Consider the following 57,671-nt stretch of genomic DNA (forward strand, 5'->3'; position numbering starts at 1 on the left):
TCAGACGGCGCATCGTGCTGGCGCATTAGCTCGGCCATGATTCGGATCAACCGGGCCTCAACGGCCGGGTCATCAACCACGCTCTCCTGTCCGGGATTGCGCTCCAGATCGAACAACAATGTGCCGTGAAAATACGGGTTCAAATACGTCTGCGTCCGGATCTCCAGCGTGCGGCAATTTTTGGTGAACGAGAACGGCTCGCGAAGGCGCAAATCGCTCAATTCCCGGACATCGAACCGGTTGTGCATATGCGTCGGCATCAAGGTATACTCGTTCAGCGGACCGTTCGTGAACGATTGCGGCGACCGCATGTAGACGTATCGTCCGTCCGTTATATTAATGTGACCGCCGTGCAGACCGAACAACGCCGCTTCGCGGACGGGGCCGGGTTCCGGCCGGTACGCGTGGGCAAGCGACTGCCCGATCATATCCTTCGGACGATCGGCGCCGAAGAAATCGATGAGCGTCGCGGGAATATCGATCGTCTGCACCAATGCATCGGAACGCGTCCCCTTCGCTCCGTATCGCGGATCCCAGACGAACAGCGGCAGCCGGGCGACTTCATTGTAGAGCGGCTGGATATTTTTGCCCCACCACTGATGCTCGCCGAGCAGGAAGCCATGATCCGTATTCACGATCAGCATCGTGTCTGTCCATAGCCCGTATCGGTCGAATAGATCCAGCACTTGCCCCAGATAAGCATCGCACATGCTGAGCAGCGCCGAATATTCATACGTCACATGCTGGTTAGCTTCGTCATCGTTCGCCGACCGTCCATAATCCGGCCAATCGTAATGTTTGCCCGCATACGAATGGGGATAGAGGTCCTTGTACTTCTGCTGCGTAAAGAAAGGCTCATGCGGATCGAACGCTTCAATCTGCAGAAACCATTGGTCCTGCCCGCGATTCGTCTCGATAAATTCAATGCCATGTTGGAACGTCACGGCAAGCGGCTGCTTCTCTTCGGTATCGAGATAAGGACGATTCACCCAATCTTGACGCCATAAACTACCGATCTTCGGGCCGGACAGCGACTGTGGAATATTCGGATCTTCTACGTGACCTTTCCATGGATCGCCCTCCTGTCCCCGAGCGAACTCCCACGTATTATACCGGGTATGGTACGTCGCGCCGCCGTCTTCGAAATAATGAGGATGGTCGGTTGCCAAATGCGTGTAGACGCCCCTGCGCCGCAGCACGTCGATGACTGAATCGTCGAATGGCTCTAGCGGCCCCCAACTCCGGTGCAAAAAGTTGTAACGCCCCGTGTGCAGCTCGCGTCTTGCGGGCATGCACGGCAGGCTGCCCGCATAACAGCTGTCGAACGTGACCGCTGCCGCGGACAAGCGCTCGAAATTCGGCGCATGCACCCAATCGCAGCCATAGTTAGGCAGCATGTGGCGGTTTAATGAGTCGAACATGATCATAACGGCTCTCATGGTAGGGCATCGCTCCATTTCTGTTTATCATATAAGTTCGGCCACATTGCTGCTCCGTTCTTCCGTAATTCGTATTCTCGATCAGCGCCTAATCGGGCAATTGGCCTATCGCTCGACCTTCTCAGTCTGGCCTTGAAACCGCCTCCCGGCCGAATTGGCCGTACCAGTTCACGACCGATTCCCGTAGCGACTCCGTTATTCCGGGGTGCTGATCACTGACGTTCACGCGCTCGCCGGGGTCGGCCTCGAGATCGGAGAGATGGACGGCATCCGCCGCCGTCCGGCCGAAATCCAGCTTACCGTTCAGCACCAGCTTCCATCGGCCTTCACGAACCGCCAGCTGATGCTCGTATGCCCAGTAAATACGGTCGTGCACACGCGTGGCCGGCGTTTCATCGCCGCGGTCCAGAAGCGGAACAATGCTTCGACCGTCCAGCTCAGGTACGACTTGGTTCACGCCGTCCAGCGCCGCCGCGCCCCGGTATACCCCAGTCAGCTCCAGCAAAGTCGGAACGATGTCCATCATGACGCAAGGCTCGGCTTCGACGCGTCCTCCGCTCCACCTCGCCGGATAACTGAGAATGGCCGGCTCGCGGATGCCCCCTTCGAACAAGCTGCCTTTGTGCCCTCGGAATAGGCCGGCCGAGCCCCCGTAATACAAATCCTCAGTCCCGTCCAAATAATTGCGCGACTCCGTGGACGGTCCGTTATCGCTCGAGAAGAAGATGATCGTGTCGTCGTATTGACCCGATTGCTTGAGCGCCTGCACGATTCGGCCGACGCCGTCATCTACCGCCGAGATCATTGCGGCCATGATCCGTTTGTCCGCGGGCAAATCGGGATAACGGTCGAGATAAGCTTGCGGCGCGTGCATCGGATAATGCGGCGCGTTGTAGGGCACGTAGACGAAGAACGGCTGCTCCCTATCCGCTTCTTCGATATAGGCGACCGCCTTATCCGTAATCAAGTCGGTCAAATATTCGCCGTTACGCCACACCTCGCGGCCGTTCTGCCACAAATCGTGGACGGGGTTCACGCCGCCGCCCTGCTCCCAATAAAAAATATGCGAATAATAATCGACGCAGCCGGCCAGAAAACCGAAACTTTCTTCGAATCCATGCGCCTGCGGCGAATAGGCGGGGTCGGTCCCCAGATGCCACTTCCCGAAGATGGCGGTTCGATATCCCTGCTCCCGCAGCAGCGACGCTATCGTCTGCTCCCCCTGAGGCAGCCCCGACGTTCCGCGCTTGCCGCCGAGAATCCGCTCCACGCCGATTCGCGCGGGATAACGACCGGTAAGCAGCGACGCTCTGGAAGGCGAGCAGACGGGCGAGTTGGAGTACCAACTCGTGAACCGCGTCCCTTCGGCCGCCAATCGATCCAAATGCGGCGTCCGAATATCAGGCGAACCGTAGCAGCCGAGATCCCCGTATCCGAGATCGTCGCAATAGATTACGATTACATTCGGACGTTTCATAGCCTCGCCTCCTCTCTAGTCTCGAGCTCCGTTGCCGGTGCGTCGTCTGCCCAGCGCTTCCAAGGATCGGGAGATGCCTCAAGCAGCGCTCTTGTATAGGCATGCCGCGGATGGGCGATGATCTCTTCCGTCCGTCCGCTCTCCACGACACGCCCTTTGTGCATAATGAGCATGCGATCGGACATGTATCTGGCGCTGCCCAGATTGTGCGTAATCCAGACGAGCGACAGATCGAACTCTTCCTTCAAATCCAGCATCAGGTTCATGATGTCGATCCCGATCGAGACGTCCAGCATGGAGGTCGGTTCATCCGCGATCAGCACCCGGGGCTGAATGCCGAGCGCCCGCGCGATCATGACGCGCTGCTTCTGTCCGCCCGATAGCTGCGCGGCGTATTTATCGAGATAACTCTCGGCCGGGTGCAGCCCTACTTTGCGAAGCAACCCGAGCACCTGCTCCCGGATATCCCCTCTCGCGCCGTGCAGCTTTAGCGGTCTGCCGATGATGTCGAACACCCGCTGGTTCGGATTCATCGTTTCGAAAGGATCTTGGAAGATCATTTGCACATCCTTGGCGATCGCTTTCCTTGAGACGGACCGACTGCTAAGCTCGCGGCCTTCGAACCGTATCGCGCCGCTAGTCGGTTCAATCAGCCGGACGAGCATGCGGGCAAGCGTGCTCTTGCCGCTGCCGGATTCCCCGACGATCGCCAGCACCTCGCCTTTGTTCAGGTCGAACGAAACGTCTTTCACGGCTTCGAAGGACTGTCGTTTCCAGACCGGTCCGCTCGCGAACGCCTTATGCACGCCTTGCGATTGCAAAATGCGGCTCATCGCCGATCACCGCCTCTCGATAGAGATGGCAGGCTACCATGCCTCGTTCATCGGCAAGCTCCGGCGGCGCCGCGATCGCGCATATCTCGCTCGCATGCGGGCAGCGTGACCGAAACCGGCAGCCGGACTGCGGCACGCTGAGATCGGGCGGCGAGCCGGGAATGCCGGCAATGCGGAGCTTCGGCCCGCGAAGCGACGGGAACGAGCGCAGCAGCCCTTGCGTATACGGATGTCTCGCCTGCCGCAGCAGCTGCTCCGCGCTTCCGGTCTCGACCATTTGCCCGGCATACATGATGCCGATGCGATCGCAGACTTCCAGCATTAACGGCAGATCATGCGTAATGAACAAGACGGCGAATCCCATTTGTCTCCGAAGCTCGGTAATCCGGCTTACAATCGCCTTCTGGGTGAGCACGTCCAGGGCCGTCGTCGGCTCATCCATGATCACAAGATCCGGCTTTAGCGCCAGCGCCATGGCGATGACGACCCGCTGCCGCATGCCGCCCGACAACTCGTGCGGATAACGATCGATGCAGGCGGCTGAGAGTTCGACCATCTCCAGAAGCGATTTGGCCCGTTCCAGCGCGTCCTTTGGGGACGTTCTCGGTTCATGGGAGAGGATAACGTCCGTTAGCTGCGCGCCGATCCGCATGACGGGATTCAAGTTGTTCATGGCGCTCTGCAGCACGACCGACATTCTCGACCATCGGTAGGGCTGGAATGCCGCATCCGATAGCGATGTCAGCTCTTGTCCGTCGAACGCGACGCTGCCTCCGGCCAGCCGAGCCGGGGATTGCAGCAGCCGGCAGATCGCGAAGGCCGTCGTGGACTTGCCGCAGCCGGATTCGCCCGCGAGGCCGAACATCTCCCCCCGCGCAATCTCGAAGCTGACGCCGTCGACCGCTTTGAACGTTCCGATCGGCGAGGCATATTCCACCTTTAATTGGGCGACTTGCAATAAACTCATCGGTTCCGTACCTCCTAGGTGAAATGCTGCTGCGCGCCGCGTTTGGAACGGAATCGTTCCAGCATCCCGTTGCCGAGCAGCACGAAGCCGAAGCAGAACGACGCGATCGCAAGACCGGGCGGAATGATCCACCACCACGCGTCGTACATGATGGCATTGTTCGTATGCGCCAGAGCCAGAATCGTGCCCCAGCTCACGTTACGCGGATCGCCGATGCCCAGAAAGCTCAGCCCGGCTTCGGCTAGGACGGCTTGCGTCGTTACGCTGACGAAATTCGCCGCGATAATCGGCAGCAGATTCGGCAGTATTTCTCTCGCCATGATCGTCAGATTGCTCATCCCGGCCACGCGAGCCGCTTCCACATAGCCGCGCTGACGCTCGGACAGCGTCTGGCTGCGAATGCTGCGGGCCATATAGAGCCAGCTCAAGAGACCGATCACTAGTATCATGCTGCTAAGCCCCATAGAGGGCAGGAAGGACGCCAGGATGATCATCAGCGCCATGATGGGCAAAATGAGCAGCAGATCGACCAGGAACATCAAGGCATCGCTCACCCATCTGCGGTAAAAGCCCGCGGCCAGACCGACGAACACGCCGATGACCGTCGTCATGGCTCCTGCCAAAATGCCGACCCACACCGAGGTTTGCGTGCCGTAGATTAATTGGGAGAGCACGTCCTGCCCGTAGCTGTCCGTGCCCAGCGGATGCGTTAAGGTCGGCTTGAGCCAGGCGTCGAACGCGATGTCGTTCTTGGCGTAAGGCGCGATCAGCGGTCCGGCGGCGGCAAGGACGACGAAGACGATCAATATCGCTAGTCCGGCCAGCAGCCGGTTATTCCAGCGGGAGGCTCCTGCAAGTTTCGTCTTACGTTTCATATCGCTTGGATGCCTCCTAGTTCAGATTGACGCGAGGATCGATGAATGGATATATCAGGTCGGCCGCCAAATTCACCGCGATTATCGATGCCGCGATCACAAGGAACGCCCCTTGGATCAACGGATAGTCGTGATTAAGAATGGCGTTGTAGGTCAGCATGCCGAGCCCCGGGTAAGAGAAGACGATCTCCATCGTGATCGCCCCGCCTACCACATGGCCGAGCGATAGCATGAACCCGGTGAACGACGGCAGGAACGCGTTGCGAATGCCGTAATGAAACACCCGCCTTCTCGCGGACAGCCCTTTCGCCCTTGCAAGCACCATGTAATCCTCCGATAGCACTCGGATCAGATTGTTGCGAAGGACAAGAATATGGCTGGCCGCGGACGCCAGCGCCAACGACGCGATCGGCAGCACCGCGTGGTAAGCGATGGACTTCATCTGTCCGGCGGCGGTAAGCGAATCATAGTCGACCGGAATCGCCTGCCCCATCGGGAACCAGTCCAGCTTGTAAGCGAACAGCAGAATGAACAGGATGCCGACCCAGAAATACGGCACGGAGTTGATGAAGAAGCTGATACCGAGCGCCGTTTGGTCGAACCACGACCCCGGCTTTAAGGCGCCTCTGATCGCGATCAGCCAGCCGATGCCATAGCTGAGCAACGTCGCGATCAGCACGATTCCGATCGTCCAGGGAAGGGCGCTTGCGATGACGTCCTTCACCTCGGTCGGATAATTGAAATACGAGACGCCCAAGTTGCCATGCAGCAGCTGCACGATATAGCGCTTGAATTGATACAGCAGGCTCGGATTGTCGAGCCCGAATTGCTTGCGAAGCTCCTCCGCGACTTCCGCGGAGCCAAGCGCGGTCTGGGAGGCGATCATCTCCGCCGGGTCCCCGCCGATCAGTCGCGGCAGGATGAAGTTCAAGACGATGGCGGCGAGCAGCGTGGCAACCGCGAACGCCGCTCGTCGAACCACATAGGACAGCTGGATTTTCATCGGTCCGACTCCTTGTTATTTCTTCGTCACCTTCGCGAGCGAGAGCACGGATGTCGCGGGTACCGATGTGTCGTAATTCGCGAACGCGGTTTCGCTGTACGGAATTTTGCCCGTGCTGTACAACGTTACGATCGGCACGACCTCGGCAATGCGCGCCTGCACCTTCTTGTATAGCTCAGCTCGTTCATCCGGTCCGGCAGACGCCGCTTGATCCAGCCACCCGTCGATCTGATCGTCCCGGAATCTCGCCCAGTTCAAGCCCGGCGCGTTCTGTCCGCTCGGCGCGGTCATTTTGCTGTGGAACACTTCGAGCGCGGCTTGCGGATCCGGCGGTACCGTGATGCCGTTCTGAATCAGATCGTAATTGCCCGCCGTGGCCAGACTGGTCAATTCCGGCCAGGTTGCCAGCTTGATCGTCGTCTCAATCCCCGCCTGCTTGAGCCATTCCGTTATCATAGCGCCTTCTTTGTTCTGCGCAGGCGCATTGGCGGCCATATAGTAAGTGAACGACAGCTTCACGCCGTCCTTCTCGTAGATCCCCTTGCCGTTCTTCGCGTAGCCCGCGTCCGTCAACGTCTTGTTCGCTTGCTCCAGATTGAATTGCAGCTCCGGCTTGCTCGCCAACTCGGCGTCGACCAGACTGCCGAACCCTTGAGACAGGAACCCGGGGTTGCCGACAGTCGCCGCGCCCATCTCGCCCTTCTCGACGACCTCTTCGCGGTTGATGGCCTGCTGGATCGCCTTGCGTACGGCCGGATCCTTCAAGCCCGGCTTCTCGTTGTTAATAATCACGGCATAAGAGGCCAAGCCCGGGAATTGCTGCAGCTTATTGTCCTTGTTCTCGAGCAACTTCGGCAGACTCGGCATCGCGATCGTGCCCGTCGTCCCTTGAATCTCCCCCTTCTGCAAGGAAAGCGTGACGGCCGGCGAATCCTTGAACCGCTGAATGACGAGCTCGGTAATCTTCGGCGCCCCTTCGAAGAAATCCGGATTCGCGTCCAGCAGAATCGCGCTCTCGTTGATGCTCCGGAATACGAAGGCGCCCGTGCCGATCGGAGTCTTATTGAGGAACGTCTCGGGATCTTCCTTCTCGAAAATATGCTTCGGCACGATCGGCACGGTCGACAAATAGTTCGGCAGCGACGGGAACGGGCTATTCAGCTGAAAGACGATCGTATCTTGGGCGCTTGCCTCGACTTGGGTCAGGCGAGATTCGTTCCACAGCTGGTAAGAGTCCAGCACCGGGTGATCCTTCAGCGCTTGGAACGTATACGCGACGTCCTCGGCCGTGAACGGCTGGCCGTCATGCCATTTTGCCGCCAGATTAAGCTTGACGGTGAACGTCTTGCCGTCGTCCGACCACGCGCCGCCATCGGCCGCTAATCGGTTAATCAGCTTGCCTTCCACGGGATTGAAGTAATACAAAGCATCGTAAATATAGTCGAACACCGGCCGGTAATTGCCCGTCTTCAGGAACGGATTGAAGTTGTTCGCCTGCTCGGGATTGACGACATCGCCCAGCCGATAAGAGATTTTCTCCGTCTTTGCCGAATTGTCCGACTTCGCCGAATCGGCCGCTGCCGCATTCGCCTTCGTGTTGGTCGCTTTCCCTTCCGCTACCGCCCCGGCAGGTTGATTGCCGTTGCCGCTGCATCCCGCGATCAACGCCGCGGACAGCAGCGCCGTCGCCATAAGCGGGAACATTCTCTTGTTTGTGGTTGCGATCCCCAATGAAACTTTCATCGATAACCCTCCATTCAAATTCCGCCGATCATCCAGTGAACACAACTAGCGCCGTCCAAGCCGCAAGCATGCCAGCCATTCGCCCTGAGGCGCGTCTCCGGATGACCGGTAGAACAATTACCCATCTGAATAGTCGGTTATGGTTTGTCGTCCTAATCATACATCCGAGATTAACACGCTGTAAACCCCTATTTACACATTGTTCATTTTGTCTCGCGCATCGGGTATAATACAGAAGACGACATGCGTCTTACATGGTATACTTCAGCAAGCAGCGTACGGATAGGACACAGAAGAGGCGGGTTGGACGTGAAGAAATGGGAAGAAGAAGTGGATGATCTGCGCGTCAAACGGCGGGATCATATTTTGGAGGCGGCCAGAACGCTCTTCGCCGAGAAAGACATGGCGCTCGTCACGATGGTCGATATCGGCGCCCGCGCCGGCGTCAGCCGTGTGACGCTGTACAAATACTTTAGCTCCATCCACGAGATCGTGTTCGAGATTCAAATTCAAATCATGAACGAAATTTCGGTCTATTTCGAAATCGACGGAGACGGCGAAATGACGGGCGCGGAGAAGCTAACGCTCCTGCTCTACGGCTGGTACAATCTGTATCGGGATAAGCCGGAGCATCTTCGGTTCATCGCGATGTTCGATCATTTCTACCGGAACGAATTCCCTTCCGAGGACCTTCGCAAACGGTACCGGGATTCCATGGCCAACCGGGGCGCTCAATTCAAGCACGCGATCGAGGACGGCATCCGGGACGGATCGATCCTTCCGACGTTCGACCCGGCCCTGCTGGAGACGATGATACAGAATACCGTCATCGGCATGATGTCCCGCATGGCGACGCGCGGCCACCTTATCCATAAGCAGTGGGGCATCGATCCGGAGGACATTCTGACCTATTTATTGCAGTTCATCGCCCAGTTTATCCGGGTTAAACCGGATACGTCGGTGTTTCGGCTGACAGAAGTCGAGAACCGATAGACGATGGACTTCGAACGGCATCGCAGACCGAGCGTCGTTGATCTTTCGCGTCCGAACACAAAAACGACAGCCATTGCGATGGCTGTCGTTTTTGCGATATCCCGTTGCCTGCTTATGCGCGGTATGCCGCCCCGGGATGATCCTCGAACAGCAGGCGGCGGCCTTGTCCGAACAGCTTCTCTCTGTAGGTGCCCGGCTCGTACTCGGTCTTGTAACGGCCGCGGCGCTGCAGCTCCGGGACGACCAGCTCGACGAAATCGACCAAGCTGCCCGGCGTGATCAAATGCGTTAAATTAAACCCGTCCACCCCGCTCTCGTCGAAGTATCGCTCGATGCGTTCGGCCACTTCCTGCGGATCGCCGACGATCGCGTGTTTGCGGTCCAGCCGTTCGAACGAATCCAGCACCTCCTTGACCGTCAATTGACGCGGTTGGTCTTTCGTCAACGAAGCGGCCCGCGATTGCCCATGCTCGGTATGTTGATATTCGAACGGCGCGTCCGGATCGGCAAACTGCGATAAGTCGTAGCCGCTGGAGCCCCCGTATTGCGCCTTGGCGGCTTCCCCGCTCCACAGGGACGCGTATTCCGCGAATTTAGCCTCGGCTTCTTCGCTTGTTTTCGCCACGACCACGTTAAGGAACGTGAACGCTTTGATATGATCGGGATTTCTGCCGTACGCGGCCGCACGGTCCTTGATGTCTTGAATGGCGGCCTTGATCCGCTCCGGCGAAGAACCGCCGATGAATAGGCATTCCGCGTGCTTGGCGGCGAAGTCGCGCCCTTTCTCCGATGCGCCTGCCTGGTAGATGACCGGCGTCCGCTGGGGCGAAGGCTCGCTGAGATGGGGTCCCGGCACGCGGTAATAGCGGCCGTTATGATCAACGTCGTGCACTTTCCCGGGCTCCGCGAAGATTCCCCGCTCGGCGTCGCGCACGATCGCGTCGTCCTCCCAGCTTGCTTCCCACAGCTTGTAGCCGACCTCCAGAAATTCCTCGGCCATCGCATACCGCTCGTCGTGCTTCATCATCGCCGCATGGCCGAAGTTGCGCGCCGCGCTCGGCAAATAAGACGTCACCACGTTCCAGGCGAACCGTCCTTTGGTCAGGTGGTCAAGCGTACTCATCCGTCGCGCATGTGCATAGGGATGTTCGTAGGTCGTGCTCACCGTCAGGGCGAAGGAAAGATGCCGGGTCGCGTGCGCCATGACCGGAATGACGAAGGCCGGATCGTTAAGCGGCACTTGAACCGCGTCTCGGATAGCCGGATCTTTGCTTTGGCGATAAACGTCGTACACCCCGATGACGTCCGCCAGGAAGAGCGCGTCGAATCGCCCCCGCTCCAGCAGCTGGGCCAGCTCCACCCAATAATCGGCATCTTTGTATCGGGTCGTGCGCGCATTGTCCGGGTGCTTCCAGAGCCCATGCGAATTGTGCATCGCGCTGGTCATATCAAAGACGTTCATCCGAATCTGCTTCGTCATCGCGGTTTCAACTCCCTCCATATTTCACATATTCCGATGCGGATTATAGTTTTTATTAAAACTGAAGCTAATCTATCACCCATAATTTCTAATTGTCAAGAAAATAATTTCTATATATTCCCTATTAAATCCTATATAAATGTTAACCGCATCCATTTTATATCCTATAATTTTGAAAATACAGGTTGACAGTTATTGCGACGACGCCTTATATTTAGTGGCAAGCTTCATAATCGCATATTCGCGCCAGCCTTAAAGCAGCGCAAACAGCTGACTGATCATTCAGAACTGTGACTTCCTTCTCGTGCCGGAAGGAGCCGCTTCCGATTGACGGCCTCTTCATTCGGGAAGAGGCCGTTTTTATTTGCGCATTATTCCTAGTTTTCGCATGTGATTTGTTAAAAACAGACTTCAGCTTAAGGGGGAGGAGCCATCGCATGATTCGGTTCGAGGCCGTCTCAAAAATCTTTGCAACCAACAAAAAGCAAACGCCGGCGGTCAGTCACGTGTCGCTTTCGATCGCGCAGGGCGAAATTTACGGCATCATCGGCTTTAGCGGAGCGGGGAAAAGCACGCTGCTGCGGCTCGTCAACCTGCTCGAAACGCCGTCGAGCGGCAAAATCATCGTCGGCGGCCAGGATATCACCGCCCTCAAGCCGCGCGAGCTCCGGCGGCTGCGCAGACGAATCGGCATGATCTTCCAGACGTTCAATCTGTTCAACGCGCGCACCGTCTTCGGCAACATTGCCTATCCGCTCAAGCTGGCCGGCACGCCGAAAGCGCAAATCAAGACGCGCGTCGGGGAGCTGCTTCGATTCGTCGGACTCGAGGACAAAGCGGACCACTATCCCGAACAGCTCTCCGGCGGCCAGAAGCAGCGCGTCGGCATTGCCCGGGCCCTCGCGACCTCGCCGGACATTCTGATCTGCGACGAAGCGACCTCCGCGCTGGACCCGGAGACGACCGGAGACATTTTGAAGCTGCTCAAACGGGTCAACGAAGCGTACGGCATTACGATCTTGCTGATTACGCACGAGATGCACGTTATTCGAAGCATATGCGACCGGGTCGCCGTCATGGAGAACGGCAAGGTGATCGAAGAAGGGTCCGTGTACGAGATTTTCGCTTCGCCGAAGCATCCGACCACGGCGAATTTCATCCGTTCGGTGCAGAACGACCAGCTTTCGCCGAAGCTGCTCGAAACGCTGAAGAGCAAGCATCAAGGCAAACTATTCCGGCTGGTGTTCAAAGGCGGCACGACGAGCGAGCCCGTCCTTTCGCGCGCCGCCAGATTGCATAACGTCGATTTTAACATCATCTACGGCAGCATACAGGAGCTGAAAGGTCAGCTGTTCGGCAGTCTGATCGTCGAATTCCAGCCCGCGGATGAGCCCTCCTCCGTCGATCGGCTCGTCGCGCAGCTCGCCCAAACCGTGGAAGTGCGGGAGGTGATCGATCATGAAAGTTGATTGGAGCACATTCTGGGTGCGCGTCGTCGAGTCGACGGGACAAACGCTGACCATGGTCGCGTTCACGCTGCTCTTCTCCAGCATTTTCGGCATCGCGATCGGCTTGCTGCTGTTCGTCACCCGGCGCGGCAATATTTTGGAGAACCGTTTCGTTTCCGCGCTGCTGAACGTGCTGATTAACGTCATCCGCCCGATACCGTTCATTATTTTCCTCGTCACCATCAGCCCGCTGACCAGACTGGTCGTCGGCACCACGATCGGCATGTGGGCGGCCGTCTTCCCGATGACGCTCGTCGCGTCGTTCGTTATCGCCCGCGTCGTCGAGAACAATCTCGTCGCGATCGACCCCGGCATTATCGAAGCGGCCAAGGCGATGGGCGCAAGCCCGCTGCAGATTATTTTCGGCGTGCTCATTCTGGAGACGCTCGGTCCGCTGATTCTCGGATTGACGTTCATGACGGTCGGTCTGATCGACTTCTCGGCGATGGCCGGCACGGTCGGCGGCGGCGGCCTTGGCGACTTAGCGATGACCTACGGCTATCAGCGCTTCGACGGTTCCGTCATGCTCGTCACGATTCTTATCCTGATTCTGCTCGTGCAGGTCGCCCAATTCGTCGGCAATCGGCTATCGCGTTATTTCTTGCGCCGATGATCGGTCCCTCGCCATTACACCACCATAAAGGAGTCGTTATTCATGAGAAAAACGTTCGTGCTCTCCCTGCTGCTCGTGCTCGTCGTCGGTCTATTAACCGCTTGCGGCAGCAAAAACGAACCGACCAATAACGGAGACGATGCGGTTGCATCGAGTGCAGCCGCATCCGCCTCGGATTCCGACGCGTCGAAAGCGGCCGCTGCTCCCGTTAAAGAAGAACCGAAGCAAGAAGAGCCGAAGAAGCCCGTTAAAGTCAAAGTCGGGGTCACGGGATCCGACGGCGAGACTTGGCCGCTCATCAAGAAGAAAGCAGCCGAGCACGACATCGAGATCGAGCTGGTCGAATTCTCCGACTACACGCTGCCGAACTTGGCGCTGGCGAACAAAGAAGTCGACCTAAACGCCTTCCAGCATCTCGCGTTCTTGAGTCAGTTCAATGTCGAGCATAACTTGAATATCGTGCCGATCGGATCGACGGTCGTCGCGCCGTTAGGTCTGTACTCCGAGAAATACAAGAAGGTGGAAGATATTCCGGAAGGCGCCAAGATCGCTATTCCGAACGATCCGGCCAACCAAGGACGCGGGCTGCTCGTGCTTCAGCAGGCCGGACTGCTCAAGCTGAAGGAGAATGTCGGTCTGTACGGCACGCCGGATGACATCGTCGACAATCCGCGCAAGCTCGAGATCGTGGCCGTCGTCGCTCAGCAGACGCCGCGCGTTCTCAAAGACGTGGCCGGCTCCATTATTAACGGCGGCATTGCCGGCCAAGCCGGCCTGAAGCTGTCCGACGCCATCTTCCACGACGATCCGCAGGCGGAATCGACACGCCCTTACATTAACGTATTCGCGACGCGAGCCGAGGACAAGGATAACGAGACGTATCGCACGATCGCCAAGCTGTATCAAGAAGCGGATGTCATTGAGACCGTCAAGAAAGACACGAACGGCGCCAGCTTCGTCACGGACATTCCGGTGGAGCAGCTGCAATCGACGCTGGATCAGTTAATCGCCGATATCAAAGACGGAGCGGACAAGTAAACCGAACGATAATGCGAAGAACGAAGAACCGAGCCGGTCCCCGGCTCGGTTCTTCGTTTGCGTTCAACGTATAGCGGTTTGAAGCCGAGTCTCCTCGGAAGCCGTATACAGGTGACACGCCGCCGCACGCCCTTGTTCAATCGTCGCAAGCCTCGGCGCTTCTCTTCGGCAGCGGTCGTGCGCGAACGGACAACGGGACTGAAAGCGGCAGCCGGGCGGCAGCGAGAGCGCGTTCGGCAGCTCCCCCATGGCCTGGATCGATGGGCCGAGCCGATCCTTCCATCCGACCGCGGGTATGGCCGAAATCAGCGCCTGCGAATACGGATGCTTCGGGCGGTCGAACAGCGCGTCGACGTCGGCCAGCTCCACGATCTCACCCAAATACATGACCGCGACGCGGTCGCTCATATAATGGACGACGTTCATGTCGTGCGAGATGAATAAATACGTCAACCCGCGTTCCTCCTGAAGCTCCTTGAGCAAATTGAGGATTTGCGCCTGCACGGATACATCGAGCGCGGACACCGGCTCGTCCAGCACGACAAACGCCGGATCGACCATGAGCGCCCGCGCGATGCCGACCCGCTGCCGCTGGCCGCCGCTAAGCTCGTGCGGGTAGCGGCCCGCGTAGGAAGCGTCCAGTCCGATCCTCTCCAGCATCGCCTGAACGCGCCGCTTCCGTTCTTCCTTGCCATGCGAACGATTGAACCGCAGCGGCTCCTCTAGCAATCGTCCAATGCGAAAGCTCGGATTAAGCGACGAATACGGGTCCTGAAATACATACTGAATATGCTGTCTAAGTATTCGGCGTTCCGTCGACGCTGCCTTCGTCACATCCATTCCGTCGAAGCGAAGCCTGCCGCTCGTCGGTTCGAGCAGCCGGGCGGCGATTTGGCCGACGGTCGATTTGCCGCAGCCGCTCTCCCCGACAAGTCCAATCGTCTCCCCGGGGGAGATGGACAGCGAGAAACCGTCGACCGCCTTGAGCAGCCGCCTTGCACGGCCGCCGTCCGGCACCCGGTAGTGCATCGACAGCCCCACCAGTTCAACTAACGGCTCCGGTTCGGACCGGTTCATGGGCATTCGCTCCTTTCTCCTCGACCAGGAAGCATCTGGCCAAATGTTCACCCTGCACGCGGACGAGCGGCGGCGCTGACGCATAGCAGCGATCCTCCGCAGCTCGGCAGCGCGGGGCGAAGCGGCACCCCTGCCCTCTCTCGTGCAGCGCGGGCACCGCTCCCGGAATCGCGAACAGCTTCTCGCGTTTCTTCGACGGCGACGGAATCGCGCTCAGCAGGCCGATCGTATACGGATGAGCAGGCCGATCGAAAATATCGCGGGCGCTCCCCTGCTCCACGATCTGCCCCGCGTACATAACCGCAATGCGATCGCTCATGTCCGCAATGACGCCCAGATCGTGAGAGATGAGCAGAACCGACGTTCCGTCCTCATCCCGGATGCCGCGCATCAACGTCATGATTTGAGCTTGGGTCGTCACGTCGAGCGCCGTTGTCGGTTCGTCGGCGATCAGCAGTCCCGGGCGGCAGGACATGGCCATCGCGATCATGACGCGCTGCCGCATGCCGCCCGATAAGCGGTGCGGGTATTCGCGAAGCAGGGATTCGGGCCGAGGGAGTCCGACCTTATGCAGCAGCTGCGCGGCCCGTTCCCTCGCCTCCTTGCGGCTGCTGCTCAGATGCAGCCGGATCATCTCGGTTAGCTGAGGTCCGATCGTCAAGCCCGGATTCAGCGAGCTCATCGGATCTTGAAAGATCATCGCCGCTTCTTTGCCGCGGAATCGCCGCAGCTCGTCCTGGCTCATCCGATCCAGCCGATGCGTGCCCGCATATTCGATTTCCCCGCCGCTTAAGCGCAGCGCCGCGGGCAGCAGGCCAAGCACGGAGAGCGACAGCACGCTCTTCCCGCAGCCGGATTCGCCGACGACGCCGACGATCTCCCCCTTCCCGACCGACAGGCTAACGCCGTCCAGAACGGAGAGCGCCGGTTTTCCTCGGCTGCTTAGCGTGACGTTAACATCCCGAATTTCTAGCAGTTTGTTTGCCGGGTCCGCGTTGCTTTGCGTCATGTACGCGCCTCCTATGCTTTGTTGTCCCGCAAGTCGCGGATGCCGTCGCCGAGCAGATTGAATCCGAGCACCGACAGCGTAATCATCAGTCCTGGCGCCAGCGTGAACCAAGGCGCCTTCGCCATATAACCCTGCGCTTCATTCAGCATCCTTCCCCAACTCGGATCGGGCGGCTGCACGCCGAGTCCCAGATAGCTGAGCGCGGCTTCCACGAGAATGGCGGTCGAGAAGCTAAGCGCGGCCGTCGTTACGATCGAGGAGACGATGTTCGGCAGGATCTGCACGAAGATGACGTTCCAATGGGAGGCGCCGAGCCCTCTTGCCGCTTTGACGTACTCCGCTTCGCGGTGCTGAAGGACGCCGCCGCGGATGACCCTCGCGAAAGTCGGCACGGACAAAATGCCGATCGCGAGAATCGTCTGGAAGAGGCTCGGCTTAAAGACAGTGACAAGCACGAGCGCCAGCAAAATGCCGGGGAAAGCTAGCAGCGCATCCGTCGCCCGCATCAGCGCTTCGTCGACCCATTTGCCGGCATAGCCGGCGAGCGTGCCGACCGTGAAGCCGCCGGCGAGGCCGATAACGGTGGACAAACTGCCGACGAGGAACGCGGTCTGGGCACCGACCATAATCCGGCTAAGCACATCGCGTCCGAAATTGTCCGTGCCGAGCGGATGCGCGAAGCTCGGTCCGTGAAGTCGTTCCTTCATGCTCATGACGTTGGCGTCATACGGCGTATAGACGAAGCTCACGGCCATCAGCGCCGCAAGGATGCCGACGAAGAAGAGGCCTAGCCGGAAATTAATGCTGGTGTTGGACTTCATGGCATCTCCTCGATTAATAACGGATTTTCGGATCCATCCAGCGATACGATAGATCGACGACGAAATTGACCGATACGACGATCAGCGCGATGATCAGCACCATGCCCTGCACGAGCGGATAATCGCGATTGCCGATGGCCGTAATAAGCAAACTCCCGAATCCGGGCAGCGTATACACCTGTTCGATGACGAGGCTGCCGGCGAGAATCTCGCCGAAATTGATGCCGACGACGGTAACGACCGGCAGCAGCGCGTTCTTCAGCACGTGCCGGTAATAGATCGAGCGGTCCGACAGCCCTTTGCTTTTGGCCGTTCGCACGTAATCTTGGCTTAATTGGTCGAGCATGGCCGTACGCAAGTAACGCACGACGACCGCGATCTGCGGGATCGCAAGCGCGAAGGCGGGAAGCACGGTCGATTTGAAGGCCAGCAGCGGGTTGTCCGTCCAGGGCACGTATGTGCTGACCGAGAACCACTTCAATGTCAAACCGAACAGCAGGATTAGCAGAATGCCCGTCCAAAAGGAAGGCACGGCAAGCCCGAACTGCGTGCAGAGCGAAACGACGATATCCGCCAGCTTGCCGCGCGAACGGGCGGCTAGAATGCCGAGCGGAACGGCCGTTATGACGGTGATTCCAAGCGCCAGCAGCGCAAGGGTCAGCGTCACCGGGAAGCGGCTGGCGATCAAGGACAGCACCGGTTCGGAGAAGCGCAGCGATTGGCCAAAATCCAGAACGGCCGCGCTGCCCAGCCAATCCGCGAATTGCTCGGGCAGCGGCCGATCCGTGCCCAGCTCCGCTTCAAGCCGCGCGATCTGGTCGTTCGTCGCCTCCGGTCCCAGAATCGCAAGCGCGGGATTGCCGGGCACGATCCGGAAGACGGCGAACGTAATCACCGCGACGAACAACACCGTCAGCAGCAGCGTCAGAATGCGCCTCGCATAGAAATTCATGTTCCAATCACGTCCGATCTTATTCCGTGAAGTAGACGGTCGACAAATCCTGAACGTACAGCGGGTACTGCTTGTAGCCGGCCAAATTTTTGGCGAGCGCCACGTTCAGGTTCGGATCCATGATATAGATGGCCGCCGCGTCTTGAGCCAGAATGGTCTGCGCTTTCTTGTACAGCTCCACCCGCTTGGCATCGTCGACTTCCGTCACGGCGGACTTGAGCGTCGCGTCGAACTCGGCATTCTTGTAATTGAAGAAATTGTTGTCGGCATCCGACAAGTACTTGCTCAGAATTTGATTCGGATCCAGCTTGCCGTCGAGCCCGATGATCGTCGTCTCGTAATCGCGGCCTTTGTAGATGCGATCCAGCCACACCGCCCACTCGACCGGCTCGATATTGACCTTGACGCCGATTTGCGCCAGCTGCTGCGCGATGACCTGGGCGGTGTCCACGTGGAATTGATAATTGGACGGCACGGACAGCGTCGTCTCGAAACCATCCGGATATCCGGCTTCGGCCAGCAGGCTCTTCGCCTTCTCGATATCGGTCGCGTACAGATCCTCGAGCCCCGGCTGATAATATTTCGCCAGCACCGGACTTAGATTGGAGCCGAGCTTCGTTCCTTTGCCGATCGCGACGCCTTCGATGATTTCATCCTTGTTAACCGCATAGTTGATCGCCTGGCGCACCTTGATGTCGTTGAACGGTTTTTTGACCATATTGAACGCCACCAGCTGCACCAGGTTTTGCGGGCCGCTGACCGCGTTGAACGCATCGCCCAATTCCTCCAGACGCTCCGTCCCGATCCGTGGATAGATGTCGGCCTCGCCTGATTTTAACGCCAGCAGCGACGCTTCCGGATCCGTAATGATGCGGAATTCGACCTGATCCAGCGACGGAACGTCTTTGACGTAGTAATCGGCGAACTTCTCCACGGACAATTTCTGGCCTGGCAAATATTCCTTGAACTTGAACGGACCGGTGCCGATCGGGTGTTTGTTGCCGTCTTCATAACCCTTCGGAATGATCGCGCCCGTCAGCGCCGTCAGGAACGAGGAATCGTTCTGTTTCAGTTGAATGACGACGGTCGAGGCGTCCGGCGCTTCGACCGAAGCGATGCCGGCGTATTGCGGCTGAAGCGGCTTCTCGGCGCCTATCCCGGCCAGGCGCGAATACGAATACTTCACGTCCTCCGCGGTCACGGGATTACCGTTATGGATTTTCACGCCGCCGCGCAGTTTGAACGTGTACGTTAAGCCATCCGGGGATATTTGGTACGATTCGGCGACGGCCGGATAAAGCTCGCCCTTCTCGTTCGGCTTAAGCAGCCCTTCGAATACGTTGAACAGCACCTCGTTCGTACCGGCCGCGACGGCCAAATGCGGATCCAGAAAATCCAAATCCTGCGGAATGATGACGACGACGTCGCCGCCGGCCTTCTTGCCTCCCGGCGCGCTCGCCTCTCCGGCTGAATCCGCGGCGGGCGTCTCCTTGTTCTCGCCGCCTTCGGCAGTCTGGTTGGACGAATTCGATGCCGCTTTATTCCCGCTATCGGCGTTCCCCGATTCGTTATTGCCTCCGCAAGCAGCGACGAACAGCATGATCGTGATCAAGGTCAGAATGGTAAGCAGATGTCGGGAAGTACGTTGGTTTATCAAAGGACATTCCTCCGCTCAAATGTATGGTTCGTTCGTTGATCGTTGGCTCGCGCCAACAGTCGCGGCAGCTCGGCCACCGAATCGATGCGCGCGACAGGCGGCAGTTCTTCGATGCCGAGCTGTCCAAACCGGTTGACCAGGCATGCGGCCATGCCGGCGCGGACGCTGCCCGCCACGTCATCGTAATAATTGTCGCCAATGTATAGGCAATGCTCGGGCAGTACGCCGGCGTTCTGTGCCGCAAGCTGGAAGATGCGCGTATCCGGCTTCGCCATATTAACCTCCGAGGAGACGACGATATGATCGAAATAAGAAGCCAGCCCGTTCTCTTCCAGCACGATCCTGGCCGTATGATCCCAATTGCTGATCAGCCCCACGCCATAGTCGCGTTCCTTCAGCCATTGCAGGATATCGGCGACGAAGGGATACGCCTGCCAGCGCGAGCCTCTTCGCCGCTGTCCTTCATTCAACGCCGCCGCTTGCGCCGCCAAGGGAAATCGTACGCCGAGCGAATAGTTGAGCACGCCGAGGTACCAGGGATAGAAGCTGTCCCACTCTTGGCCTAGCGCGCCGGGGTAGTGGCGCATGAACAGCTTATCGGCCAAATGGTAGGCCTCTTCGATCCGGCCGAGCGGAAGATCGATGCCTTGCGCAAGCAGGTATTCGCGGTATACCGTCTCCCTGTCTTGATACACGAGCGTATAACCCAAGTCAAACCAAATGAAGGATATCGTCATCGCCGATTGCCGCCTTTCATGTTCCATACACGACCGGCAGCCATACCCGGGACGGGCGCTGCGCGTCATGATAGATCGTTTGGGTCGCCGTCGCGAAGTCGGCTTCTGTGATTTCGCCCGGATTGGCAACCCGGTTCGGATTGCGGTCGAAGGTAGGGAAGAGCGAGCTCGTCACGTCCAGCCGGATGGCATGCCCTTTCAAGAACGCCGCGGCGACGGAACCCAGGGAGAATGCATAGCGGATGATCTCCCCGCTCGGCACCGGCACGCGTTTGTCCAGTCCGTGTCGATAACTTGCCCGGATAATCCCTTCGGCGATGTTGTACGCGCGACCATCGGGATGCACGTCGACCAGTTTGGCGACGAAATCCGTATCTTCGGCCGTCGTGGCGGCATACAGCTCGAACGTAATCTCGCCGGCGATCGCCACGTCCTCGACGAGCGGAGCCGAAGTATACACGAGCACGTCGTTGCGAATCTCGACCGGGAGCTGGTTTTTCGGCCCCATCGGCGTCAGATCCGGCACGGCGCCCGAGCGGCCGCCGATTGCGGGAACGGCAATGGACGGATGATACACGTATACATCGGGGTACTCATCGCCGGCCGGCTCCGTGGACAACTCGCCGTCGCCATTGATGGAGTTAGCTCGGCTGGCGCTGCGCAAATAATAGGCGGCACGCCGCTCGCCTTGGCTCGCCTGCGCCGGAGGCCAGCTGTCCGCTTCCCTCCAGACGTTGCGTCCCATCTCGAAATACCGCACTTTCGGCGGCGGCTCGTCCGGGCGTATGTCCTTCAACCACCAGTCGAACCAGGCCAGCTGCAGAATGTCGATGCGGTTCGCCGCTTCCGGACCGAAGTCGAGCTCGCCGACATAGCGGGACCATGGCATATGGAACCAAGGCTCGATGAACAAATATTGATGCTCGCGCGCTTGCGCGTTCGCTCCGCGGCCTCGCACGCCGTTGAAATTTTCGATCGTCCCCTCAATGAACAGATCATACCAGCCCCCGATGTGCAAGGCGGGCACGCGGATCGACTCGTACCGCTCCCGCAGCGAACGCGAAGCCCAGTAATCGTCCCGCAGCGGGCGGCGCAGCCATTCCGTATAGTAAGGGGCCAGTTCCTTCATTGGTTCCGGAGGATCGTTCAGCGGCAGCTTCTTGTAAAAATGGTGGATGCCCGCATAATGAGCGTTCAACTCCGATGCCCAGTCCCCTCTTCCCTTCCGGAGAGCCGTATCCTGTGCAGCGAACATCACCCAAGACTGCATCGCGGCAAGCGCGAATGCGCCATTCGTATAGGTCTTCCCTTGATACGCGTCGGAACCGATCATGCCGGGCGCGATGCAGGCTAATTGACGCGGCGCTTCCGCGGCCGCCAGCCATTGAACCGCGCCGCAATACGAGAAGCCGTACATGCCGACCTTCTCCGCGGCATAGGGCAGATCAGCTGCCCAGGCGATCGTGTCGACGCCATCCGCTCCTTCGCGCTGATACGGGGAGAACTCCCCTTCGGACGACCACCTGCCCCGCGTATCCTGCACGATGACGACATAACCATGGCGAGCGTACCATTGCGGATGCGCATAGTTCATGGTCTGGGCGTCCGCCTTGTTATAGGGCGTCCGAAGCAGCAGCACCGGATAAGGTCCCCCCTCCGCCGGCCGATACACGTCCGCGTACAATCGGACGCCGTCGCGCATCGGAACGGGAACATCCCGTTCGACGATGACGTCGACGAACGCGCTAATAGCCATAGCTGGCGTCTCCCCCCTTCTCGAACCCCTAATCGAACCGGAAAATAAAAAAGATGCCGCTCACCCGGATCGTGATGATCAGGGGGAGGAGACATCTCCAGTCGACTGGTGAATTTATATAATTCCGATTATATTAATCGGCTTTAACCTAATTCTATCATGCATCTACAGAATCTTCCAACCCTTTATTTGTTCGCTTCGAGTTGACATTCCATGCGCGCGGTCGTAGCATTTGAATATATTTATTTCCCTGGTTCTACCAGATCGCTGGAGACGCCTTCGCTTATGCGGAAGCGTCTCTTTCTCATTATTCGGAACGAAGGAGCGATAACCATGACCAACAAGAAGCAAATGAAGCTGTCCGCCTATCTCGTCGGCACGGGCATGCATGCCGCCTCATGGCGCCTGCCGGATGCGCTGCCCGGCGCGAGCATCGACATCGATTATTACGTACGGCTTGCCAGAACGGCGGAACGCGGCGCGTTCGACTTCGTCTTCCTGGCGGATAGTCTTGCCATTAACGAGCAGTCCCACCCGAACATTCTGAACCGGTTCGAGCCGATTACGCTGATCGCCGCCCTCTCCGTCGCCACCTCGCGGATCGGGCTCGTCGCGACCGCTTCGACCTCGTATATCGAGCCCTTCAATCTTGCCCGGCTCCTCCTGTCGGCCGACCGGATCAGCAAAGGCCGCGCCGGATGGAATATCGTCACCACCCGCGACCTATCCGGCAATACGGCGCGCAACTTCGGCGCCGAGAAGCATTTCGAGCTCGAGCACCGTTACCAACGGGCGACCGAATTCGTGGATGCGGTGCTCGGCTTATGGGATTCATGGGAGGATGATGCATTTCTTTACGACAAGGCATCCGGCAAACTGTTCGACCCGTCCAAGCTGCATCGCATCCATCATCGCGGCGAATTTTTCGCGGTCGAAGGCCCGCTCAATATCGCCCGTTCGCCGCAAGGCTACCCGCTGCTCGTGCAGGCGGGCAATTCGGAAGCCGGACAGCGGTTCGCTGCCCGGTTCGCCGAAGTCGTCTTTGCGATTAAATATAATTACGAGGATGCGAGAGCCTACTATGCGGATTTCAAAGCGAAGGCGGCGGCCGCGGGGCGCAACCCGGATGACGTCTATATTCTTCAAGGCATTTCGCCCGTTATCGGCGCGACCGAGGAGGAGGCCGTCGCCAAGCGGAGAACGTTGGAATCTTTGCTGGGCGAGAGCGAGATATTGGGCTTCTTGGCCGATTATTTCAAGGAAATCGACTTCAGCCCTTTCACGACGGAGACGACCGCCCGGGAAGCGGGACTCGACATGCTGGAAGCCGCGAATCCCGATTACCGCAAGCACAAGCCCGTCATCGCCCGCGAGAATCCGACGCTGCGCGAAATCTACTCGCTCATCATCGGCTCGTTCAGCGGCGACCATCTGGTCGGCACGCCCGAGAAGATCGCCGATACGCTCGAGCTCTGGTTCCGCGGCGGCGCGGCGGACGGCTTCATGCTGATGGCCCCCGCGCTGCCGGAAGGCTTGGACGACTTCGTCCGCCATGTCGTGCCGCTCTTGCAGGCGCGGGGGTTATTCCGTCAGGAATACGCGGCGGACACGCTTCGGGGGCATATCGGGCTGCAAGCTCCGCCTAACCGATATGCGGCCAGCCGGCGCGCCGAGTCTCCCGCAACTTAGGATGCGCGTACTCGATGCCGGGAAGGATCAAGCGCCCGCGCTCTCGACCGGGAGCGCGGCGCGCCGGATCGCCTGCTCCAAATCCGCGATGAGATCGTCCGGATCTTCGATGCCGACGGACAGCCGGATAAGGTCCGGCGTAATGCCTGCCGATTGCTGCGCCTCCGGCGACAGCTGGGCATGCGTCGTGCTGGCCGGGTGGATGACGAGCGATTTGGCGTCCGCTACGTTGGCCAGATGCGAGAACAGTTCCAGCGCGTTAATGAACCGATCCGCCGCCTCGTAGCCGCCCTTCAATCCGAAGGTGAAGATCGCCCCCGGCCCTTTCGGGAAGTAGCGCCGCGACAGCTCGTGATAGGGGCTCCCCGGTAATCCCGGATAATTCACCCAAGCCACGTCCGGATGCGCATCCAAGAACGCCGCGATGCGCTTCGCGTTGCCGACGTGCCTCTCGACGCGGAGCGACAGCGTTTCGAGCCCGAGCAGCAGCAGGAACGAATTGAACGGACTGATGGCGGCGCCGATGTCCCGCAGGAACTGGGTGCGAACCTTCGTAATAAAGGCGAGCTCGCCGAATTTCTCGACATAACGAAGCCCGTTGTAGCTTCGGTCCGGCTCGGTGAAGCCGGGGAATTTGCCGGTTGTCCAATCGAACTTGCCGCCGTCCACGATGAGTCCGCCGATCGAAGTGCCGTGGCCGCCGATATATTTGGTCGCGGAATGCACCACGATGTCCGCCCCGTGCTCCAGCGGCCGAAGGAGATACGGCGTTCCGAACGTATTGTCGACGATAAGCGGGATGCCGCGTTCATGCGCAATATCCGCGATCGCGCGGATGTCCGGAATGTTCAGGCCCGGATTGCCGATCGATTCGATGAAGACGGCCTTGGTTCGGTCCGTGATCGCATCGCGAAACCGCTCGGGCTCGTCCGGCTGCACGAACACCGTCGTAATGCCAAGCTTCGGCAGCGTAACGTCGAGCAGATTGTACGTCCCGCCGTATAGCGTGGAGGCCGCCACGATCTCGTCCCCTGCGCCGGCGAGATTGAAGATCGCGTACGTAACGGCCGCGGACCCCGATGCGACGGCCAACGCGCCGACGCCGCCTTCGAGCGCGGCGATCCGCTGCTCGAGCACCTCGTTCGTCGGGTTGCTGATGCGCGAGTACACGTTGCCTAATTCCTCGAAGTTGATAACGGCGCGGGCGTGATCGGTGTTTTTGAAGACGAACGAGGTACTTTGATAAATCGGGACGGCCCTCGCCCCCGTGACCGGGTCCGCTTGCTGACCCGCATGAACCTGCAGTGTATCGAACTTCCACTTGCGTTCTTTCTGTTGCTCGCTCATCGTCCGCTCATCTCCCCGAAATGAAATAAGACCGATCGCATCCCGCGGAGGCGGGCGGCGCGTCGGTCTCCAGTAATCTGGTCAACGGCATGAAAACATATTTTTCCAAGCAGTTAAGTGTGATTATTATGGCAATGATGTTCCGGTTTGTCAACCCTCTTACGACTTCGGCTTCCGGTTCTCGGCGATCAGCTCGCCCATTGGCGTCCAATCCGGATCGACCGGCCGCTGCGAATACGCGACCGGCAGCCGCGGGAATAACAGCTCCGCCACCCGGTACGCCTCTTCCAAGTGCGGGTAGCCCGACAAAATGAATTTGTCGATGCCCAGGTCGGCGTATTCGAGCAGCCGCCGCGCGACTTCGTCGGCGCTGCCGACGAGCGCCGTGCCTACGCCGCCTCTGACCTGGCCGATACCGGCCCACAGATTGGGACTGATCTCCGGCGCGTCCCGGTGCTCGCGCACCAACTGCGTCATCCGCCGCTGTCCGACGGAGTCGAACCGGTCCAGCACCGACTGCGCTTCCTCCACGTCCTCCTCGGTCACGAATTGGACGAGCTTGCGAGCCGCCTCCCATGCTTCCTCGGCCGTGTCGCGCACGATGATTTGCACGCGAAGTCCAATGCTGACGCTTCTGCCCAACTGGCTGGCCCGCCTGCGGACGTCGGCGATCTTCTCGGCGACCATCGCGGGCGTCTCCGCCCACGTCAAGTACGTGTCGATATGCTTAGCCGCCACCTCGTGCCCGGCTTGGGATGAAGCGCCGATGAACAGCGGCGGCGACTGCCGGCTGAACGGACCGTACTGCAGCTTGGCCCCTTCGACTTGAATATGCTTGCCTTGGAACGTGACATCCTCCCCGGCCATCAGCCGCTTCCACACTTGCAGAAACTCGTCGGTGATTTCGTACCGCTCGCGATGCGGGAGGAATATCCCGTCCCCTTTCATTTCGACCGGATCGCCGCCGGTAACGACATTAATGAGCAGCCGACCCGCGGATAACCGGTCGAACGAGGCGGCCATCCTGGCGGCGATGCTTACCGATGTGCCTCCCGGGCGCACGGCGACGAGAAACTTCAACCGTTCGGTTGCTTGAATGAGCGCCGATGCGACGACCCAGCCGTCTTCGCAGGCATGGCCGGTCGGCACCAGCATGCCCGTGAAGCCAAGGCGATCCACCGCCTGGGCGATCTGCCGAAAATAATGCAGGTCGGTAATTTGGGCGCCGCGCGTCGTACCTAAGTACCTTCCATCCCCCATCGTGGGCAAATACCAAAACATTTCCATGCAAACCGGTGTCTCCTCTACTGTTGTGGTTGGTTTAACCGCCGGCGATTAACGAGACCAGCTGCCGCCGCAGCTCGGCGAACGTATGGTCCGATCGAAGCGTTCGCGAATCGGGCGTCTCCGCATCGGGAAAGAGCGGATTGCGAAAATCGTGCACGATGCGGCCGGGATTCGGCTGCATGACGATAATCCGCCGTCCGAGCAGCAGCGCTTCGTCCACGTCGTGCGTGATGAAGAAGAAGCAGCGGCGCGTCTGCTCCCAGATTCGGCGCACGTGCTCCTGCATCGATTCCCGCGTCTGCGCGTCGAGCGCGCTGAACGGTTCGTCCATCAGCACGATGCGGGGCCCGGTCGCCAGCGTCCGCGCCAGCGCCGTCCGCTGCTTCATGCCGCCGGAGAGCTGGTGCGGGAGCCGCGAAGCTGCCGCTTCAAGCCCGACCATCTCGATGTAATGAGCCGCTTGTTGCTTCCGTTCCTTCTTCGACATGCCCGCCATGCGCAGGCCGAACTCGACGTTCCCGGCTACGGTCAGCCAAGGGAACAAATTCGCATGCTGGAACACCACGCCCACTTGAGGCGTCGGCTCGATATGCGCCTCGCCGTCAATGGCGACGGTGCCGCCTGTGGGCTTCAAGTATCCGGCAATGATATTCAGCAGCGACGACTTGCCGCAGCCGGACGGGCCGAGCACGCAGACGAATTCATCTTGCGCGAGCGCAAGATCGATCCGCTCCAAGACGCGGAATTCGCTGCCGCCTTGGCGATAGGAGAGCGACAGCTCCTTCAACTGGATGCTGGGCCGCGAGTCGCTCAAGTCCGCGGCGCGTTCTGCCGTCGGTCCGATCTCCGCGCGTGAAGTTTGTTCCGCTACGCTCATGGTCCATTCCGCCTTTCTATTGCCTTTCTTTGACGAATCAACGCCCATTATGGGGCGTACAGGTCGCTCAGCAGCGCCTTCTGGAAGACGTCCAGCTCCGGCGCGCTCTTGATCGATTGCTGCTCCACGAGGAAATCCGCCGTCTGCTTCAGCAGCGCCGCGAACGCGCCGGGCTGCTCCGGCGTGCCGAGATACTTCGGATCGGATTGCGCAGCCTTGTCGAGAACGGTGATTTCGTTCATCGCCTTCAGCGTTTCTTCCGGGGACAAACCAAGCTCCTTGGACAGCGCTTCGGCCGCTTCTTCCGGATGATCCCGGTAATACTTCGTGCCTTCGTCGAGCACGTCGATGTACTGCTTGACGGCCTCCGGATACTTGGCGATGAAATCGTCGTGCACGACGCCGAATTCGCCCGTCAACGCGCCTTTGTCCGCGACTTCCTTCGAGGTGACGATGACCTTGCCCTTCTCGGCGAGCAGCTTCGATTGGACCGGCTGCCACGTATAAGCGCCGTCGATGTCGCCGCGCTGCCAGGCCGCAAGCAGGTCGGGCGCTTGCATGTCGATCAGCTTGATGCTAGCGGGATCGACGCCGGCTTGCCCCAGCGCCGACAGCAGGCTGAAGTGCGAGGTCGAGCCGAACGTGGTGGCGATCGTTTTGCCCGCTAGATCCTGCAGCGATTGGATACCGGACTTCTCTTGGACGACGAGCGCTTCGCTCTCGCCGATGACGTCGTGAATATAGTACACCTTGTTCGGCAGGCCCTGGGCGATGCCAGACGCGCCCGGAGGAGTTCCGACAAGTCCGAAGTCGATGCTTCCGCTGGCGATCGCGGTATTCACGTCGCGGCCGGAATCGAACTTGAGCCAGGATATTTTCACCCCGGGAAACTTCTTCTCCGCAAGGCCGAGCGCCTTCGCGACCAATTCGCCGTTCGGCGATACCTGGTAGCCGATCCGGATTTCTTGCGGGAGCGCGTCCGTGCTTCCGGAAGAGGCATTCCCCTCCGCGGCGGCGGTCTCTTTCGTGCTCGCCGGTTCGTTCGAGGCGCTGCCGCCGCACGCGGCGGTCAGCAGGACAAGCGCCAGCAGCATGAAGACGGTGGTCAGACGGGACTTGGCATGCGTAAGTAGATTCATAGCGATAACTCCTTTTTCACTCGGTTAATGTTCGATCCACGGCGATACGCGCTTGATCAGCGACCGAATCGCCGAATCGATAAGAATCGCGATGATTCCCATGATGATGATGGCGGCGTAAATAATGTCGCTTCGCAAATATTTGCTGGCATCGAGCACCATCCAGCCGATGCCGGACACGGCGGCGATCATCTCCGCCGCGACCAAGGTGGAGTAGGTGACCCCTACCGCGGTGCGCAGACCGGTCAGCAGATCCGGCAGGCAGGACGGGAAGATGACGAATAGATACAGCTTGATTTTCTTCGCGCCGAGCGACTTGGCTCCGTTAATCCGGTCGACCGGAATCCGGCGCGCGCTGTAGACGGCGGCAATGAACATCGGCGCGAATCCGCCCAGGAACAGCAGGATGATTTTGGACGTATCCTGAATGCCGAACCAAAGTACCAGCAGCGAATAGTAGGCTAGCGGCGGCAGCGGCCGGTAGAACTCGATGAACGGATCGAAGACCGCCCGCAGCAGCCGAATTCGGCCGCACAGAATGCCGAGCGGCACGGCCGTGACGAAGACGAGTGCCAGCGCGATTCCGATTCGCTGCAGGCTCGCGCCGATGTGCGCCAGCAGCCCTGTTCCTTTGTAGCCCTCCCGCGCCATCGAGACGAAGGCAGACCATACGTCGGCCGGCGACGGCAGAAACAACGGATTGACCCAGCCGTTGCGGCTTGTGAGCCACCAGGCGAAGAAGACGACGCCGACGGACAACGCGGATACGGCAGCGTAGGAGCCGCCTTTCAGACCGATCCGGGTTGTCGCGGACCGTTCGAGTTTAGCATCGATAACCTTCACTTCCTTCCCTCGGGTTGAACTTGCAGACGGGATGAAAGGCTATGGCAGAATCGTTCATCGGGAATCGAATTGGTCTGTAAACGAAGAGGAAACTATCGGTTCAGACGACAAGACGAGAGCATCCAATCGAAACGTTCGGCCTTTCATCCGGCCAGGTGCTTGCGATCGTCTCTCCTGTCGTCAGGTAGAGGGTGATGAAACGTGTTGGGGGTTGGCATTGCGCGTTCATGGTTGTGGAAGCCGATCCGCTTCTCGCGTCTCTGGACGTTTGTTCTCGACCTTCGTTAAGAGGTATGCGAGCACGTCCGCCCGAAGCTGGCCTTCCAACGGAGCGAAATTGAACAGTTCGCAGAAGAACAAGCCGTCGGCGGCAAGCCGGACGACCGTGGCTTCCACGGGATCCTTGCATTCGGCGGTCATCCGGCTCTGCCACAGGTCATAACGCTGACGCATCGGCGCGAGCAGGTCCGGGTTGTTGGCGGCGGCGGCCAAGATGCCGAAGCTCATCTGCAGATCGTCCTTGCTGATGTCGAACGTCTGGATGAGGTAAGCTTGCGCCCATCCGTTGTTCAGCGCCGTATTGCGCGTCGCCTCCGCGTCGGTGTCCGAATCGAATCGGTCCAAGAAGTCGTTCAAGGCGGCCTGAATAAGCGCTTCCTTGGTCGGAAAGTGGTAGAGCAAGCCGCCTTTGCTGACTCCCGCTTCCCGGGCGACCGCGTCCAGCGTGAGATGCGATGCGCCCATCTCTCGGACGAGCCTGCAGGCGACCATCAGAATCTTGTCGCGCTTGGAATTACGATTCATGGCAGCACCTCCTGATTTACTATACGGTCTGGACGGTTTAGTAGTCAACGATTATTTTTATAATTCCCATGCGATTAGTATGATTTTATGATGCGTGCGCATTCGTAGACAACATAAAAAGGATGACGCCGTTTTGGCGATCATCCTTTGCGGTTCGAGGCGTAATTGGGGTTCCATAAGCAGCGCATCCGGATCTGCTTTGTCCGCGAGCACGAGATGGATCTATTCACGCGAACTAAACACAATATTGCGCAGTTTCCTTGTCAGCGATATCGTGCCCGCGTCCTTCTTCTGGATCATGAACAGGAACGTTAGCCGCTCGGCGGGACAATTGCAAAAATAAGCGCCCAGCCAGCCGTCCCAGCCGTATTCCCCTTCGCAGCCGAGTCCGGCTCCTTGCCCGACGTCCGTCAGCACGCGCATGAGATTGCCATAGCTGTAGCCTTGAAGCGAATGCCAGTCTTGGTTGAACGTCTGCCGCTGCGAAGGCGTCAATCCGGCCGACGCGAGGTAGCGAACCGTCCTCGGCCTCAAAATCCGGCTGCCGTTCAAGCTCCCTTCGTTAATCAGCATGGTCGCGAACCGAGCGTAATCGTCGATCGTCGACACCAGCCCCGCGCCGCCGGATTCGAAGTCGGGATCGCGGTCCATGCGATGCACGATGCCCAAATGGTTCCCTTCGTACAGGTCCAGCCCGCCTTGCCCGTTGTCGGCATAGGTCCGAACGAGCCGGCCTCTCTTGTCCTCGGGCAGCCAGAACCCGGTGTCTTTCATGCCAAGCGGTCCGAACAGTTCCTGCTGCAGAAATTCGCCGTAGCGCATGCCGCTTACGACTTCCACGATCGCCCCGAGCACGTCCGCTGACGTGCCGTAGGCGAAAGTTTCGCCCGGCTGGAAAGCGAGCGCGCATTGGCCCAGCCGATTCATCGCGTCGACGGTGCCGATCGGACGCTCGCCCAGCAATTCAGTCTCGATCTCCCGGAAGAGCGCCGCCGTCTCCCGTCCTGCTTGGTGCTCGCCGCCATAGGTCAAGCCCGAAGTCATGGACAACAAATCGCGAAGATTCATCTCCCGACGCACCGCCGCGAGCTCTCCTTTCACCTCGACCCGTTGATTACGAAACCCCGGCAGGTATTTGCTCACCGGATCGAGCAGGTCGACCTGGCCGCGTTCCAGCAAGATCATGACGGCAGCGGCGGTAACCGGCTTGGTCATGGAATACAGGCGGAATATGGAGTCTCGGGCAATGGGCGTCTCCTTCTCCAAATCGGCGAACCCGTCCTCGTGATAGAAAACTTCTTGTTCTTCTTTAAGCAGCAGCAGGTTGGCGCCCGCTACCTCCTTGTTATCGATGCCCGCTCTTAACGCGGTTTTCAGCTGACGTATTGCGGTCGAATCCAACATGATTGCGATCCCCTTTGGTTGACGAATGAATGTCGATGGTTAATAGGCGAGCTTGCTTCGCTTCGCTTCGGTTCGGCGAGATCAACGGTACCAGCTGCGCGGCGTTTTGCCGTGCAGGACCGCAAGCTTCTCGAACGCTTCGTATTTCTTCGCCGATTGAAAACCGAGGTTTACTTTGCGCACGCTCGGATTACGAAGAACGGGCAAGAAATGCGCCGGCGTTAATTTCGCGACGAAATAATGCGCAAACTCCTCCAGAGCGGGCGCGTCTTCCAGTTCATCTAACCGCTTCAGGTTCTTCATATTCTCAAGACGGATGCTTCGCAAATCCCGCAAATTCGAAAGCTTGGGCAGCTCCTCGACCGATGCCATGGCTTCCAAGGTCAATTCCTGCAGCGCGTTCAAGCCGGAAATAAAAGAGAGATCGCCGGGCAGTTTCGCGTTCCAAAGCTTAAGCTGCTCAATTCTCGTCAAGGTCGCTAGAGCGTGCATGTCACGGAGTCCGAGGTTGGAGAGTTCCAGCGATCGGAGCTTGGGCAGAGAAGCCAAATAACTCACGTCGTCCAGCGTTGTCGAACCGATCGCGAGAGTGTCCAGTTGTTTCAAGTACCGGATCGCATCGATGTTCCTGTTCTGCCCATAAATCTCCAAGGTTCGCAGTCGGCCGAAACGTTGGATGGCATAGAGATCGGGCTTCTTCGATTTCGTCTTGCCGATGTGCAGGTAGTCGAGCGAATCGGGAACATCGTATAGCACATCCAAACTGTTCAGCTGATAAATGTCGAGTCTAAGCGCTTCCAATTTGCATAAATGCGCGATCGCATCCAAGTTGGCCGCATCCATTAGACAATCCAACGATAATTTCGTAACATGCGTCATGCGCGCAAGAAATCGCAAATCGGCCGCTTCGGCATAATGCCCATATACGCGAAGCCAAACGTCTGGACGGTGCGCGAAAAAGCGTTCGTTTAGCGCATCCGGCAGCGCTTCGTCGAGCGGTTCCGAAAACTGCAGAACGTCCAGCTCCGAATCATGAATCAACTCATCGATTTCTTTCTCGGTCAACGAGGTCCCGATTTTAACGCGATCGCGCGATACGTACTCGTACATTAGGATCCGACCACTCCTTGTTCATAGAACGCCGTCCGAGGGCGCAATTCGGGTTTGCAAACCTAAACATTTTCACAATCCAAGTCCATTCTCCTCCCAACTTCAAGAAGCGTCAATCCGAAATCTGCTCCCTTTCGTATAAAAAATTCGTCGTTATGCGAGTTAATAAACCCTGATCTTCAACGGCTGCTTCCATTCACACCTGACACGTCATGGCATATAGTGAACGTAGGCATCTATCCCATGAACGCTTATTCGAATGGTCTCGCATCGCCCGTGCCGGCTGCATGGACCTCTATAAGCGCAAAGGAGTGTTCAGGTTGAACGACCAATCTGCCAACTACTTTGCCCGCGGCAACACCGCTCGCGGCGCCTATTTCTTGTACGATTCCGCTTTTCAAGGACTGAATCGGCTCTACATTCTGACGGGGCCTCCCGGAACAGGAAAATCGACGCTCCTTCGCGGCCTGGCAGATCGCTTGCTCGAACAAGGGCAGCACGTGGAGCTGTTCCATTCCCCGCTTCGCCCCGACGAACTGGACGGCATCATCGCGACGGATTTGAAGGCGGGAATCGTCGATGGGAGCGTAAGCGAAGGGATTACGGATCAGACTGCCCGAGAGGTTGTCACGATCGACGTCGCAGAGGCGGTTGACCAAGAGCGTCTGGCGAAACATATCGAGACGGTCGCGGACCTTAAGGAGAAGCTCGCACAACTGTATACCAACGCGTATGAGGGCTATGCGGCCGCGCTGCGGATACACGACGAATGGGAGCGTTATTATATCGACAGCATGGATTTCGGGAAAGCGGACGACATTACACGCCAATTGATCGAAGGGCTGTTCGCGGGGCATGAGCACGATACGCCGACCGTGCGCCGCCGTTTGTTTTTCGGAGCGGCCACGCCGAAAGGCGCGGTCGATTATATTCCCGGCTTAACCGCTTCGCTCCGGCGGCGGATTTTCATCAAAGGCAGACCCGGCTCCGGCAAATCCACCTTGCTGAAGAAGCTTGCGGCCGCGGCGGAGCAGAAAGGCGTCGACGTGCGCGTCTTCCATTGCGGACTCGATCCGAACAGCCTCGACATGTTGATTTTCCCCGAGCTGAGCACCGCCATCTTCGACAGCACCGCGCCGCATGAATATTTCCCGGACCGGGACGGTGACGAGGTCCTCGACATGTATGCGCTTTCGATGAAGCCCGGAACCGACGAGCAATATGCCCGTGAGCTTGCCGAGATCAAAGAACGATACGCGTCGAAAATGAAGGCAGCGACCGCCTACTTGGCAGCAGCCGAACAAATCGACGCGCAAATCAAAAGCTGCTACTCGGCAGTCGTGGACTTCTCCATCATCGAGGCCATTGGAGCGCGGCTGCAGGAAGAATTCGATAATCTGCTCGAATCGTAAGCACCGCATGCGCGGATGGGGACGAACCGGACATCCAATACGACGGTAGTCCCTCATCTGCTGTAGGAATCCGTCATCGATCGAGAACGGCGAAAGGCGCCGCAGGGTTATACCCCTTGGCGCCTATTTGGCGTAAAAGTGGAGAATAGGATTCCACCCCTTCAACACGTTCGCGATCGTCCACTTGGCCGCTTCCTCGTCGGTCAGCTGCTTGCGGGATTCGTTCACGAGCGCGCCGGGGCCGGTGTTCTTGTATTCGGCGAACCGGGCGTCCTTCCACGAGAAGCCGGACATGTCGGTCCACGGCTCTGCTTTGATATGCGCGCCCATCTCCGTATTCATGTACACGACGCTCGCAATCGCGTTCGGATTGCCGCCCGGATGCCAAGGCCTTCCGAGGTGCACCGTGCCGGGCGCCGCGTCGCTCGTCAGCTTGCTGTTCAGCACGAGGTACCCATACGACTCGTCGATGAGCGTGCTCGCGGCGGTAATATACCCGTTGTTCGAATCTGAGCCGCGGTCGAGCGAATGAATGACGCAGTCGTCGAAGACGGCACGGGAGCCGCCGAAGATAAAGTCGACGTCGCCTTCGATGTAGCACTTATTAAAATTTTGCGTGCCTCCGTTCGTCAGCAGCGTGTCCTGGTTGCCGAGGAAGCGTACGTTCGTGAACGAGATGCGATCGCCGCTAACGTTCATGGCGACGGCTTGCTTGTTCGCTTCCGTCACTTTGCTCTCGTCGGTGCTATTCTCGAACGTGATGTTGCGGACCTTGACGTCATTCGCTTGTATGAACGCGGTCGCGCTGCCGCTTGTGCCGAAGGTGCCGCCTGCTCCATTGTTCCGTCCGGAATAATTGTCGAACGTGATGACCGTCTTCTCGGCGTCTTCGCCTTCCAGCGTGATGAACGGCTTCTCTCTCGGAATCTTGACGACTTCCTTATAGACGCCGTTCTTCAGCCGGATCGTGACCGGGTGGATATTGCCGGCCGGCACGGCATCGATCGCCGCTTGCACGGTCTTGTAATCCCCGCTGCCGTCCGCCGCGACGACCAACTCGCTCTGTATGCGACCCATCTGAGCCGCGATGCTCGTCGCCCGGTGAACATCGCCTTGCCCCAGCGTCCGGCTGTTCGCGTCTCTGCTATTCTGGCCCGTGACCTCGGCATAGATGCCGCCGGTAAAGTAGCCCGTCGAGGCTGCGGCCGCTAGCAGCTGCTTCGCATAACTCCCGCCCCACGAATAACCGTCCCTGCGCTCCTTCTCGATCTCTTGGATCGTCGATTTGATGACGCCGTCGCGGCCGGAGAAGATCGGCTTGTTCGTCCCGATCTCATAGAAGCGGTACCACATCGTCGCCTTGGGGTCCGGGACGAAATAGACGCCGTTCGGATCGCCGCTCACATAGCGGATGCCTTCCAGCTTCACCTCGTCGAACCACGTCAGCGCGCCTCGGATCGCCTCCTTGATTGCCGGCGACGGCGTAGGCCGACTCATGAGGAAGCGCACGATGCTGACCGATTCCGAGCCGGACAAGGAAGGATGCTCGTAGCTGCGCGCGCCTTTCGGCTCGAAGGTGACCGGATCATGCTGCGCGCACCAAGCGAGCAGTTTGCCGTCCACCTTGATCTGCGCTTTGAGGATGTAATCGACGCCTCTGTTCATGGACTGCTTCAGCTTCGCCGCCAGCTCATCGCTAATCAGATCGCTCGTGAACGGGTAGCTGCGGTTCGCCGCTTCGTCCATCAGCTCCAGTACGTTGATCATCGCGTTATCGTTGAAGGTGACGTAGTTGGAATATTGCACAAGCTCGCCCGGAATGCCTCGCTTCGGATACACCTGCGTGAACCCGCCCGTATCGGTCTGGAGCAAGAACAGGAACGCGATGCCCTTCTCGATCGCCGCTTTGTACTTCGCGTCGCCAGTCGCCTTGTACACCTCCGCGAGGAAACGAAGCTCCTTCACGGTCGCGTCGTTGTCGATCATCCCCAGCTCTTCGCCGCTCGGCCCCAGCCACTCCGAGCGCTTCGCCTTGCCGTCCCATGGCTTGCTGTAGTCGATCGCTTTGGAGAAGCCGCCATGCTCCATTTGCCAAGTCAGCATGTTGTCCGCCTGCTTGACCGCCTGCGCGAGATCGCCCGTGAATTTCTTCTCCTCCTGCGGCGACTGATACGTCGCGTTGGCATCCCACGCATCCGCGCTATGGAGGACAAGCACGGTTTGGCCAAAGCGATTCACGCCTTGAGCCGCTTTGGTGATGCGCAGCTTGGCGAAGTTCGGCGTAAGCGAAGCCCAGCTTCCAGTCGGCACGCTGATCGCGATATCCGAGTAATCAAAGTCGTTGAATCGGCTGTTCAGCGTCACGATCAGCTGATTCCCGCTAATCGCCTGTACCGCCACGATGCCGGCGTGCTCGGCCTCGATGTCGTGATCCGCGGCAATCCGGGCCATCAGCTCCCTCGCCTCGCCGAATGTCAGCGCCTTCGCCGGACTGAAGCCGCCGCCGGAAGCGGACATGTAGCCCTTGGCCGCCATCGCGCCGATAGCGCCTTTGCTCCATTTCGGCAGCGATCCGAAGCGCTCGGCAGCCGACTCGTTAGGAGCCAGGTCGAGCAGACCCGCTAGTATAACGGCAGCCTCCTGCCGGCTGATCGGCTTATCCGGCGCGATCGTGCCATCCGGCAGACCTTGCATATAACCCGCTTGCTTCGCGGCTTCCAGCACGTAAGCATACCATTCTTCCAGCGAGATCTCCCAGACATTCGTCTCCGTGCCAATCCCTTTGAACCGCTCTTCCTTCACGAAGCCGAATGCATCGTTGACGAGCGACATGAACGCCAGACGCGACAGAGGCTCGTTGTCCTGCGGAGCTCCGTCCGCAATTACGCCGAGCTGTTTCAGCTGCTTCAATTGAAGTCCGCTGACCAGTTCGGTCAGGTCCGCTTCCTGCAGCTCAACTTGCTCCTCCGCGCCGACCGGCTCGTTATGAATGCGCAGGCTGTCGATATTTCCGCCGCCGCTTGCCCCGACGGCCGTCGCCCGAATGATATTTTCCCCTGCCTTGAGCGTCGCTTGCGTCTTGGTCGTCAGCCACTTATCGAAGCCGCCCGTCGGATCGAAGGCCAGTTCGGCTTCGACGATCTCGCCGTTGACCGAAATTTGGGCCGGACGTTTGTCGGTGCCGCCGTGGGCGTAACGGAATTCCAGCGTGTACGAGCCCGCCGCCGGCATGTCGACCTTCCACTCCAAATACCCGCCCGGCACGTTCGGATTGAAATCAGTGAAGCCTGTTCCCGTGTACCCGGCATGCTTCGTATCGACGATGACGCCTTGCAGCGTATTCGCCTTCTCGGCCTCGAGCAGCACATTCACCTTCGTGTATTCTTCCGCAGCCAGCGACGATCCCGACGCGCCCGTAATTGCAGCACCTACGCTAGCAGCCGCGAATACGGCGACAAACGCGCTTTTCCCTGCAAGCTTCATTCGTTTCATAACGTTCCCCTTCCGATGCTTAGAATGAAATGTGTTGTGATGAGATGCCTGCTGTCTGACGGAGAAGAAGCGACCGGTTAGCTAATCAGGCTGTCCGCGTCTAGAGCTTGTATTGCTGCGCTTCGGCTGACTCGCGAAATAGCTTGGGCGTCGTGTTAAGATGCTTTTTGAACCCGCGTATAAAGTTGGAATCGCTTACAAAGCCGACCCGGCTGGCGACTTCCCGAATCGGCAGATCCGTATTGATCAGCAGCTTCTGCGCTTCGTGGAACCGCTTCTGCAGGATGTATTGCTGTATCGTCACGCCTAGCTCCTTCTTGAAAAAGTGGCACAGGTAGAACTTGTTCATATGCAGCCGGCTCGCCAGCGCATCCAGGCTCCAATTCGTGCTCCAGGCGGCATTAAGCTCCAGCAGGATATTCTCCGTCAGCGCGGCTTTGTCCGTGCCGCGATCCAGCCGATCGCCAACCCCTGTCTCCCGCCGGAGGGACCGGCAGAGAAACAGCAGCAGTTCGAGCAAATGAATCTGAATGGCGCCTTTCTTCCCCCACAAATCGTCGCAAGCGTTCTCCGCCATCAGCCGGTCGACGATTCCCCGCAGCGCGCCCGCTCCTTCCGATTGGAGCTGAAGCAGCTCATGCGGCGCGGTCATGCGGTCCATGATGCGCTGGAATTCCTCCAGCGCTTCGTGCTCGAAGCCGAAGAAGTTGCGCGTAAATTGAATGACAACCCGTGCATACTTTCTCCCCTCCGGCACGTGGACTTTATGCAGCGACGAGCTTTTGAATACGAGCAGCGAGTCCTTGGCCATGGCATAGACTTTGTCCTCGAACACATATTGAGCCGCGCCGTCCCGCAGCCACACCATTTCATAGCCCGGATGGGAATGGAAGTGCCTCGGATACTGGAGATCGGTCTTGCATGCGATCGAGAAATCGTTCCGTTGAAGCAGTATCGCAAGATCCCGCTTCGGATTCATAAGCCACCTCCTTGACTCGGATGTTTGCGCAATCCGTATGCGCTTTCAACTTGCGTATCACTAACTCTAGCACAACTTGACGCATCCGTTATATGCACCGTTTGTCGTGTTCATAGGCATAGGTTGCTATTTTGAGCGGAGTGTCCAACTTGCGCTATGAAAAGAAAAAAATCCGCTGCAGGAGCGGATTTCCACATGTTCGAGGGGAAGCGTCATTGCGAGGCGAATTTTGATCTTATCGCGACCGAACCGATTGACCTTTGCTGCGCACCGAAATTCCGGCAGTCGACCGGATTAAGCCACGCTTGTCGTCTGATACACAATGATACGTCGCGCCACATCTACGCCGTCATCGGCTGCCGGCGGTTGAAGCGCCGCGACTGCCAGCACCACTAGTACGGCTGCGAGCGCCGTGAATACGAACAACGCGATCCTCCGCTTGGCGGGTGTGGCCGTTACCGTATTTGCCATCATAGCGATCCTCCAATCCATAAGCTATTTCTTCATGCTTTCTGGTTCTATCATAGAGGAACCGCTATCTTCGCGGAAGTTACGCCGCGTCATGACTTTTGTCATCGCCGTCATTCCGCGGGATGACATATACCGGCTGGCCAATAAAAAAAGCTCCATGAATGGGAGCTCAATGATGGGTTGAATGCTTCCGGCGGTCCCAGACCGTCCGTTTATTTGACCGTGATGCGGAAGTAATAATCTTTGGCCATCTGCTTGATGACATCTTCGCGCGCCATCTTGATGCTATAGGGAAGACGGTTCTTATCGCCAATTACGAAGTCGGTGTACGTGCCGGCTTTCGTCTTCAGCAGCTTCGTCTCGCTCGCCAGCACCGTATGGTTTTTATTGAGCGTTTCCATCACGATGACCGGCGGGCGGGAGACATCTTTGGTCAGCGTGTAGGCGAAATCCAAATTGATGCCGCCAATGAAGAACGCGCTGTTGAGCGACGTAATGAAATCATGCGTGCCCTCTGCTGTCAAGATCTCGACCGCATCGTTCTTAATGAGCGGATAGTCCTCTTCGGGCGTCGTAATGGCGATCGTATTATTCTGGCCGTCCCACTTGGCTTCATAGCCGAGCGACTCGCTTACCAGACGGAGCGGCACGTACGTTTTGCCGTTATAAGTAATCGGGGCATCCGATGGCGTTCCGATTACCCGCCCCTCCAACAGCATCATAATTTGCGGGGCCAGCTGGGCCTTGATCTGCGCGCCTGCCGCCCAGACGGTCGCAGGCACGAGCAGGCCTGCGGCGACGAGCATTCCTGCCATCCAACGTTTCTTCATGGTTCATCCTCCTGTGACTTGTGCTTAAGCAACATGTACCATTTTCGTTTAAATCAGCACATCGTCAAAAGAGACTTTTCAGCTAATTTCCCAGACAAAAAATGCCAATAACGTCATATTCATGTCGTAAAATGACGAATGCATCCCTGCTCGAACATGCCGGACGGCGCGCCAAAAAGGCGACTGCTTCCGGCCTTCCCCGGCCGCAGTCGCCTATTCTGGCAAGCGCACACTCGCTTATCGCAGCAATTCCCGCGCCTCCGTCAGTTCGAGCTCCGCGCTTGGCCGGAACTCTTCCGATCTCGCGTATTCGAACAAGCTGTGAAGGAACTGTCGGCCTTCCGTCGTCTCCCCCGCGCGCTTGGCATCGATCGCGCAGACAAGCAGGCTGCCCGCGCCGACGCGGCATTCGAACACCGTGCCCAGCTTATGGTTGCGCTCGAAATTATCGATCGTCTGGACGATCGGCTGAAGCTCGCGGCTAGTTCCGTCGAGGATGATTGACCGCGACTGCTCCACGATCTGACGCCACGGCTCGGTCGCGTGGGGATCGCTCGGGAAGCGCTTCAGCAGCGGATGTTCATTGTCGATCAGAAGACCCATCGTGCCGACTGGGACTGGCTTGTTCATGCTCTCGGAGATCGAACGGAACATCGGGTAACACCAGAAGTCGACGCAGTACGTCCCTTCAACGGCGTTCGTAAGCCGCGTCAGATCTGGCATCACGACGACGCGCTCGCCCCGCTCGAGCAGCGCAGCCGCTTCATCTGTCAATTCCTCGAACAGCCGGATGCCGCCGCTATCGGCAGCAACGCCGCTTGGATATATCCATAGATGATACGACTTTCTGATGTCCGTCCCGGTAATTTGCAGACGCAGCGTCGTCTTCGTCATTGTCGGCACATCCGGCATTGCGAATCCGATCCGGCCGATATCCACCAAATCACCGGATTTCTCTGCCGATGCGACCGCTTCGCCTTGTGCGAGCCGCTCATTCCCCGCCGTCAGCTCCCACTGCAGAGTGTATCCTAGCAGCGGTTCAGGCCGCATGTAGCGGAGCTGCAGCGCAGCTTCGAATTGCTCGCCCGCCTCGTAATTGTATTTGGCGAACCGCGCCAGCAGTACGGCATCCGAGCAAAACGTGCGCCACTCTTCCGGCGAGATCAGCCCCTTCGAATCCATGAACGCATCGAGTACGCCGACGAGCGCTGTTCCTTGTCCGCTAAAGTCCTGCAGGTCCAGCAGCTGGAAGCCGGCCAGATGTTTCGTACGGAACGCCGACTCGAGCTCCTCCTTGTAGGCTTCGACCGCGACGCGACCGGAGTAGGCGTGATACTGTTCCGCGAGATGGTCGAGCCCGTGGTCCGCGAGCCGCTGCTTGAACAGCTCGAAATTGCGCGCCTTGAGCGGTCCGGTGTACTTCGCGATTTCGTTAAAGTCAGGATAGGTCTGATATTGGCCAATCTCGTGCGAAATGACCGGAACGTTCGGCACGAGTACGCCTTCGGACGCACCCGCCTGCACCGTCTTCGCTTCGGTGCCATACTGGATTTGAATCTCGCCTCCGCTCGATTGCCCTTCGATTGCCCCTTCACCCGAAATGTCTGGCGGTATGATCATATCGTCGTAATCCGTCAACGTCCCCTGCGGCCCTGTCTGCACATGGCCTTGCGGCGCATCGCACATCGCATAAGAACCCCGGAACAGCCGGTCACGCGAGAAGCGCACGCCGCAGAAGAAATCTTCATGCTCGAGAATAACCGGCACCCATTGGAAATTGTTCGACCCTTGCGTGTACAACGGACGGTTGTCGAACGTTTTATACGCCTTCAGTATACCGTCGATCCGTTCCTTGCTGCCCCACAGCTCGTTGCCGAGCGACATCATAACGAATGATGGATGGTTGCCGAACGCCTTCAGCATGCGATACCCTTCTTCGATTAAATAAAGCTGCTCCGCTTCATTATGGTTGTCGTACGTCTCGTCGGTCACCGTGCCCCAGAACGGCAGCTCCGGCTCCATGTAGATGCCCAGCCGGTCCGCGGCTTCGAACGCCGCTTCGGGCGGGCAGCAGGTATGGAACCGGTAATGGTTGATGCCGTACGACTTCGCGATCTCGAGCACGCGCAGCCATTCCTCGACCGTCGTTGGCGCGAAGCCCGTGAGCGGGAAGATCATTCCGTCATGCTTGCCGCGCAAGAACGTCTTCGTACCGTTGATCGTGAAGGCGTTGCCCTCCGCCTTGAATGCGCGCTGGCCGAACGTCGTCTCGTACGCTTCCGACGGCGAACCTTCCTGCTTCAATTCCAGCCGCAGCGTATATAGATTCGGAGTCCACTCGCTCCAGAGCAGCGCATCGTCGCCAAGCGAATAGACGACTTCGAATTGGCCGCCATCGATCTCGAACGTGCGAGCCGCCGGTTCATGCGAGCGCGAAGCGTTGAAGGCGACCGCCGATACGGTCAGCGCCGCTGCTTCGGCTCCGGCCAGCTTAGCCTGGATGCGAACCGTCCGCTCCTCGACGTTCGGGTACGTCCGCACATCCTCCAGATAGGCGGCACCGTAAAATTGCAGCTCGATCCTCCCCGTGATGCCGTTCCAGTTCGTCTGCGTATCGCGCGATGTCATATGACCGCCTTTAGTCGGATAATCCGTGTTGTCCACGCGAACGGTGATCGTATGCTCGCCTGGCGTCAAGCGATTCGCGATCGGATAGACATGCGGTGCGCTCAGACTATCGTGCGTGCCCAGCTCCTGACCGTCGATCCACACGGTCGTCACGCGAGTGCGCTCCAAGTACAGCATTGCATTCTCCCCGGCCAAGTCCGCTGGAATGATGAACGTGCGCGTATACCAAGCCCAACCTTCGAACGCATATTCGTCCGTCAGGCAGTCGGCATGCGCGGATTCGTTCGGATTCCCTTTACCGGCGTATGATGTGGTTCCCGGCAGGGTGATCGTATCGTTCATCGGCAGCCGCAGGCCTTGCTTGGCTCCGTCCAATTGCAGCTTCCACGTGCCTTCCAGGTTGATCTTTGCAATCATCGTTTCACGTCCTCTGTCCAAAATCTGCTGAATGCGACTACTATAGCATGGCCGGACATGCGATAATACCGCTTAAATTAGTCGATTTCTCCATGCAAAATCGGTGAATCCTGAAATGCGAAAGACATGCTTGATCACTGCCGGGAATTAAAAAAATCCGCTTCATCAGCGGATTTTCAAGCGATTACCTCATGAAACCAGATTGACGCTCTATTCGAACCAATCCCCGCACCACTTCTCAAGGAAACGAAGCTTCTCCTCGGTCTGGAACGCGCCGCCGCCTTCATGGCCGTTGAACGGATAAATCCGAATTTCCTTCTCGCCGGGAATGCGGTTGTAGGTGGCGAAATACATCTCCGGCGGACATACCTCATCCTTCATCGCGACCGAAGCTAACACGCGGCATGTAATCCGTTCCGCCATGTTCATCGTGTCGAAGTAGCTAAGCTGGTCCATCACCAGATCCAGCTGCTCCGGATGACGCTTGACGTATTCCGCGACGCTGGCGAAGGCGCCGTGCAGCCCTTCCACCCGCCGCGCAAGATTGCTGTTGCTCGGGACATCAACGAGCGCGACCTTCGGACGGTCGTCCAGCGCCGCCATCGCCATCGCGAGCGCGCCGCCTTGACTGCCGCCTTCCACGACGATTCTCGACGCGTCCACCTCGTCCCGCGAACAAGCGAAATCGATCGCCTTCATGCAGTCCATGTACACGTACCGATAGTAGTATTCATATTTGTTATGTACGCCGCGGCTTGCAACGTTCATGGAGAATCCGCTCGTCGTCGCGGCGCGGCTGCCGGTCTTGCCGCCTTGATCGCGGCAGTCGACGGATAGGACCGCGAATCCCATCATGACCCAATGCATAAGCTCGGACGGCTCTCCCCGGCTGCCCGAGAAACCGTGGAAATGAATGAGGCACGGGTATTGCGTTTGGTTCAAGAACGTCGGCACAATAAACCAGCCGTGAATCGGCGTCTCGTCCATCCCGCAGAACTGAATATCATAGACGCGCGCCTGCTTCGCCGGATAGGGAACTTCGCTTACGACAGGACGGAGCGGCACCGCCCTGGCGGCTTGGATCGTCTCCACCCAGAACGCGTCAAAACCGTCTTTCCGCGTCAGCTTCGGGAAATACGTAAATAACGATTCCGTTGCTGATTCCAAATAACCCATTAAGCGATCCTCCTCAATAGCGTTTGATGAGACTACCTTCCATTTCCACGCCAAAAGACGGATTTCCTGCCAGACTACGACAGGACGCTCAAACTTCAACAAGCATAATTACTGCTTGACGCTCTCTCGGACAGTCACCTGCTTGAAAGGATTCCAACGATCGCGAAGGGAAACCGTATAGGTTTTGCCGCAAACGCTGACCGTAGACGGATTCGCCGGCGCGCCTACAATTACGGCATCGGTGCAGTCGGCAAAATAAGTCTCGATTGCTTTCGTGGTCTGATTCGTCTTCGATTGAAGATAGAACGTACCCGCGATCAGGAGGATTAAGACGGGAATCGCAAAGTATTTAAAATAGCGGAATATATTAATTCGGTTCAAGTTCTCCATCGATAGTCCCTTCGCTCGTGCGTGAAATGGCTTTGCTTATGCTGTAATCCGCGGGATCGATCTCAAGTTCCAGCCCTAACGCGAGCTTCGCCAATTGGCTCCCTATATAGGGCCCCACCGTCAAGCCGGATGCGCCAAGCCCATTAGCCGCGAACAGTCCCTCCCACCCCGGCACGCTGCCTACAACCGGCAGGAAATCCGCGGTAAACGGGCGGAAGCCCACTCTCATTTCCATGAAGGTGCTCCCTGCCAGCGGCGGCGCGAGAGGCAGCCCTTTGTTCAAAATCTCGTGCATGCCCCCAGGCGTTGCCCGCGTATCGTAATCTTCAGCGTCGTTCTCGTGCGTCGCCCCGATGACGATCCGCCCATGCTCGAAGGCGAGCAGGTACTGATCGGTAGGCGGTATGACGACCGGCCATCTGCCTGTATCCCGCGCGTCATCCTCCACCTGCACGTGCATAATTTGCGCCTTCTGATGCCGGACCTGGAACTCGATACCGAGGGGCCGCAGCAGCTCGCCCGCCCAAGCGCCCGCGCAGACGATTACCTTGTCCGCGGCGTAGTGGACATTCTCCACCGTAGCGCCGACTACGCGACCGGATCGATAGTCGAGCTTGGCATCGCCGCGAATCATCTTCGCGCCGCTGCGCTGCGCGGAACGAAGCAGCGCCTCGCGCAGCTCACGACCGTCTACGCGGGCAGCGCCGCTTATGTGCACGGAAGCGAACCCTTCCGCAAGCAGCGGAAATCGTTCGCGAGTCTGACGCTCGTCCAGCCGTGCGATCGTTTCGATTTCGGGGGCGTCTTCTTTGCGCGACGCGGCCCGCTCCTCCATTTTGCTCAGCTTGTCCGCATCGTGGTGGATATTCAGCGCCCCGACCTTGGCATAGCCGGTCTCGGTTTCACCCTCGCCCTCCAGCTCTTGAATCAATTGCGGATAATAACGCGCCCCCGCTTTAGCTAATCTATACCACGCTTGGTTGCGTCGCTGCGATAACCAGGGACAAATAATGCCGGCTGCGGCATCCGTAGCCTGTCCCGCGTCTTTGCGATCGATGACGATGACGTCCGCGCCCAGCTTGGCCAATTGGTAGGCGGTAGACGCGCCGGCGATACCCGCCCCAATGACTATAACTTTCATGGTGAGTTCATTCCTTTCTCTGCACGCTCCTCCCATTATAACGAGATCCCGGTCAAATAGAAAAAGGCAGCCGGTCTCTTGTTCGACCGCTGCCTGCCGGTTTGACCACCTGGGCAAAACTCGTCCGGCCTAAGCGGTTACCGCGGCCGCGCCGGCTATCTTGTAATCCCTGCGGTAGGACTTGTCCATACTCGGCGGTTACCGCGACCGCGCCGGCTATCTTGCCGTCTCTTGGCCCTCAACCCGCTCCTCCCGAAGCGAGTAATGCTCCAACAAGTAAATGACGGCCAAGGTGATGGCCCGGATGCTGATCAAGTCGATCAAGTTCCAATTGCCGGCGATCTGAAGAATCCCCATATGGAACAAGACAGTATCCGTCGTAGCCAGCATGACGAATGGAACCAGTCTCCAATACCATCCCTTCGGCACGTACATGAACAAGAGAACCGCGGAGGCCATGAAGACATGATAGACGAAGCCGGTGAACAACGTGCTATCCCGGTAGGCGTTCTCCACCCAGTGGACCCGAAAAAACTGCTTGTCGAACAGCATCAGCACGCTTGTCGGCGTCTGCAGCATGATCCAGGCGATCGTCCAGAATACGGCAATTCGAGGGAATGCGAAGGTGCGATTTTGCAGCAGGATATACCACATCTTCATGAGCAGCATGAATGCAAAGGCGCATATGCCGGTCATCCACGTACGCCACCAATGCTGCTCATAAATACCAGCGCGTACGAATAACACTTCCGTCAGCATAAATCCGAGGGAGAATACGCCGATCCAACGGGCAGGCGTCCGATAATACATGACTGCTACCGCGGTTGCCGCCCAGTAGGAGGAGTTGGCAATAATATGACCGAGAATATTATTGGCGAACAGATCCCGGTAGATTCCCGGCTTATAGTCGTAACCATGAAAAACGAACAGGATGAACGATTCCCCGACCCATGAGCATGCCGTCGTGAACAAGAAGTACGTCAACCAATCGGCCAAATTCCTCCTGCGGCGCAAGGCAAACGCGGTAATAATGATACCAATCGCGATTAAACCGTAGTACCACGCCATATTCGGCATGCGTCCAATTCCTTTCCGTACGGATATGCCAGTTAGGTTTCCATGAATGAACGCAGTTCATACTATTATTTCCAGCAAAAAAGTCACCCTCACGGTGACCCTTTGCTTCCAATGCGCCATCGAATCCCGCCATCGTCGGGCGGCCCGATGATCACCGTATTCGTGATTGGCGCAATGACTTCTTTCCATGCCGCGGCATTGACGCCGTACACGGCCTGCATGACCTCAGGCGGCGTCTTCCTCAAAATATCGGATCCGAACACCGACTCGAACTCGCGATTATCGAATGTGACCACAAGGCGGGATTGTTCCGCGACCGCGATGGTCCAATGCCACCAACCCGTCGGAATATACACCGTTTGCCCCGGACAGAGCCGATAACGCAGCACTTGCTGAGCGTCGGGATTGAAAATCTCTTCGACGATCTCTCCATCCGCAACATACAACAGTTCATTCGCATTGGGGTGCCAATGAGGCTCTACGCTATGTCCTTTACTTAATCTCACTTCGACCAAGCTCAAATTTTGCATGGGCGGAAACTGATTCGACGTTTGATAAAGAATGTAGTTCCGGTTGTCCTTGACAAAATATGGCGATGAACTTAGGTCAAAGGACAAATTAACCGGCTGCATCGAACCCTTGTTCGTCACACCTTCGGTTGTCATCTATTCGATCCGACCTTTCCTGCGCGAATGGAAGCCTGAAGCACGGCATCTGTAGAAATGTATTCACGCCGTTACTTGTTATTCGCGTAAGCCCGCTCGCAGCTTCTAATTCGGCGAAACACGCTCGGATTCGGATGCTTGATGATCCCTCCTTCTCTGAAACGCGAATAAATGCCAGGATAGGCTTCGGCAAGCCGTGTCGAAACGCCAACAAGGGGCTAACCCTCTGTCGTCATGGACGAAGCGGGCTAGCCCCCTGCACGTGGCGCTGCTTACTTGCCGAGCGTCACATTGTAAAGCTGATCAATGGATACGATCTGCTCTTCCGTATCCGTATACGTCAGGCGTACGGTATCGCCTTCCTTCAGGAAAGGCGCATAGACAATGGCCTGCGGATTGGCCATATATACTTTGTCGCTGCCCTCGAGCAAAATCTGGATCAGCGTAATGTTCTCGACGGTCAGCTCGCCGAGCCGTAGCACTTTGCCGGTAATTTCTTTCTTATTCGCGATGTCGGTTGGCGCTTCATTCGTCCCGTTCTTGCTTGCGGCCATGCGCACCTTGTAGCTGTTAAAGGCGTTTTGCTTGGAGTCGCCGTAAGCGACGATCTGCGTATTGCGCGCGTTCACGATCGCGATTTTGCGAAGGACGCCTTTCGTATCGATGACCGGGATGTACCAGGCTTCCTCGCCGTAGATGTTGTATAGAATCGAGTTCGTCCCCGTCCACGCATCCTTCAGGAAGGTGTTGTTCACCGCTTCAATTGCGGCTTTGCCGTCGGACATTCCTTTGGTGCCGGTATAATACGTGTATTCCCCCGTACGTCCGTTCATCAGCGTATAGCCCACCATGGAGTTCGTACCGCGCGTCGTATGATCGGTGAACCAGTACATTTGGTTATCCGGGCCGAACAAACCAATCACTTCTTCGCCGGTATCCCATTCCGTCACCTCATAGATGTCTTTCTTGCCGAACAGCGTATTCCACCAGCCATGCTTATACTTGCCATGCCATACGTTGTAGTCGAATGCGACGCTCGCAGGAACGGCGAAATCCACGAAATCCGGCAGCTCGCCTAAGCTGTACTTAGCCATCGCGCCTGTCTTGGCGTCCACGATGATCGCGCCATCCAGCTTGAAGCCGCTCCGGAAATTGTTGTAATGGCCGTAAGCGACGATCCAGTACGGCTTCTCGTTCTCGTCCGGCTCGAAGCCGGCGAAACGTAGGATGTCTCTTGGGTATTGGCTGCGCACTTTGCGCATCAGATCATGGCCGAAATACGCCGATGGCGAGTATGTGAAGCTCTCCCGATCGACGAATTCCGCCGGCTGATCCTTGTCTTCCGCGCTGACTTTAATGAAGCCCGGCAGCGATTTGGCGTTCCAGGATTCGAAAAACCCTTTGTACTCGATCGGAGCCAGCCAGAATTCCTCGCCGCCGATCTTCTGTCTAGTCAGCTCGCCGAGCTGATAATAGGAGGCTTTCGGAATCCCGCCGATCAGTTTATCCGCCACGTAGCCGGCTGTTTCCTTCGGCACGGTTGGAATATGCTGAATATCGGTAGCCGCGATCTTCTCCGAGGTTTCTTTCGCCTGCACGATCTGATAAAGGTCATCCTTGACGAACAGCGGATAAATCACGGCAAGCCCGAGCCATGTTAAGAACAGTATTCCTGCGGCGCTGTACCCGATAAGCGCCCATTGGCCAGCGCCTGCCTTCGCGCCTTTCTTGCTTGATCGCGCCTGGCCGCCTGTCATCAGCATCAGCAGATCCAGTGTCAGAATGATCGGATACATGAACGTCAGCTGCATGACGACCGCGCTCACTGTTTGATCCATAAGCGACAAATAACCGACAATGAGACCGCCGTACACGAAGGCCAGCAGCAGCTTCACCGCCTGCCAACCATAAAGTCGCTTCATCCACAATGACGGCGTCAGCAGCAGCGATGCGATGGTGAACACGATAAACCAGAAAAACATGTCATCCCCCCAGAAGCGTTATATATGGTGCTAGTTAGGAGTATAACGCAGACGATACGATATGGTTTCAACCGCTCGAACGTTCTCCCATGTGAATTTGATGTAAACGAAGTGCTCAGCAACGTGCATATTTGAACACCGCATCGTCGGCAATTACGAATGGATTGCCGTGAGAATCGAGCGCGAACGCTTGCGGATAAGATGCTTCTCAATCGTCGAGTGTATCGAGGCGCAGCTCCTCGGGGGCTTTCATCTCCTGGTCGAAGAACTGGATGCGATGGTTGTTGCAATCGAGAATGGCGATGCGGCCGTCTTTGTCAATGGCAATGGCGCGCGCAAACCCATTTTGATCGAGCGCTATTCCAGTCTGGTGCTGGAGAACCGGGTCCAACCGGCCTTTCGTCCATTTTCCCATGTAACGATACGACATCTTAACCCCCTAATTGTGAGCTGCGTGCCATTCCTTGCTACCGCCATATACAATGTCTGCCGATTAACAGCTACTATGAATAGATGGCTTGATTGGCACAATCGATGCACGTGTTGACGATTGCCTGTACCGCGATGGATCCATGCCGCTGGATAGCCCCCTAGATACAAACTCAGTAACGCCATTGGATGTAGAAGAGATTCTGCTTTACTGACCGCCGAATAAGGATCTGCTATTCAAATGAGTTGCAGAATAATTAATGACATTAAAAACGGGGAACTTACGCGGTCCATGTATTTAATCACATTAACGATCTATATATTTAATGTCATAAATAATCACAATCGATCATGTGGGATGTAACTATCTTAGTAAGGCAATCCAATACTACAAGATTCTCATTCAGGGCTACTTTTTTTAATTTGAATCATCAAATTCAATACCTTTGCTTCAAGAGCCATTCTTATTAAATTATTTAATTTAGGAATAAATAAAGTTAATTTTTATGGATTTACCAATTCAATAATTTGATTTATAATTCATTCAAGAAAGGAGTAGAGTATGAAATATCCCATCCTTACCCAATGTCCGGTTTGTGACCATGCGTTGCACGCCGTCAAGCTGGAATGCGGGCACTGCCGAACGACGATCGAGAACACCTTCGAATTATCAAAGCTGGCTCTACTCTCCCCCGAACAGCTCCATTTTGTCATCACCTTTCTCGTGAGCAGAGGCAACATCAAAGAAGTGGAGAAGGAGCTAGGCATATCTTACCCGACGGTGCGCGGGAAGCTCAACGACATCATTACAGCCCTCGGATACGATACGCGGAAGAAACCGGAAGTCGATGAGAAGAAGATCATCGCCATGCTGGAGAATGGCGAGATATCCGCAGATGAGGCGGTCAAAATGCTAAAAGGTGAATAAGGAGGAAGGAACGATGAAAGAAGAAATCAGCAAAGTGCTGTCCATGATGCAGGAAGGCAAAATTGATTCCGACAAAGCTTCGGAGTTGATTGACGCGCTTAAGGAGAAGCAATCCGCACACTCATCGCAAGCCGTTCAGGTAATGGGGAGACCCGACTATTCAAAGAGACTGCCCTCTTCCCCCGGCGGTTATCTAGACAAAACGTTGAAAATCCGGGTAACATCCCAAGAAAATGATAATGTCAGCATCAATTTGCCGATTAAACTGGTGAAGGCTGTTCTCGGAGCGGGACACAGCATCGCGTCCAATATACCGCAGGCTGCGAAATATGTGAAGGATATCGATATCGACCTGCTGATCGATGCCATCGAGAACGAGCTCGACGGGCAAATCGTTGACATCCGCTCCGGTGAGAAGGATACCGTCTCCGTCGTGATTGAGTGATCGGTCATGATGATTGTGAAAGTTAAGAGTAAGGAGCGCGCCTTTACAATACCGGTCCCTTATACCCTATTGCGCCTGGGGAGCGGTATCCTGACCTCCAACGTAGTCCAGCGCAAAATGAAGGTTTGGCTAAGTGACCACAGCGGACAAACGGATGGGCAATCGAGCCGCAAGCATGATATCGAGACGGACAGCAGCCGGTTCGGAATTGAACTGGCGCTATCGATTCTTGAGAACCGAAATACGAAGCAAGTGATCAGACAGCTCATCAATGAGCTGCAGCGATGCAAAGGAACGGTGCTGGTCGATGTCCAATCAAAAGACGGCACGAATGTGTTGATTACGTTGTAGGCCACTTTCGACTACAAATCATAACAAAAACAGCTTCAACATTAGCGTTGAAGCTGTCTCTGTCCCGTGGGATAGGTTGATCAGTTTCCCCCGAAAAGCGGTATTCTAATAGAAGTCTCGTTCCGTAATATAAATGTACGCTTTGGACACGCCGAGCGTAGCGCCTTGGGACGGCCCAGACAGAATAAAGAGGAAGTTTTCCACGTATTCGATTAGAGCATCGTCCTTCAACGTTACGGTCACGGTCTTCTTGGTTTCCCCCGGTGCGAAATGCAGCGTGCCGGTAGCCGCGACATAATCGACGCCGGCCTTGGCAATCAGATTCTCCGTCCGGTAATTCACGGAAGCCGCCGTCGCCGTGTTGCCCGTGCGGATAACGTTAATCTTGACGGAGCCGCTCTCTTCCATTGCGTCAATTCCGGCCTTCTCCACTTGGATTTGGCTAGGTACCGGCGCGTCATTGTCTTGAATCGTCACGAGCGCCGAAGCTCGCTCACCGAGCGAGGCGCCGCCGCTCGCATTCATGAGATGCACCGCGAACGCTTCGTCTTCTTCGACTGCCGTATCGTTATGGATCGGAATCCGAATCGACTTGTAGCGAAGCTCGGGGCCGAACACCAAGGTGCCCTTGATCGTCTCGAAATCCTCCCCGCCGGTCGCGCTGCCGTTCTCTACCTCGTAATCGACTGCGACTTCGCCATCGGTGCCACTATCGCGCTGCACGGTGATGTCGATGAAGCCATCTCCCTCGTTCACGAAGTACTCGGCCCCTTCGAATTGAAGCACGCCCGGATGCTCAGGCTGCGGATCGTTATCTTCGATCGTGCGGGTCACAGGACCTCCCGCCTGGATCGTCGCGCCGCCAGTCGGATTCGACAGCGTGATCGTGAGCGTCTCGTTCCCTTCATACCGCCGGTCATCGAGAATCGGAATGTAGAGGTTCTGAAAGTCGACGTCCCGAAGGAATACAAGCGTACCGCTTGTGCCCGTATAATCGGAGCCTTCGGTCGCCTGACCCGAAGCGGTACCGCCCGTGATCGTATAGTCAACCGTTGCGTAACTGTCGGAGCCGCCGTTGCGGTAGACATTCACATACATTTGGCCGGCGTCTTCACGGAATGGCGTCGACAGCTCCCTGATTTCGAAAGCTCCGTATTTCGGCGTATGAGGCTCATCGTCGAGAATGCGGATTTTGGTCGTCGCGTTCGGACCGAGCGTCGCATCATTGGTCGGATTGCTGAGCGTCGCAGTGAAATATTCGCTGCCTTCGGAATCCGGGTCGTCGTATATTCTGGCATAGACGGTCTTCGTCGTTTCGCCCGGCTGGAAGAGGAGCGTTTCATTGTAGCCTTCAAAGTCCCAGCCGTTGTTGGCCGTGCCGTTGTCGAAGGTGAGATCGAGCTGGACATAGCCGTCCGATCCGTTCGTCCGCGTAACATCGAACCATACGCCTTCATCTGGCGTATTCTCGTTCACCTCGGTCTCCGCCACCGCGAATTCGAACACGCCTGGATTGTAAGGCACGTCCGGATCGTCGCTGTTGATCGTAACCGTCGTCGTGCCGCCGCGAATCCCGGCATCCCCCGTCGCATTGTACAATTCGACGGTGAAATTCTCCGGATTCTCGAAGCGAATATCGTTAAGGACCGGAATTTCGATATACGCATACGTTTCGCCAGTTTGGAACGTTAGCGTGCCCGTTGTCTCGGTATAGTCTTTGCCTGCCTCGGCCGAACCGCTCCGGGTCGTATAATCGACGGTCACATAGCCGTTCGATCCATCGGTGCGTAAGACTTCGACCTTCGCGTAACCGGCATTCTCGTTCACGGTATACGTGCTAGCTTGGAAGGAGAATACGCCCGGTCCGTCGGGCAGCCAGTTATCGTCATCCGCAATGCTTATGTATGCGGTCGAAATCTCCCCGAGCGATGCGCCGCCGGTAGGATTGCCCAGACGAACAAGCAGGCTTTCGTCGCCTTCCGGATCAGCGTCGTTAATGATGTCCACATAGACGGTCTTGCTCGTCTCGCCTTCCGCGAACGTCAGGGTGCCGTAATTGCTGTAATAATCATAGTCGGCCGAAGCGGAGTTGTCTTCCGTCCAGAAATCGACCGTCGCCTCTCCCGTCGCACCGCCAATGCGGTTGATCGTCAGCGCGACGGATCCGTTGTTCTCCGCGGTCTGGTAATCGCCGAGTTCGAACGAAAATTGTCCGTTTGCCTCATCCGCGTTCGCCGCCGAGGCGAACGCCGGCAGGACAAGAGACGCCGCCAGTATAGCGGTGCCGAACTTGCGGGTAATCGTGCCGCGAAGTTTAATCAGGGGTAACCGATGCATGAGTCATGCTCCTCCATTCATTTCGAAGAAATTAAACAAACAACGACAACACGGTATGCATAATGGGTGCTCCGAACAAGCACCACCTCCTTTCATAGGGGCGATACGACGAATTTTGCACAGGAAAAAAGGCACAGCAAAAAGAAGGACACGTTCATAAAGGAGTGGATAAAGGTTGCAGCGCTAGGGAATCGAAGAAGAATTGAAGGTCACACGAATCGAGAGGATCATGCGGGCAAGCGAGCAAAAGCCGAGGACCTTAAGAATGAACAAGCGATGGTATACGTAGGATCTATCTGGCTGGAGAACGAACGACGGAAGACAAACGAGAACAATCGCGAATCGCGGGTTGTTTGCGAGGTGAACACGAAGTTTGATACGTTTCGTATCTATTATGGCACACTTTTCGAAAAGCGCAACAGGTTTCACGAAATTTACGAGATCGAGGTACAAAAAAATGACCTTCCGAATTTTACTCCGTCAGGTCATCTGAATTGTCGCCTCTACTTTGCAGCCGCGTCTTTATTTATTATTTTTTCCTTAATTTTTGTTTTGAATTCTTCTTTTTTCACCGGTTTGTAATCTTTCAATTTCTCCTCGGATGGTGCCAGCTGAATGACTTCGTCCTTTTCGACTTTGAATTTCCCCTGATAGACGCCAATTGGAACGTAGGCATCTTGCGTGATTGGTCCTTTGTATGCTTCGAGAAATAGGAACAATTTATCCTTTTTCTTGGCAACTGGGATACCGTTGAATTTAAATTCTTGGCCATCGGACATCACCCCGCCCGTTTCTAGCACTTTAATAACAGCATCGGGAGTTAAGTTGCCCTTTTGTGCTGAAATGACTTTCGCTGCAGAAATCGTAAATACGACACCGCCGTATTCGACCGTTTCCTGTTGATCCAGGATATCGACTTCGACGATATCGTTTGCTCTCGATGTTAACTCATCAAGTGAAGTAAAATAGGTTTCTAATTGGCTGGGACCCCCCTCTTGAACTTTCTCTGTACAAGCCGTTACCGATAACACCACAAGTCCGAGCAATAAGAGGTAGATTGCTTTTTTCATTTCATTTGCCCTCTCTCACTTCACTTACATCATCTGAAAGTAGTGTGTTCGAACGCTCAGCTGGCGCAGTTTCCACGCGAGAAGCTTAGCGCTGATTGTAGCTGCGGTCGGTGAATGAGACATTAAAGAACCCCGATAGCCAGCCAACCGATCAAATTATTAAACTACGATTTCGCAGGTAAAGCGCATCACAATCTACTTATATCAAGCGTATGTGGAATTGTAAACCAGTATTGGTAAGTCGGATCACTAGCACAAGACCTTTCCCTTACCTATTGGCCCCTGCCTGCTTCGTTATCCCACTTCGATCCGTATCAGCTTGGCTTCCATCGCTTCAAGCGAGATGCGCAGCTCGCCTGTAGCGATCCACTCTTCGCCGGACCACAGCTCTCGTACTCTGCAGCTCTCCAGCTTATCCGGCAATCCGAGCCGATCGAACGAAATCTTCTTAGTCGTCTCCCGTTCACGGTCGTAGTTAAACACGGCGACATAGCTGATACGGGCATCTTCTTCAACGCTATGCAGCGCAAAGACTTCCGCCGCGCCGGCAGCGGAATCTCCTTCGACCGGCACGAAAGTCCGCCCCAACCGGGCCAGCTGCAGCACCTCTTCGTTGCCCAGCCATGCCTTCGCCCGCTTCCGCGCTTCTTCGCTGCGGTAATCATCCCCGAGCAGAAGAACAGTGCCAGCGATGACCGAGGCCGTCAACCGGCTGCGCCCTTCGTGATATGCCGTCGCTTCCTGATTGAAGCTCTTGTACAGCACCGTATGATCCGGATCGTTGTACCGGTACAGCGCATCACTCATCCACCAGCCATACGTGAGCGAATTTAACATGTATTCGGTGTCTCCGATCAGTCCGAACGCATCGCAGGAGATACGGCGGCTGTGCCCGTATTGATATGGGAACAGCGGCGCAATCGAGAGATTGATATGCAACGGTCGCCCAATTCGCTCCTGCGCGAGCCGGTCGCGAATGACCGCCATGCCAAGATTGTAGGCTTGAATGCCGGTTCGAATCGCCGGATCGTAGTGTTCCCCCTCCACCGCACCATGACCGAGGAAATCCAGCTTCACGTATTCGAAGCCCCAAGCGACGAATCGGCTGAGGTGATATTCCGTCCGCAGCAGGTTGCCTGGGTGCGTCGGGTCGATGGACAACCCACCGTCAAGACTAGGCAGCACCTGGCCTTCCCGGTCGCGAAGCAGGATGTCGCCATACGTATAAGCGCCGTCCGTTCCCTCTACAATCTGCTCCGCATCATACCCCCAGAACGTGAATGGCGTCCAGTAAATCCCCGCTTTCTGTCCATTCGCCTGCACATGGGCGACCGCATCCTGCAGCTGCGCCTCCGTCAAGCTGGTCCAGAAGGAGTCGAAGTTGATGTAGACGATGCTATCGTTGTGGAAGCCGAACGGTTGCAGCGTCCGCAGAAAATCCGATGTCGATACGTATAGTTCATAGTCCAGCTTATCCGCCGCGGCCGACCAGCTGTTCCAACCGAACGGAACGCCGCCTGGCCAAGCAAGCGCCGGTTCGAGCTTCGCGTTAGCCTGCGCGAAGGCTTCCAGACCGTGGCGGTAATCGGCATAGGAGCCGACGAACACAAGCGGAGACTCCACCTTATCACCGGCTACCTCGCCGTGCAAAATGGTATCTCGCGTCAATTCTCCCGCCGCGCCGCCGTACGCCGCAAGTCCGATAGGTTCGCCCGCAACCCCGGCATCGGCCGCGATGCATATGCCTGTTTTCCACGTATCGTGTGTCAATGAACCGATAACGAGACCGCGTCTTGATTCCGGCGCGTAAATCGCGGATGCCTCATAGCTTTCGATTGCGCCGGGCAGCAGCATCGTTTCATACCGTACCCACTTGTCGTTATCGAAAGGGACGCGAATTGCCCGCAGCTGTTCTCCCCCGCGGGCAATCCGCACCGAACCGCCTTTGTCGTGCAATGCGACAAGCGGCGCCATGTAATTCGTTCTCACTTCCGCCCCGCTGCCGATCGCAGCGATCCGAACCGTCACGAACGGCGCAAGTTCGTACACTGTGTAACGTTCGGCAAGCGCCGGATAACCCGCTTCTTCATGTAGCACCGTCACCGTCGTCCCACGCCCCAGCGCATCGTTCGCCTCTTCGACGCTCGCCTTGCGATGCGGATAATCTTTCGTGCTCCTCGTCGTGCCCCCTAACTTGACTTGCCCTTGAGCGCCTTCAATCCGATCTCCATTCCGCCAAATCAAATCGTAAGCGCCATCCGTTAAGCGTATTACCACCTGTACGATGCCATTGTCCACCGTAATACCTTCCGGTTCCGTCACTATCCGAATCCCCGCATACCGCACATCATTGCTCACTTCATTTCGCCTCCTCTTCCGTTTACGGGCATAAGAAAGGGGCCAAGCAGTTCCTTGAGCCCCCATCTTGCCAATCTCTTATTTCCACAGCTCCAAGCGCTTGTTGTAATTGTCGGTGATGACCGCTTCCACCTTCTCGTCGCCGGCCGCCTTCATGGCCGCGAGCATCGCGTCGAACCCGGCATTGGCTTCCGCTTCGCTGCCGGCGATGATGATCTTCGTCAGCGATTGCTTCATGATGTCCGTAATTTTCTGGTAATTGAGCGATACCGGCGTGCCGCCTTCCGGTCCGAGGTTGTCGTACGGCGACGTGTCCCAGACGGAATCGAGCAGGTTCTTGATCGCCATCTGATCGACTTCGCCGCGGTTGTAGCGGGCGATGTCATACGGCGTGCCGTCGGGGTGAGCGCCGTTCTTCACGAACCACGTCCAATACCGGACGCCGGTCGACTTGGTCGTTCCCGCCCAGTCGTCCTTCAACCCCTTCAACAGCTCCTCGCGCGGCACATGCTTTCCGTCCTTCACATCCCAGTTCGTGCCTTCAATTCCCCACATGAGCAGGTATTGGCCTTCTTCGCTCGCCAGGTAGTTGATGAATTTCATCGTCTCTTCCGG

The 57,671-nt window shown here is 57.3% G+C and carries 48 protein-coding genes (2 of these 48 cut by a window edge); 9 read left to right on the forward strand and 39 right to left on the reverse strand.

The annotated features are described in order from the left end of the window. From ACFFSY_RS19255 to ACFFSY_RS19285, 7 genes are all read right to left on the reverse strand, one after another. Nucleotides 1–1,439, reverse strand: partial view of a sulfatase gene (locus ACFFSY_RS19255; RefSeq protein WP_377497020.1) — the 5' portion only. Its footprint begins 319 nt before the window's first position; the window shows 1,439 of its 1,758 coding nt (coding positions 1–1,439); the start codon lies at nt 1,437–1,439; its stop codon lies off the left edge, out of view. A 121-nt stretch (nt 1,440–1,560) separates the two neighbouring features. After that, entirely contained in the window at nt 1,561–2,916 is a 1,356-nt protein-coding gene (locus tag ACFFSY_RS19260) for a sulfatase family protein (protein WP_377497022.1), read from the reverse strand. Next, a complete protein-coding gene (locus ACFFSY_RS19265) occupies nt 2,913–3,749 on the reverse strand; it encodes an ABC transporter ATP-binding protein (RefSeq protein ID WP_377497023.1) in 837 nt (278 codons plus the stop codon). The genes ACFFSY_RS19260 and ACFFSY_RS19265 overlap by 4 nt, the downstream gene beginning before the upstream one ends. Then, nucleotides 3,715–4,716 carry an ABC transporter ATP-binding protein gene (locus ACFFSY_RS19270; RefSeq protein ID WP_377497025.1) on the reverse strand — a complete coding sequence of 334 codons (1,002 nt, stop codon included), beginning with the start codon at nt 4,714–4,716 and terminating at the stop codon, nt 3,715–3,717. The genes ACFFSY_RS19265 and ACFFSY_RS19270 overlap by 35 nt, the downstream gene beginning before the upstream one ends. 14 nt (nt 4,717–4,730) lie before the next feature. Continuing rightward, a complete protein-coding gene (locus ACFFSY_RS19275) occupies nt 4,731–5,591 on the reverse strand; it encodes an ABC transporter permease (RefSeq protein WP_377497027.1) in 861 nt (286 codons plus the stop codon). A 16-nt stretch (nt 5,592–5,607) separates the two neighbouring features. Next, nucleotides 5,608–6,594, reverse strand: a complete 987-nt coding sequence (locus tag ACFFSY_RS19280) for an ABC transporter permease (protein ID WP_377497029.1) — start codon at nt 6,592–6,594, stop codon at nt 5,608–5,610. Nucleotides 6,595–6,609: 15 nt separating this feature from the next. After that, nucleotides 6,610–8,337: an ABC transporter substrate-binding protein gene (locus ACFFSY_RS19285; RefSeq protein ID WP_377497031.1), complete on the reverse strand. Its 1,728-nt coding sequence runs from the start codon at nt 8,335–8,337 to the stop codon at nt 6,610–6,612. A gap of 309 nt (nt 8,338–8,646) precedes the next feature. Here ACFFSY_RS19285 and ACFFSY_RS19290 point away from each other — a divergent pair, with 309 nt between their 5' ends. Continuing rightward, the gene (locus ACFFSY_RS19290) at nt 8,647–9,330 is read left to right on the forward strand and encodes a TetR/AcrR family transcriptional regulator (RefSeq protein ID WP_377497033.1); all 684 of its coding nucleotides are present in this window, start codon (nt 8,647–8,649) and stop codon (nt 9,328–9,330) included. 112 nt (nt 9,331–9,442) lie between these two features. Here ACFFSY_RS19290 and ACFFSY_RS19295 read toward each other — a convergent pair whose 3' ends face one another. Continuing rightward, nucleotides 9,443–10,810, reverse strand: coding sequence for an LLM class flavin-dependent oxidoreductase (locus tag ACFFSY_RS19295; RefSeq protein WP_377497035.1), 1,368 nt, complete (start codon nt 10,808–10,810; stop codon nt 9,443–9,445). Between the two features lie 437 nt (nt 10,811–11,247). Between ACFFSY_RS19295 and ACFFSY_RS19300 the strand changes: the two genes are divergently transcribed. Genes ACFFSY_RS19300 through ACFFSY_RS19310 form a run of 3 tightly spaced genes read left to right on the forward strand, consistent with a single transcriptional unit; the run spans nt 11,248 to nt 13,969 of the window. Next, complete coding sequence (locus ACFFSY_RS19300; protein ID WP_377497036.1) at nt 11,248–12,279, forward strand: methionine ABC transporter ATP-binding protein; 1,032 nt, start codon at nt 11,248–11,250, stop codon at nt 12,277–12,279. Then, nucleotides 12,269–12,931: a methionine ABC transporter permease gene (locus ACFFSY_RS19305; RefSeq protein ID WP_377497038.1), complete on the forward strand. Its 663-nt coding sequence runs from the start codon at nt 12,269–12,271 to the stop codon at nt 12,929–12,931. Before ACFFSY_RS19300 ends, ACFFSY_RS19305 begins: the two co-directional genes overlap by 11 nt. A gap of 42 nt (nt 12,932–12,973) precedes the next feature. After that, nucleotides 12,974–13,969, forward strand: a complete 996-nt coding sequence (locus ACFFSY_RS19310) for a MetQ/NlpA family ABC transporter substrate-binding protein (RefSeq protein WP_377497040.1) — start codon at nt 12,974–12,976, stop codon at nt 13,967–13,969. 63 nt (nt 13,970–14,032) lie between these two features. On the opposite strand, the gene ACFFSY_RS19315 is transcribed toward ACFFSY_RS19310, so the two are convergent. From ACFFSY_RS19315 to ACFFSY_RS19345, 7 genes are read right to left on the reverse strand one after another with little or no spacing between them, the layout of a single operon-like run. Next, entirely contained in the window at nt 14,033–15,046 is a 1,014-nt protein-coding gene (locus tag ACFFSY_RS19315) for an ABC transporter ATP-binding protein (RefSeq protein ID WP_377497042.1), read from the reverse strand. Next, entirely contained in the window at nt 15,015–16,055 is a 1,041-nt protein-coding gene (locus tag ACFFSY_RS19320) for an ABC transporter ATP-binding protein (RefSeq protein ID WP_377497044.1), read from the reverse strand. Before ACFFSY_RS19320 ends, ACFFSY_RS19315 begins: the two co-directional genes overlap by 32 nt. An 11-nt stretch (nt 16,056–16,066) precedes the next feature. After that, nucleotides 16,067–16,876: an ABC transporter permease gene (locus tag ACFFSY_RS19325; RefSeq protein ID WP_377497046.1), complete on the reverse strand. Its 810-nt coding sequence runs from the start codon at nt 16,874–16,876 to the stop codon at nt 16,067–16,069. Between the two features lie 13 nt (nt 16,877–16,889). Further along, entirely contained in the window at nt 16,890–17,828 is a 939-nt protein-coding gene (locus ACFFSY_RS19330) for an ABC transporter permease (protein ID WP_377497047.1), read from the reverse strand. Between the two features lie 19 nt (nt 17,829–17,847). Then, on the reverse strand, nt 17,848–19,485 hold the full coding sequence (locus ACFFSY_RS19335; protein WP_377497049.1) for an ABC transporter substrate-binding protein: 1,638 nt from the start codon (nt 19,483–19,485) through the stop codon (nt 17,848–17,850). Further along, nucleotides 19,482–20,222 (reverse strand): HAD family hydrolase, encoded by a 741-nt coding sequence (locus ACFFSY_RS19340; protein WP_377497051.1) that lies wholly within the window; start codon nt 20,220–20,222, stop codon nt 19,482–19,484. Before ACFFSY_RS19340 ends, ACFFSY_RS19335 begins: the two co-directional genes overlap by 4 nt. Nucleotides 20,223–20,238: 16 nt before the next feature. After that, nucleotides 20,239–21,978: a CocE/NonD family hydrolase gene (locus ACFFSY_RS19345; protein WP_377497053.1), complete on the reverse strand. Its 1,740-nt coding sequence runs from the start codon at nt 21,976–21,978 to the stop codon at nt 20,239–20,241. Between the two features lie 333 nt (nt 21,979–22,311). Between ACFFSY_RS19345 and ACFFSY_RS19350 the strand changes: the two genes are divergently transcribed. Continuing rightward, nucleotides 22,312–23,667, forward strand: coding sequence for an LLM class flavin-dependent oxidoreductase (locus ACFFSY_RS19350; protein ID WP_377497055.1), 1,356 nt, complete (start codon nt 22,312–22,314; stop codon nt 23,665–23,667). A 27-nt stretch (nt 23,668–23,694) separates the two neighbouring features. Here the strand turns inward: ACFFSY_RS19350 and ACFFSY_RS19355 are convergent, their stop codons facing one another. The 8 genes from ACFFSY_RS19355 to ACFFSY_RS19390 form a co-directional block, all read right to left on the reverse strand. Further along, the gene (locus ACFFSY_RS19355; RefSeq protein ID WP_377497057.1) at nt 23,695–25,014 is read right to left on the reverse strand and encodes an O-acetylhomoserine aminocarboxypropyltransferase/cysteine synthase family protein; all 1,320 of its coding nucleotides are present in this window, start codon (nt 25,012–25,014) and stop codon (nt 23,695–23,697) included. A 159-nt stretch (nt 25,015–25,173) separates the two neighbouring features. After that, nucleotides 25,174–26,301 (reverse strand): FMNH2-dependent alkanesulfonate monooxygenase, encoded by a 1,128-nt coding sequence (ssuD, locus tag ACFFSY_RS19360; RefSeq protein WP_377497059.1) that lies wholly within the window; start codon nt 26,299–26,301, stop codon nt 25,174–25,176. A gap of 34 nt (nt 26,302–26,335) precedes the next feature. After that, a complete protein-coding gene (locus tag ACFFSY_RS19365) occupies nt 26,336–27,178 on the reverse strand; it encodes an ABC transporter ATP-binding protein (protein WP_377497061.1) in 843 nt (280 codons plus the stop codon). A gap of 47 nt (nt 27,179–27,225) precedes the next feature. Further along, nucleotides 27,226–28,317: a taurine ABC transporter substrate-binding protein gene (locus ACFFSY_RS19370; protein ID WP_377497063.1), complete on the reverse strand. Its 1,092-nt coding sequence runs from the start codon at nt 28,315–28,317 to the stop codon at nt 27,226–27,228. Between the two features lie 24 nt (nt 28,318–28,341). Beyond that, entirely contained in the window at nt 28,342–29,160 is an 819-nt protein-coding gene (locus tag ACFFSY_RS19375) for an ABC transporter permease subunit (protein WP_377497065.1), read from the reverse strand. Between the two features lie 225 nt (nt 29,161–29,385). Beyond that, entirely contained in the window at nt 29,386–29,964 is a 579-nt protein-coding gene (locus tag ACFFSY_RS19380) for a TetR/AcrR family transcriptional regulator (protein ID WP_377497067.1), read from the reverse strand. 222 nt (nt 29,965–30,186) lie between these two features. After that, on the reverse strand, nt 30,187–31,368 hold the full coding sequence (locus ACFFSY_RS19385) for a serine hydrolase domain-containing protein (protein WP_377497069.1): 1,182 nt from the start codon (nt 31,366–31,368) through the stop codon (nt 30,187–30,189). Between the two features lie 81 nt (nt 31,369–31,449). Next, nucleotides 31,450–32,478 carry a leucine-rich repeat domain-containing protein gene (locus ACFFSY_RS19390; RefSeq protein WP_377497071.1) on the reverse strand — a complete coding sequence of 343 codons (1,029 nt, stop codon included), beginning with the start codon at nt 32,476–32,478 and terminating at the stop codon, nt 31,450–31,452. Nucleotides 32,479–32,798: 320 nt separating this feature from the next. Between ACFFSY_RS19390 and ACFFSY_RS19395 the strand changes: the two genes are divergently transcribed. Then, on the forward strand, nt 32,799–33,890 hold the full coding sequence (locus tag ACFFSY_RS19395) for a PRK06851 family protein (protein WP_377497073.1): 1,092 nt from the start codon (nt 32,799–32,801) through the stop codon (nt 33,888–33,890). Nucleotides 33,891–34,013: 123 nt separating this feature from the next. Here ACFFSY_RS19395 and pelA read toward each other — a convergent pair whose 3' ends face one another. The 12 genes from pelA to ACFFSY_RS19455 form a co-directional block, all read right to left on the reverse strand. After that, nucleotides 34,014–37,382: a pectate lyase gene (gene pelA, locus ACFFSY_RS19400; protein WP_377497075.1), complete on the reverse strand. Its 3,369-nt coding sequence runs from the start codon at nt 37,380–37,382 to the stop codon at nt 34,014–34,016. A gap of 100 nt (nt 37,383–37,482) precedes the next feature. Further along, the gene (locus ACFFSY_RS19405) at nt 37,483–38,361 is read right to left on the reverse strand and encodes a helix-turn-helix domain-containing protein (protein ID WP_377497077.1); all 879 of its coding nucleotides are present in this window, start codon (nt 38,359–38,361) and stop codon (nt 37,483–37,485) included. 294 nt (nt 38,362–38,655) lie between these two features. Beyond that, nucleotides 38,656–38,835, reverse strand: coding sequence for a hypothetical protein (locus tag ACFFSY_RS19410; protein ID WP_377497079.1), 180 nt, complete (start codon nt 38,833–38,835; stop codon nt 38,656–38,658). Nucleotides 38,836–39,044: 209 nt separating this feature from the next. Beyond that, the gene (locus ACFFSY_RS19415) at nt 39,045–39,662 is read right to left on the reverse strand and encodes a stalk domain-containing protein (protein ID WP_377497081.1); all 618 of its coding nucleotides are present in this window, start codon (nt 39,660–39,662) and stop codon (nt 39,045–39,047) included. A 237-nt stretch (nt 39,663–39,899) separates the two neighbouring features. Then, entirely contained in the window at nt 39,900–42,707 is a 2,808-nt protein-coding gene (locus ACFFSY_RS19420; protein ID WP_377497083.1) for a DUF8487 domain-containing protein, read from the reverse strand. Nucleotides 42,708–42,917: 210 nt separating this feature from the next. Then, nucleotides 42,918–43,883 (reverse strand): acetylxylan esterase, encoded by a 966-nt coding sequence (locus ACFFSY_RS19425; RefSeq protein ID WP_377497085.1) that lies wholly within the window; start codon nt 43,881–43,883, stop codon nt 42,918–42,920. 108 nt (nt 43,884–43,991) lie between these two features. After that, nucleotides 43,992–44,273 carry a hypothetical protein gene (locus ACFFSY_RS19430; RefSeq protein WP_377497087.1) on the reverse strand — a complete coding sequence of 94 codons (282 nt, stop codon included), beginning with the start codon at nt 44,271–44,273 and terminating at the stop codon, nt 43,992–43,994. Continuing rightward, complete coding sequence (locus tag ACFFSY_RS19435) at nt 44,251–45,414, reverse strand: NAD(P)/FAD-dependent oxidoreductase (RefSeq protein ID WP_377497089.1); 1,164 nt, start codon at nt 45,412–45,414, stop codon at nt 44,251–44,253. The genes ACFFSY_RS19430 and ACFFSY_RS19435 overlap by 23 nt, the downstream gene beginning before the upstream one ends. A gap of 216 nt (nt 45,415–45,630) precedes the next feature. Further along, a complete protein-coding gene (locus ACFFSY_RS19440; RefSeq protein WP_377497091.1) occupies nt 45,631–46,491 on the reverse strand; it encodes a hypothetical protein in 861 nt (286 codons plus the stop codon). A gap of 89 nt (nt 46,492–46,580) precedes the next feature. After that, the gene (locus ACFFSY_RS19445) at nt 46,581–47,156 is read right to left on the reverse strand and encodes a cupin domain-containing protein (RefSeq protein WP_377497093.1); all 576 of its coding nucleotides are present in this window, start codon (nt 47,154–47,156) and stop codon (nt 46,581–46,583) included. Nucleotides 47,157–47,428: 272 nt separating this feature from the next. Continuing rightward, on the reverse strand, nt 47,429–49,138 hold the full coding sequence (locus ACFFSY_RS19450) for a hypothetical protein (protein ID WP_377497094.1): 1,710 nt from the start codon (nt 49,136–49,138) through the stop codon (nt 47,429–47,431). Nucleotides 49,139–49,346: 208 nt separating this feature from the next. Continuing rightward, nucleotides 49,347–49,568: a hypothetical protein gene (locus tag ACFFSY_RS19455; RefSeq protein ID WP_377497096.1), complete on the reverse strand. Its 222-nt coding sequence runs from the start codon at nt 49,566–49,568 to the stop codon at nt 49,347–49,349. Between the two features lie 561 nt (nt 49,569–50,129). On the opposite strand from ACFFSY_RS19455, the gene ACFFSY_RS19460 reads away from it, so the two are divergent. From ACFFSY_RS19460 to ACFFSY_RS19470, 3 genes are read left to right on the forward strand one after another with little or no spacing between them, the layout of a single operon-like run. Beyond that, nucleotides 50,130–50,495: a DUF2089 domain-containing protein gene (locus ACFFSY_RS19460; protein WP_377497098.1), complete on the forward strand. Its 366-nt coding sequence runs from the start codon at nt 50,130–50,132 to the stop codon at nt 50,493–50,495. Nucleotides 50,496–50,508: 13 nt separating this feature from the next. After that, nucleotides 50,509–50,940 carry an SHOCT-like domain-containing protein gene (locus ACFFSY_RS19465; protein ID WP_377497100.1) on the forward strand — a complete coding sequence of 144 codons (432 nt, stop codon included), beginning with the start codon at nt 50,509–50,511 and terminating at the stop codon, nt 50,938–50,940. 6 nt (nt 50,941–50,946) lie between these two features. After that, complete coding sequence (locus ACFFSY_RS19470) at nt 50,947–51,291, forward strand: hypothetical protein (protein WP_377497102.1); 345 nt, start codon at nt 50,947–50,949, stop codon at nt 51,289–51,291. 105 nt (nt 51,292–51,396) lie between these two features. On the opposite strand, the gene ACFFSY_RS19475 is transcribed toward ACFFSY_RS19470, so the two are convergent. The 4 genes from ACFFSY_RS19475 to ACFFSY_RS19490 all read right to left on the reverse strand — a co-directional run. Next, complete coding sequence (locus tag ACFFSY_RS19475) at nt 51,397–53,628, reverse strand: Calx-beta domain-containing protein (protein WP_377497104.1); 2,232 nt, start codon at nt 53,626–53,628, stop codon at nt 51,397–51,399. A 503-nt stretch (nt 53,629–54,131) separates the two neighbouring features. Next, nucleotides 54,132–54,698: a hypothetical protein gene (locus ACFFSY_RS19480; protein ID WP_377497106.1), complete on the reverse strand. Its 567-nt coding sequence runs from the start codon at nt 54,696–54,698 to the stop codon at nt 54,132–54,134. Nucleotides 54,699–54,992: 294 nt separating this feature from the next. Next, nucleotides 54,993–57,056: an alpha-galactosidase gene (locus ACFFSY_RS19485; protein WP_377497108.1), complete on the reverse strand. Its 2,064-nt coding sequence runs from the start codon at nt 57,054–57,056 to the stop codon at nt 54,993–54,995. A 78-nt stretch (nt 57,057–57,134) separates the two neighbouring features. Beyond that, nucleotides 57,135–57,671 carry the final stretch of an extracellular solute-binding protein gene (locus tag ACFFSY_RS19490; RefSeq protein ID WP_377497110.1) on the reverse strand. It continues 1,119 nt past the right edge of the window, so the window shows 537 of its 1,656 coding nt (coding positions 1,120–1,656); its start codon lies beyond the right edge, outside the window; the stop codon is at nt 57,135–57,137.

Origin of the sequence: Paenibacillus aurantiacus, assembly GCF_042431225.1 — a bacterium.
GTDB lineage: Bacteria > Bacillota > Bacilli > Paenibacillales > Paenibacillaceae > Paenibacillus_Z > Paenibacillus_Z aurantiacus.

Bases quoted from the DNA above. Each gene is read 5' to 3' on its own strand.
- ACFFSY_RS19310 (WP_377497040.1), top strand. From the start codon at position 12,974: ATGAGAAAAACGTTCGTGCTCTCCCTGCTGCTCGTGCTCGTCGTCGGT.
- ACFFSY_RS19365 (WP_377497061.1), bottom strand. From the start codon at position 27,178: ATGAGCGTAGCGGAACAAACTTCACGCGCGGAGATCGGACCGACGGCA.
- ACFFSY_RS19270 (WP_377497025.1), bottom strand. From the start codon at position 4,716: ATGAGTTTATTGCAAGTCGCCCAATTAAAGGTGGAATATGCCTCGCCG.
- ACFFSY_RS19475 (WP_377497104.1), bottom strand. From the start codon at position 53,628: ATGCATCGGTTACCCCTGATTAAACTTCGCGGCACGATTACCCGCAAG.
- ACFFSY_RS19455 (WP_377497096.1), bottom strand. From the start codon at position 49,568: ATGTCGTATCGTTACATGGGAAAATGGACGAAAGGCCGGTTGGACCCG.
- ssuD (WP_377497059.1), bottom strand. From the start codon at position 26,301: ATGGAAATGTTTTGGTATTTGCCCACGATGGGGGATGGAAGGTACTTA.
- ACFFSY_RS19350 (WP_377497055.1), top strand. From the start codon at position 22,312: ATGACCAACAAGAAGCAAATGAAGCTGTCCGCCTATCTCGTCGGCACG.
- ACFFSY_RS19355 (WP_377497057.1), bottom strand. From the start codon at position 25,014: ATGAGCGAGCAACAGAAAGAACGCAAGTGGAAGTTCGATACACTGCAG.
- ACFFSY_RS19275 (WP_377497027.1), bottom strand. From the start codon at position 5,591: ATGAAACGTAAGACGAAACTTGCAGGAGCCTCCCGCTGGAATAACCGG.
- ACFFSY_RS19390 (WP_377497071.1), bottom strand. From the start codon at position 32,478: ATGTACGAGTACGTATCGCGCGATCGCGTTAAAATCGGGACCTCGTTG.
- ACFFSY_RS19300 (WP_377497036.1), top strand. From the start codon at position 11,248: ATGATTCGGTTCGAGGCCGTCTCAAAAATCTTTGCAACCAACAAAAAG.
- ACFFSY_RS19465 (WP_377497100.1), top strand. From the start codon at position 50,509: ATGAAAGAAGAAATCAGCAAAGTGCTGTCCATGATGCAGGAAGGCAAA.
- ACFFSY_RS19370 (WP_377497063.1), bottom strand. From the start codon at position 28,317: ATGAATCTACTTACGCATGCCAAGTCCCGTCTGACCACCGTCTTCATG.
- ACFFSY_RS19480 (WP_377497106.1), bottom strand. From the start codon at position 54,698: ATGAAAAAAGCAATCTACCTCTTATTGCTCGGACTTGTGGTGTTATCG.
- ACFFSY_RS19260 (WP_377497022.1), bottom strand. From the start codon at position 2,916: ATGAAACGTCCGAATGTAATCGTAATCTATTGCGACGATCTCGGATAC.
- ACFFSY_RS19280 (WP_377497029.1), bottom strand. From the start codon at position 6,594: ATGAAAATCCAGCTGTCCTATGTGGTTCGACGAGCGGCGTTCGCGGTT.
- ACFFSY_RS19410 (WP_377497079.1), bottom strand. From the start codon at position 38,835: ATGATGGCAAATACGGTAACGGCCACACCCGCCAAGCGGAGGATCGCG.
- ACFFSY_RS19325 (WP_377497046.1), bottom strand. From the start codon at position 16,876: ATGAAGTCCAACACCAGCATTAATTTCCGGCTAGGCCTCTTCTTCGTC.
- ACFFSY_RS19440 (WP_377497091.1), bottom strand. From the start codon at position 46,491: ATGCCGAATATGGCGTGGTACTACGGTTTAATCGCGATTGGTATCATT.
- ACFFSY_RS19445 (WP_377497093.1), bottom strand. From the start codon at position 47,156: ATGACAACCGAAGGTGTGACGAACAAGGGTTCGATGCAGCCGGTTAAT.
- ACFFSY_RS19450 (WP_377497094.1), bottom strand. From the start codon at position 49,138: ATGTTTTTCTGGTTTATCGTGTTCACCATCGCATCGCTGCTGCTGACG.
- ACFFSY_RS19420 (WP_377497083.1), bottom strand. From the start codon at position 42,707: ATGATTGCAAAGATCAACCTGGAAGGCACGTGGAAGCTGCAATTGGAC.
- ACFFSY_RS19265 (WP_377497023.1), bottom strand. From the start codon at position 3,749: ATGAGCCGCATTTTGCAATCGCAAGGCGTGCATAAGGCGTTCGCGAGC.
- ACFFSY_RS19425 (WP_377497085.1), bottom strand. From the start codon at position 43,883: ATGGGTTATTTGGAATCAGCAACGGAATCGTTATTTACGTATTTCCCG.
- ACFFSY_RS19345 (WP_377497053.1), bottom strand. From the start codon at position 21,978: ATGGCTATTAGCGCGTTCGTCGACGTCATCGTCGAACGGGATGTTCCC.
- ACFFSY_RS19435 (WP_377497089.1), bottom strand. From the start codon at position 45,414: ATGAAAGTTATAGTCATTGGGGCGGGTATCGCCGGCGCGTCTACCGCC.
- ACFFSY_RS19320 (WP_377497044.1), bottom strand. From the start codon at position 16,055: ATGACGCAAAGCAACGCGGACCCGGCAAACAAACTGCTAGAAATTCGG.
- ACFFSY_RS19430 (WP_377497087.1), bottom strand. From the start codon at position 44,273: ATGGAGAACTTGAACCGAATTAATATATTCCGCTATTTTAAATACTTT.
- ACFFSY_RS19470 (WP_377497102.1), top strand. From the start codon at position 50,947: ATGATGATTGTGAAAGTTAAGAGTAAGGAGCGCGCCTTTACAATACCG.
- pelA (WP_377497075.1), bottom strand. From the start codon at position 37,382: ATGAAACGAATGAAGCTTGCAGGGAAAAGCGCGTTTGTCGCCGTATTC.
- ACFFSY_RS19305 (WP_377497038.1), top strand. From the start codon at position 12,269: ATGAAAGTTGATTGGAGCACATTCTGGGTGCGCGTCGTCGAGTCGACG.
- ACFFSY_RS19315 (WP_377497042.1), bottom strand. From the start codon at position 15,046: ATGAACCGGTCCGAACCGGAGCCGTTAGTTGAACTGGTGGGGCTGTCG.
- ACFFSY_RS19460 (WP_377497098.1), top strand. From the start codon at position 50,130: ATGAAATATCCCATCCTTACCCAATGTCCGGTTTGTGACCATGCGTTG.
- ACFFSY_RS19380 (WP_377497067.1), bottom strand. From the start codon at position 29,964: ATGAATCGTAATTCCAAGCGCGACAAGATTCTGATGGTCGCCTGCAGG.
- ACFFSY_RS19415 (WP_377497081.1), bottom strand. From the start codon at position 39,662: ATGAAGAAACGTTGGATGGCAGGAATGCTCGTCGCCGCAGGCCTGCTC.
- ACFFSY_RS19405 (WP_377497077.1), bottom strand. From the start codon at position 38,361: ATGAATCCGAAGCGGGATCTTGCGATACTGCTTCAACGGAACGATTTC.
- ACFFSY_RS19285 (WP_377497031.1), bottom strand. From the start codon at position 8,337: ATGAAAGTTTCATTGGGGATCGCAACCACAAACAAGAGAATGTTCCCG.
- ACFFSY_RS19385 (WP_377497069.1), bottom strand. From the start codon at position 31,368: ATGTTGGATTCGACCGCAATACGTCAGCTGAAAACCGCGTTAAGAGCG.
- ACFFSY_RS19340 (WP_377497051.1), bottom strand. From the start codon at position 20,222: ATGACGATATCCTTCATTTGGTTTGACTTGGGTTATACGCTCGTGTAT.
- ACFFSY_RS19330 (WP_377497047.1), bottom strand. From the start codon at position 17,828: ATGAATTTCTATGCGAGGCGCATTCTGACGCTGCTGCTGACGGTGTTG.
- ACFFSY_RS19295 (WP_377497035.1), bottom strand. From the start codon at position 10,810: ATGACGAAGCAGATTCGGATGAACGTCTTTGATATGACCAGCGCGATG.